This is a genomic window from Streptomyces nanshensis (assembly GCF_001751255.1).
Classification (GTDB): Bacteria; Actinomycetota; Actinomycetes; order Streptomycetales; family Streptomycetaceae; genus Streptomyces; species Streptomyces nanshensis_A.
Genome location: NZ_LJGW01000432.1, coordinates 1 through 48,137, shown reverse-complemented (window position 1 = coordinate 48,137; position 48,137 = coordinate 1). Strand labels below are relative to the sequence as shown.

Genomic DNA, 48,137 nt, shown 5'->3' with positions numbered 1-48,137 from the left:
AGCGGCGGCTTGACTTCAGCATTGGGAAGCCTCCTTCGGGCGGGAGGCCGGAGACCTCCCTCTGCGGCCACGATAGAACCGATCCACGGAGACCGAATCGGGGAAATCCCGGAGATCGCGTCGCAATCCGGCCCGGAGCCGACTACCCGCGCTCAGCTTCAGCGACGGCTCGCGGCCTCAACCCGGCAGCACGCACACCGGCTTCGTCACCGTCGCCGGCTCGCCCGCCTTCTTCAGCGCCCCGCTCTCCTCGTCGACGGCGAAGATCCCGATCGTGCCGCTCTTCTCGTTCCCCGCCCACAGCACGTCCCCGCCCGACGGGATGCTGATGTGCCGCGGCCAGTCGCCCCCGCACGGAACGGCGCCGGCCACCTTCAGCGACTCGCCGCCACCGCCCACCGACATCCAAGCGACGCTGTTGGCACCGCGGTTGGAGACGTAGACGGTCCGTCCGCCGGCCGCGACGGCCACCTCCGCCGGGAAGTTCCGCACCCCCGGCTCCTCACCCTCCGGCAGCGTGGAGATGCTGTCCCCGCGCGTGAACGTCCCGTTCTCCGCGTCGTAGGCGTAGACAGTGATCGTGCTGTCCAACTCGTTGGCCACGTACGCGAATCCGCCGTCCGGATGGAACGCCAGGTGCCGCGGACCCGCGCCCGGCTCCGCCTTGGCCTCCGCGACGCGCTTCAACGTCCCCTTCTCCGCGTCGAGTCGGTACGAGAACAGCGAATCCGTCCCCAGATCCACCGCGATCACGAAGCCGCCCTTCGGATCGCTCACGATCTGATGCGCGTGCGGGCCCTCCTGCCGCTCGGGATCCGGGCCCTTGCCCTCGTGCTGCACCAGATCCGTACGGGCGCCGAGGGCGCCGTCGGCCTTGATCGGGTGGACGGCGACGCTGCCGGAGCCGTAGTTGGCGCTGAGCAGCCACTCCCCGCTCGCATGCACGGACAGGTGCGTCACCCCGTTCCCGCCCGTCGACTGCGGCTCACCCAGCGGGCTCAACTTCCCGCCGTCACCGACCGCGTAGGCCCGCACCGTGCCCTCTTCGCTCGCCTCATCCAGGGCGTACAGCACCGTGCCGTCCTTCGACAGCGCCAGGAAGGTCGGACTCGTGACGTCCTCCACCTCACCGGACGTACTGATCGCGCCGCTGGAGGTGTCGTACGAACCGGTCACGATGCCGCCGCCGAACGTGCCGATGAACAGGGGCCGTTGAGCGCGCTCGGCCTTCCGGCCGGCGGCCTCACCGCCCTTATCCCCCTCCGTCCGGCCACCCGGCAGCACGGCGGAGGCCGCCGCCGTACTCCCGCCCACGGCCGCCACCACACCGAGCGCCCCGAGGAACGTCCGCCGCCGGACCCTCCGAGAGGACTCGCCGGAGTCGGCGTACAGGGCACGACGATCAGACATACGTGAAGACACGGGCGAACCTCTCGGTGGGGGGTCTCGGGTTCGAGTCGCGAGTATGCCCCAGCCAGAACCAACTCGCCCACTGGCAGGGCAAGTTGGGCCGCGATGCGGCGCTGCCTGGCTGAACGGGGGCTGCGCCGCTGCCTGTTCGGTGTGAGTCCGGTGTGGAGTCCGGTGTGGACTCCGTCCTGACGCACTTCAACGAGGAAACGGGGTGAGCGGAACGCGCTCGCCGTCCGGACGCTGTCCGCGCCGGGTGTGCCGACGCGGTTCACCTGCATCGCCTTCGACCACCTCATGACGCCGGAGCTGCCGGCTCGGGAGATCGTCGAGGGTGACGTGCACCGGCAACGAACCACCGCTTTCGTGGAGGACGCGGAACCTGTGCCCCCCGTGGTGCTGGAGCACCACGGGGCAAGCCGAGCAGGGCAGGCTCCATCGACTGGGGGATCGGCGCAGCGCGGTGGGAACGTCGTCATGGGACGATGCCAGCGTCGATCCGGAAGGCTCTTGCCAGGCTCGGGACGCGGTTGTGGTCGCCCGCCGGATCAGCCGGGTTGGAGAGGATCTGCGACCGGAGCGCTCGATGACCGCCGACATCTCCCGGAAGAAGGACGATCCGACTGCCAGCGGACGCTGGCATGTGCTGTCCCGTCAGGACGTGCTCGGCTGGCTCGACACCACTGCCCAGGGGCTGACCACGGAAGGGGCCGCGCCCCGGCTGGAGCGCTACGGCCGCAACGAACTCCCGGCCGCCGAGGCCACGCCCGCGTTGAAGGTGCTGGCCCGGCAGTTCGTCAGCCCGTTGATCGGAATCCTGGTCGTCACCTTCGTGGTGACCGCGCTCCAGCAGCACTGGGCGGACGCCGCGGCGATCCTCGTCGTCCTCCTCCTCAACGCCGCCATCGGCTTCTGGCAGGAGCGCAAGGCGGAGACCGCGGTCCGGGCGCTGCAACGGCTGTCGGCCCCGACGTGCCGGGTGGTGCGCGACGGCGCGGAGCGCGAGCTCGCCGCCGCCGAGCTGGTGCCGGGGGACGTCGTGCTCCTGCAGTCCGGAGAACGGGTCACCGCCGACCTCCGGATGCTGGAGGTCAACGCCTTGCAGGTGGACGAGTCGATGCTCACCGGAGAGGTGCTTCCGGTGACCAAGCAGGTGCACCGGCTCCCGGTGCACACCGCCGCGACGGAGCGCACCAACGTCGCCTTCAGCGGCACGCTGGTCACCGCCGGGCGGGGACGCGGCGTCGTCGTCGGCACCGGCAGCGGCACCGAGTTGGGGATCATCAACGAGCTGGTGCAGGGGCCGACCGGGAAGACACCGCTCCAGGTGCTGGCCCACAGCCTCCAACGGCGCATCGGTGTGGTGGTGGTCGTCTCCTCCGGGATGGTCTTCCTCGCCGGCCTGGCGCTCGGCCGTGGGGTGTCGGAGATGTTCCGTACCGTCATCGCTCTCGCGGTGGCCTCCATCCCCGAGTCGCTCCCGATCGTGCTCACCGTCGCGATGAGCCTCGGAATGGCCCGTATGGCACGGCACAACGCGATCGTCCGCTCGCTCACCGCCGTGGAGACCCTGGGGTCGACGACCGTCATCGGGTCGGACAAGACCGGCACGCTGACCCGTAACGAACTCACCGTCGAGAAGGTGTGGACGGCGGCGGACGGCACGTCGGACCTCCACGCACCGGACCTCCACGCACCGGACCTCCACGCATCGGACCTCCACGAAGAGGCGGGGTCACCGCATCGGGGACGGCTGCCTGTCGCCTTACGGGCGACGCTGCGCGCGGGGGCCCTCACCAACGAGGCGGTGCGCGCGCCCGCGGAGTCCGGCACGGCGGGAGAACCGCCCCTCGACTACACGGGGGACGCGGTGGATGTGGCGATGCTTCGCGCCGCCGTGCATGCCGAGGCCGTCACGCCGGAGGAACGGGACGCCCGCTGGCTGGCGCACACGCCCTACGAACCGGAGATCCGCTACTCGCAGACCGTCCGAGTCGAGGGCGACGTGCGTGTTCTCTACGTCAAGGGCTCACCCGACGTACTCGCCGGCATGTGCCCGACCATGGCGACCGACCGCGGGGACGTGCCCTTCGATCGCGAGCAGGTGTCCGCCGCCAACCACGCCCTCGCCACCGACGGCATGCGAGTGCTGGGCACGGCACGGCGGATCCTCGACCCCGACGAGCCCGTGCCGCGGCCGCTCCAGCCTCCCTCGGGCCTGACCTTCCTCGGGCTGGAGGCGATGGAGGACCCACCGAGGCACGGTGCGGCCGAGGCGATCGCCGCCTGCCAGCGCGCAGGGATCACCGTCGTCATGGTCACCGGCGATCATCCGGTGACGGCGGCATCCATCGCGCGGCGCCTGGGGCTGGGGACCGGAGCTCAGCCGGTGACGGGGCTGGACATGGAGGACATGGACGACCCGGTCCTCGCCACACGCCTCCGCGAGAGCGGGGTCGCGGCCCGCGTCACCGCTCAGGACAAACTGCGCATCGTGCGGGTCTTGCAGGACCTGGACGAGGTCGTCGCCGTCACCGGAGACGGCGTCAACGACGCACCGGCACTGCGGGCGGCATCCATCGGCGTCGCCATGGGGCGTTCCGGCACCGCGGTGGCGCGCGAAGCCGCCGACATCGTGCTCACCGACGACAACTTCGTCAGCATCGTCGATGCGGTCAAGCAGGGACGAGTCACCTTCAACGCCATCCGGAAGGCCACGTTCTTCCTGCTCGCCACCGGGCTGTCGTCGCTCCTCGCGGTGTCGGTCAACCTGATCGCCGAGCAGCCGCTGCTGTTCCTGCCCATCCAGCTTCTGTTCATCAACGTGATCACCAACGGGCTGCAGGACATCGCACTCAGCTTCGAGCCTCCCGAGGGCGACGAACTGGAGCGGTCCCCGCGGCCGAGGGAGGAGGGAATGCTGTCGCGGACCCTGTGGGTCCGGACCATGATCGCCGGGGCATGGATGGCCACGGCCATCCTGGTCGCCTTCCGCTGGACGCTGGACCGGGGGTACTCCGAGGAGCACGCCCGCACGCTGGCGCTCACCCTCTTCGTGATGCTGAACTTCTGGCTGGTGCTGAGCGCCAGGGCGGAGAACCGGTCGCTGTTCCGGCTGGACCCGTTCGGCAACAGACTGCTCCTCGGCAGCGCGCTCGGAGCGCTCTTGCTGTATCTCGGTGCGACCCAGTGGGCGCTCACCGACGACCTGCTGGGGCTCGTGGCACTCCCCCCGGCAGAGTGGGTGACCTGCTGGCTGCTCGGCGCCTCGGTCCTGGTCATCGTCGAGACCGACAAGCTGATCCGCCGGCGTGCGCGCAGCGCTCTCGGCTCCGGCCCGTCGAGGCTGTGACGAACGGTCCAGGACCGCGGTGGACGAGATCGACGGGAGGCCGCTCGACCGCGGACGCTGCACAGCAGCAGGGCTGCTCGGCGCCGCGGTCAAATGCCGTGTTTGCCCCCCGGGTTGTAGGTGATGAGCGAGGTGGGCACGGTGATCGTGCGGGGCGGGCGGGGCTCACCGGATGACGGCTGGTCGGCGGGCCGTATGCGGGAGATGAGCAACTCGGCGGACTGGCGGCCGAGTTGGTCGGTGTCGTAGGCGACGACGGTGAGCGGGAGCCCCAGGGCGTCGGCGAGTTCGAAGTCGTCGAATCCGGTGAGGGCGGTGGAGCGGCCCGCGGCGCGGATGGCGTGGTAGGCGCCGATGGTGTTGCGGTTGTTGGAGCAGAACAGAGCGGTGGGGGGATCGGGCAGCGCGAGGAGTTCGCGCGCGGCGACGGTCGCCTCGCCGGTGGTCTTCTGCCCCTGCCGTACGTAGCGTTCGTCGACGGGCAGTCCTGCGGCGTCGAGGGCGTCGGTGAATCCCCTGAGACGCTGGGTGCCGGTGTAGACCGTCGTCGGTGAGCCGACGAAGCCGATCGTGCGGTGTCCCTGAGCGAGGAGGTCCTGGGTGGCGCGGCGTGCTCCGCCGAAGTCGTCCACGAGGACGCAGTCGGCCTCGAACCCCTCGGGGGGACGGCTTGCGAGGACGACGGGCACTCCGCCCGCCGCGGCGGCGGCCAGGTGACGCTGGTCGGTGGAGGCCGGAACGGCGACGATGCCGTCGACGCGCCGCGCGACGAGGTCGGCGACGAGGTCGCGCTCGCCGGCGAGATCCTGCTTGGTGTTGGCGATGACGGTCTTCAGCCCGTGCGGTGCGAGCTGCGAGTCGACGCCGAGCGCGAGCTGCGAGTAGAAGGGGTTGGCGAGGTTGGTGACGAGGAGGCCGACGAGTCCCGTGCCCTTGCCGAGGCGGAGGCTGCGGGCCAAGTGGTTGGGCATGTAGCCCAGTTCGTCGGCGGCCGCCCGTACGCGTTCCCGGGTCGCGGACGTCGTGCGCGGGTCGCCGCGCAGCACGCGCGAGGCCGTCATGGAGCTGACACCCGCCCGCTCGGCGACGTCCCGTAGCGTCGGTTTCCCGCCGTTCGCCGCTCGCCGGTCCGGCATGCCGACTCTGCCCCTCTCACGTCGCCGCCGCCGCGAAGGCCGCGCCGAGGAGGGCGGCGTCGCCGGCGAGGCGGCTGGTTCTCACGATGACCGGAGTATCCCCCAGACCGGCGCGGAGTGCCGGGCCGATCAGGTCCCATGAGCCCGTCATCGAACCGCCGACGACGAGCACCGAGGCGCCGAAGGCGGCCACGTACGGTGCCAGCACGCGTCCCAGAGCGGTGAACGCCTCGTCGAGGACGGTGCGTGCCCGGTCGTCGCCGGTACGTGCGCGGAAGGCGATCGCGGCCACGTCGAGCCGTCCGCCGCCGTACCGTTCGCGGATGGCGCGGCGGGAGACGGTCTCCTCCAGCGGCCTTCCGTCCAACTTCAGGAGATCGGCGCGGCCTTGGGGCGGCAGGCCCGGTCCGCCGGTCTGCGGGGAGCCGTCCGCGAGGAACGCGGAGCCCACGCCCGTGCCGAGGGTGATGCCGGCACAGCGCCCGTGGCCCCGTGCCGCCCCCGCGTGCCACTCCCCGAGCAGGAAGGCGTGCGCGTCGTTGAGGAAGACCATGCCGACGGGGCGGCCGGGGAGTCCCTTCACCAGCGCCGCGCGGACGTCGACACCGCGCAGGCTGTCGAACTTGCCGACGCCCTCGAACAGTCCGATGCCGCGGGCGTAGTCGAACGGCCCGGGTACGGCGACTCCCCACACGGCGCCGGGCGGCGCGGGAAGTCTCGCGGCGCAGGAGACGACGGTGCCGAGGATGTCCTCCGCGCTGCCGTGCGCCTCCAGCCGCCGGGTGACGCGGGCGGCGATCTCGGCGCTGCCCGGATCGGCCAGCGCAGCCGTCACATGGGTGCCGCCGATCTCCAGTACCGCTCTCACGGTGCGCCTCTCACGGTGCGTCCTGCGGCCGTACGAGCGCCTTGACGACCTTGGCCGGTCCGCCCTGCGCCGGGTGCAGCCGGTAGCGGCCGACCGCGGCGGGGACGGTCAGCGTCTCCGCGTAGGCGAGCGGGTGCCGGTCGCCGGCGGTGGTCTCCACGGTCACGCCGTCGCCCTCGACGACGTTCAGCACGTGGAAGCGGCCGTCGGTGTCGTCCTCGGCGGGCGCGGTGCCGTCGAGGACCACGCGGCGCACCTCGTAGAACATCTCGCCCAGCGCGCCCAGGAGTTCCTCGTGCCAGCCGTCGCCGGTACGCAGGGTGCGCGGCCGTGGCACCAGGTCGCGGGTGACGTCCTCGCCGCGGCGCCGGGTGTCGAGGTTGGCCAGTCCGTGTTCGTAGGGAAGGGGGCGTGGGCTGCCGTCGGAGCCGGGGCGGAGCCAGTCGTAGAAGCGGAGGCTGTAGAGGTAGGGGGTGGCGCTGATCTCCAGTACGAGGTTCCCGGCGCCGCTGGCGTGCGGCGTGCCGGCCGGGATCATGAACAGCCGGCCCTGTTCGGCGGGGAAGGTCAGCACGTGGTCCTCCGGACGCATCGGTGTGCCCTCGGAGACGGCCTTCTCGATCTGCTTGCGGAACAGTGCGACGTCGGCGTCCTGCCGCAGGCCGAGGAAGACGCGGGTGCCGGGGCCGCCGACGGTCATGTAGTACGTCTCGTGCTGGGTGTAGTGCCAGCCGAAGTGCTCGCGCATGTACCGCTCTTGGGGGTGGCAGTGCAGCGAGAGGTTGCCGCCGCCGACGGTGTCCAGATAGTCGAAGCGGAGGGGGAACGACGTGCCGTAGCGGGCGTGCACGTCGCCGCCCAGCATCTCCAGCGGATGCAGTACGCATAGCAGTTGGAAGGGGATCTCGGCCTGTGCCCGTGGACCGTGGCCGATGAGTACGCCGGACTCCGGGGCGATCAGTTCATAGCCCAGGGCGGTGTTCGGGGCGCCGGGGTCGAAGCCCAGTGTGCGCTGCGCCCAATGTCCGCCCCAGGGCGTGGAGTTGAAGTACGGCCTGGTGCGCACGGGGCGGCGGGCCAGCGCCGCCAGGGTCGCACGCAGCCCGTCCCCGTCGAGGAGCACGGGGAGTTCGGGGTCCTGTACGTCGAGCCAGGCGTCGATGCGCGGCGCGAGGGCGTCCCGGTGCCGGTCGAGCATGGGCCAGTCGACGTAGAACAGCCGCCGCAACTCCCCCGGCCCGTCGGGCAGTCCGAGGTTGCGGCCGGTGCCCGCCGCGACGGCGGCCTCCGCGTGGCGCTTGGGCACGTCGGCGTACCACAGCACGTCGTGCGCGAGCACGGCGGCGCCGGGACCGCAGATCAGCAGCACGCCCTGCTCCGGCGGTGCCGGGTCGGGGACGGCGGCGAACAGGTCCCGCAGCGGATTCTCCGCGAGCTTGCAGTAGTAGGGGTCGGCGGCGTCCACGTCCCGTACGGTGCGCTCCTCCACGACCTCCGCCGCCGCGTAGTGGCCGCGTACGTCGAGCACCCGCAACGCGGTGCCCCGGGCGGCGAGTTGCTCCGTCAGCCGGTTCTTCACGGTCTCCCAGTCCGCCGCCGGGGGCCCGTCCACCGCGACGACCGCGGGCCCCGGGGGCAGCTCCGCGGACACGGCCTGCCAGCCGGTGACGAGGCGGGTCTGCGGTGCGGGGGCGTAGCGCGGGTCGAGCCGGTACACGCGTTCTCCTTCGGGACGGGACGGAGCGGGACGGGGCCGTGGGGATGGGACGGGGGCGGCGCCCACGGCCGGTCTCACGGACGTTCGAGAAGCACCGCCGCCGTGCCCAGCGGTGGAATGTCCACGGTGGTACGGCCGTCGGCGAGGGGCAGCGCGCCGGCGGCGCGGCCGAGGTAGTCGGCGCCATGGGCGGCCGTCACGGGGAAGTCCACCCGTACCGGACACGTCACGCCTTCCTCCGCGAAGGACTGCAACCGCAGCAGTACGGCGTCGCCGGGGCCGGGGGTCGTCGCGCCGACGAGACGCACCCGCGGGTCGCCGAGTTCGACGAAGGCGAGCGAATCCCGCGGCGGCGACGGGGGGTCGGCCTCGTCCGTGCCGGTGGCGCCGGCCCGTGCCCGTACGGCGTGCAGCGGACGGCTCCCGGCCGCGGCGGTGCGCGGCCCGAGGCCGGTCGCCGCAGGACCGGACGCGCAGGCGAGGCTGTAGCGGAAGCCGAAGTCGAAGCCCTGCGCGCTGGGGAAGTTGGTGTCCCAGAGGTTGTTGTGGATCCACGAGAAGACCGTGGCGGGCTCGTCGTGTTCCAGGGTGCGCGGGAACGGCGCGTACGGCAGCGCGATGTTGCCGAACTGCACCAGCGGCGCGTCCTGCGTGACCCACGCCACGGTGCAGTCGTCCTCGGCGAGCGTGATCCAGCGCCGTACGGCCCGCATGTGGAGCGCCGAGCCGGGCACGACGGGAAGGCCGCTGCCGGTGACGCCGCCGGACGCCTCCATCCGTACCTCGGGGTCGTCGAAGGCGAAGGGGAACGCGAAGTAGGCGCTCTCCTTGCCCAGCGTGGCGTCCTTGTCGACGCGGTTGTCGATGTCGAGGCGTGCGATGCCGCGCGGCAGGGTCAGGGTGGTGCGCACCCGGCGCGCGCCGCCGGGCCGCGTCTCGTAGACGAGCGACTCCGCGGTCGCGGTGGACGTACGGGCGATCAGCGCGGCCGGCGGCGCGACCACGCGAGTCCCCAGGTGCTCCAGCCGGTCCGAGGCCGTGGTGCGGCTGGAGTTGTGGTTGAAGCCGCCCGCGGTGGTGTAGCCGTCGTGGAGGTAGCCGTTGAATCCGACGACCGCGTCCGCGCGCACCAACTCCCGCCCGCTCGCCTTGTCGACGACGGAGGAGACGCACGCGCGGGCCAAGTCGACCCGTACCGCGAGGTGTTCGTTCTCCAGCAGCACGGGGGCCGCGTGTGCCAGTGCCCGTGCCGCGCTCTCGCCCGGGTCGTGCTTCTCCGGGCCGCCGGTCGGATTCCACGGGGGCTCGGTACGCGGCCCCTCGGGCGGCGCGGATCCCGCGACGACGTCCAGGCGCACCGACCCGGCCGCCGGCACGTCGGCCACGCGTACCCGCACGAAGCGCCCCGCGTCGCGGTGTTCGGGATTGACCTGGGCGCGTTCCTCGTGGTCGAGAGTCTCGCCCGTACGGGCGTCGTGCACCTCCACGGGCCTGCGGAGCTCGACGCTGCTCTCCGGCAGCCAGATCTCCGCGATCTCCGTACGCGGCCACGAGCAGGTGTTGACCACGTGGTACGAGGCGTCCGCTCCGTCCGCGGCGGCCAGCCGCTGTCCGAGGCGCGCGGCGGCGCGGTCCAGCAGGGACCGGGAGTCGTCGTGGGCGCGCACCGCCTGCCCGTACTTCCAGTGCCACTGCTGCTCGCCGGAGTGGGCGTGCTCGTGGCCGTGCGTCCAGGGGTCGGCCGCGCCCCAGGTGTGCTCGTCGAAGAGGGAGACCGCCTCGTAGACGCCGGCCGCTCCGGCGGTCTCCTCGGCTGCGCCGTCGGCGCCGAGGATTCCGGCGAAGGTGCCGAGGGTCTGGGCGTCGGCGACGGCGGACTGGGCGGTGCGCGCCATCGAGAGGGGATGCGCACCGGAGCCGACGCCGTCGACCCACCAGTCCGTCCAGTCGCCCTCGAAGGTACGGATCTTCTCGCCGAGGCGCGCCTCGGCGTCGGTGAAGAAGTCCTCGTTGCGCGAGAGACGCAACTGCGGATAGGCCCATGTCTCGTTCCAGCGGCGCACGGTGTCGGCGATGATCCGGCGCGGCGGGGCGTTGTCCCCGAACTTGCCCTGTACGCGCAGGTGCAGCACGTCCCACGGGTAGGGCTCGCGTTCGGTCCGCTCCTGGTCCATGCTCCAGCCGAAGACGCTGCCCGCGTACGGATAGGGGCGGGTCGCCAGCGCCGTCAGATAGGCGGGCAGCAGATCGTCGACGCGGCCGTAGTCGGTGTCGAAGCCGAGCAGCGGGCCTTCCATGTAGGCCAGGCCGTGCGGGGTGTCCGTCACCCACACCAGCAGGCTGTTGCCGCTGGGGGCCGCCCAGCGGAACAGCCGCGGCAGCTTGTCCCCGCCGACCAGGTGCGGCACGGAGCGTCCCGCCCAATTGTGCGCCACCGACAGGTACTTCACGCCCGCCGAGGCGAGCGCGTCCACGAGTCCCACGACGGAGCCCGGTACGTCGGTCTGCATCGCGGAGGTGAGCGTGAGGCCGTGCTCGTCGCTCACCTGCCGGGCGGAGCGCAGCAGTTCGTGGAGTTCGTCGGTGGAGCAGGTCTCGGTGTGCAGATTGAAGGGCATCGCGGTCAGCTCGATGCGTCCCTGCCGTACCCGTCGTACGAACTCCGCCACCTGTTCCGCCGGCCGGGCCGCGGCCCACTGCTGGAAGGACCACAGCGACTCCACGCACCAGCGGAACTGCGAGTCGGCGGGCCAGTCGTCGGTCGCCCGCGTCAGCTCCAGACACGAGTCCAGATAGGACAGATGCTCGGCCAGCACCCGGCCCTGCGGATCGGTGTAGCCGATGTCGAGATGCGAGTGGTGGACGAGATGGACCGTCCACCGCCGCTGCGGCGTCAGCGTCACCGCGACGCTCTCGTCCTCCCGGCCCGGCACCGAGACGGCGACGTGCTGCGCGGAGTCGACGGCGGGCACCAGCAGCCGCACCGAATCCCCCGGGCCCGGCTGCCGTTCGACGGGCAGGGCCGCACCGGAGTCCGTGCGTACCTCCAGCGCGTCCGGTACGGCGGCGCCCTCGGCCGGCTCCACGCGCAGCGACTGCAGCAGTCCGCCGCCGGAGGCGCGGCGCAGCAGCGGCTCCTCGACCAGCCTCAACAGGCCGCCGCCCAGCCGCCCTTCGGCCGAGACCACGGACGCGCGCAGGCTGTCGTGGATCCGCCGGTGGTCCCAGTCGTTCGTCCGTACAAGGGCACGGGTCGTCATGCGGCACTCGCTTTCATCGGGCGATCGCTTTCATCGGGCGATGGCAGTGACTCCGCGGAGGAAGAGACCGCGGAAGAGGAGGAAGACGAGCAGGGTGGGCACCGAGACGATCAGCGCCCCGGCGAGGATCACGGGCGGACCGGAGGAGGCGTAGGCGGAGTTGAGCGTCATCAGCGCCGCCATCACCGGCTGCACCTCGGGGCTGCGGCTGAGCGTGATGCCCAGCAGCAGGTCGTTCCAGACGGCGGTGAACTGGAAGATGAACGCCGCTCCCAGACCGGAGCTCATCAGCGGCACGTGGATGCGCCAGAAGATCCGGCGGAAGGACGCGCCGTCCAGCATCGCCGCCTCGGTGATCTCCGGCGGCATGGTCGTCATCTGGTTGCGGACGAGGAAGAACGCGAAGGGCGCCGCCCACGCCACGTACACCAGCATCAGACCGAGCCGCGTGTCGTAGAGATTCGCGTCCGCGTACAGTCCGAACAGCGGCGCGAGGAACATCTGCAGCGGGAAGAGCGTCCCGGAGTAGATGAGCCAGAACCAGAACGCGGGCCTGGGGACCGGCAGCACCACGACGGCGAACGCGGCCATCGCGGCCACCAGGACGGCCACCGCCCCGCACACCACCGCATACAGCAGCGAGACGAGGAAGCTCTCCCCGACGCCCGCCTCGCTCCACGCGATGCGCAGGTTGTCGAGGACCGCGAACCCCCGCGGCGCCCAGTCCGGCGTACCGGTGTAACCGCCCGCCGGGGTAAGGGCGTTGACGATCAGCAGATAGAGCGGGATCAGCCAGAGCAGCACACATCCGGCGACGAACAGGTTGCGCAGCGCACGTCCCATCGTCCTCGCCTCCTCAGTCCCGGGTCCCGCCGGGCATCTGGCGGCGCAGATACAGCCAGGACGCGGCGACGACGATGACGGACAGAACCAGGGCCACGGCCGAGCCGTAGCCGACGTGGAAGAGCCGGAAGGCCTCGCGGTACATCGTCAGCGCCAGCGTCTCCGAGGACCGCGAGGGCCCGCCCTGTGTGAGCACCCAGATCAGGTCGAACGCCTTCAGCGAGTTGACGATCGCCATGCCGACGACCACCACCGTCATGGCCCGCAGTTGCGGCAGCGTGATGTGCCGGAACATGCTCCAGCCGCTCACGCCGTCCAGGTGCGCGGCCTCGACGATGTCGCGGGGGATGGCGCGCAGTCCGATGGTGAAGAGCACCACGTTGATGCCCGTCGCCTGCCAGGTGCCGGCGACGATCAACGACAGGGTGTTCTGCGGCCATTCCAGCAGCCAGGGCTGCGCCAGCGACTCCAGCCCGACCGCGCCGAGCACCTGGTTGACGGCGCCGCCCGAGGTCAGCATGAACTTCCACACCACGGCCGTCGAGGCCCCGGAGATCGCGTAGGGCAGGACGATCACCAGCGTCGCCAGATTGCCCAGCCGCATTCGGTACGTGGCGACCGCGATCAGCAGCCCGACGGCCACGGGAAGCAGCAGCGTCCCCGCCACCCACATCACGGTGTTGATCAGCGAGCGGCCGAGGATGGGGTCCTCCGCCAGCCGGACGTAGTTGTCCAGCCCGACGAACTCGCTGGTGAAGCCGTTGTCCGCGAACAGGCTCCCGTAGACGCTGCGGAAGAAGGGATAGACCAGCAGGATCCCGACGAAGGCCAGTGCCGGGGCGGCCCACAGCAGCGAACTGCCGGGGCTGCCCAGCCTGCCCCGTGCCGCCCCGGCGCCGGAGGCCCGCCCCGGCGTCCGGGTGGGAATGCGCCGCCTGGCGCGCAGCGGCCTCGCGGTGCTCAGCGTCTCGCTCATACCTTCTCCGCCTCCCTCCACACCCGCCACGCCTCGTCGGCGCGTTCCTGCATCGTCCTGAGCACCTGCCGGTAGGAGGACGGGTCGAGCAGGAAGCCCGCCAGGTCGTCGACGGTCGACTCCACCAACTCCGGCGGGCCCTGCTCCCAGAAGCGGTTGAGCATCCACAGCCGCTTCTCCCGCACGGTGCGGGCGATGCCCTCGACCATCGGATTGGCCGGTTTCACCAGGGGGTTGGGGCATCCGTCCTGAAGGGTGTGCGTGAACGCCTCGGACACCCGCGGGTGCAACCACTGGTCTGCCGCCTTGACGGCCTCCGCGCGGTCGGGGCCCTTGCTCGTGCACACCAGTGCGCTCGACTCGAAGATCATGCTGGGCCGTGCCCGGGGGTCGGCCATGGGCAGGACGAACGCGTCCACGTCGGCGCCCGGCTTGCCGCCCGCCGCCTGCAGGTTGGGCGTGAGGAAGGTGCCGCCCGGCATCATCCCGAGCGTGCCGTGCACCACGGCGGCGGCAGCGTCGTCGTGGCTCATGTCCATGGGCGTGAACCAGTCGTTGTCGAAGAACGAGACGATCGTGCGCAGGGCGCGCACCGCACGCGGGTCGTTGTAGCTGCCCCGCCCGTTCATCAAGTCCCGGTAGAAGCGCGGGTCCTGGCGGGTGAGTACCTCCATGAACCAGATGAAGGCCGGCCAGCGGCCGTCGGTGGTGGCGTGCAGCGGTGTGATCCCGGCGCTCTTGAGGCGCTTGCAGACCGCGAGGAAGTCGTCCCAGGTCTTCGGGGCTTCGAGGTCGTGCTGCGCGAAGACCTCGGTGTTGTAGAAGAAGACCCAGTAGGTCAGGTTCATCGGCAGGGCCCATACGCGGCCCTGGTAGGTGAAGGCGCCGCGCAGCTCCGGATCGACCCAGCCGCGTGCGGCGGCCCTCTTCCACGGGCCGGTCATCTCGATGATCCCGCCGGTACGGGCCAGATCCTGAAGCCGGTACCCGGACCAGTACTTGAGCATGTCCGGCGTCTTGCTGGTGCGCAGCGAGGACTTGACGATCTGCTCGAACGACTCGACCGACGGTATGACCAGCGGGACCAGTTCGATGCCCGCAAGCGTCTTCATCCGGCGGCCCGCGGCGGCGATCGGTTCGTCCCACGAGGGGTTGTCGCCGTGCAGGGCGACCTCGCCGGGAGGGCGGCCCTCGGCGGTTCCGCAGGCGGCGGTGAGGGCGGCGGCACCGGCGGCCGCGAGGAGAGCCCGGCGGTTCAGGGCGGGATTCGAGGTGGTGCTGTGACGGCGTCCATGCATGGGACTGGCCCCTCACGTGCGGGTGTTAGCGTTAACATGCTGGCGCGTAGCCAACTCCTGCCGCCTCGGGAAGTCAATGGGCGTGACAGCATCCGCGTCCCGGCCCGGCGCTTCCTGACCCGGCCCGGGCCGGTCGAGGGGCGGACCCGCCGCGGTGTCGTTCCGGCATCGCGGACGCGGAACAGCGCGCGGGTGAGCGGGTGTTGGGCGACGCCCGGCACGGGTGCGCAGCGGTGCGCGGCCGGCGCTGCCGCCTCGCCTCTGTCCCCGGTCGCTTCGCAGGCTCACGTCGTCGGCGTGAACCCCGGCCGCCCGTCGGAGAGTTCCGGCGCCGACGGGTCCACAGCGCACGCCGCGCGGACAGCCGCCGGGACACACCTCACGTCGGGCCGCCGCTACGGCTCAGCTCACCCCTCGGCCCGCACCGCGCCCACGCGGAGATACTTCGCGAACTTCACGTCCTGCAGGCTCAGATGAGACCGGCCGCCGCCTCCCGGCGGCGCGGCCCCCTGCTCCGATGTGAAGTCGACCGCGACCGCATAGCCGACGTCGAAGGCGCCGTAGTCCTGCAGCGCGTGCGCCACGATGCGCTCGTACGGGCGCAGGGAGCGGTCGGCGTCGATGTCGTACGACCGGTCGAGCCAGACGAACTGCCCCTCGGCCCACCGGTCGGGGCCTCTCCCGTCGCTCTTCACGGCGGGATAGACATGCCGGGGGCCGTTGAACGGGGCGCTGAACGCCAGCGCATGCCGGATCCGGCCGCGCTCCCAGTCCGCACGCGTGATGATCCCGGCCAGCCGGGACAGCCCGCTGCCCGTGGGGGCGCCCTGCTCGGCGACGGACGACCGCCGCGTGCCCGACACTCCGCCCCACTCGCAGCTCGGCACACCGCCGGGGCGTACGACCGTGCGCCAGCACTCCAGCGATCTGCCGTCGGGCGTGACGACGATGCTCCAGCCGCCGCGGCCCGACGGCTCCTTCCAGGAGGGATCCCAGGGGTAGTCGACGCCGGAGAACGGGTTCGGGCCCCAGTTCTCCAGATGGCGGCGGGCCTTGATGCGATGCGTCGGGGTGTGCGCGGTGGCGCGGTGAAGGGGCGTACCCGCGGTGCCCGCGGCCACCTGGAGGTCGCCGGCGGAGAGCAGCGTACGGGTCAGTTTCGCCGAATCGGGCGACAAGCGGCGGGAGTTGCGGCGGTTGAACGGGTCGTCCGCGGCGAAGTACCCGTGTCCGGCGGGCGGTTCCACACCGGTGGCCTGCCGTCCCGAGTCGGAGGAGGCCGCGCCGCCCCGCGGCCCTGCCCGGCCACGCCGTCANNNNCCCGGCGCCCCCCCCCGCCCACCCCGTCAGCCCCGCCACACCGCCCGCCACGGCAAGCACCGCGAGCGCGACGAGCGAGAGAGGGAGGGCGGCACGGCGCCAGAGCGGAGCGGGCGCGCCACCGCGGCTCTCCGCGCCGGCCTTCGCGCCGCCGCTCCCTCCGTCCCGTCCGCCGCCGCTTCCGTCGCCCTGTCCGCCGTCGCCAATAGGGACCTCGCCGTTACGGACCTCGCCAGCCGACGCCGAGTTGCCGTCGCCGCCGTCGTCGAGCGCAGCCGAGACCGCGCGCCAGCGCTCCTCCCACTCCGTCCGGTCCCCGCCGCACGCCGTCACATACGCCAGCGTCACCGCGAGCGACGGCAGCCGCTCGCCGCCTGCCGCGTCGGCCAGCGTGGTGGCCGAATAGTGCGCACGGGCGGCCAACTGCCGGTATGTGAGCGGCCCGGTCGTATCCCGCAGATCCCGCAGCCCCGCGGCGAACTCCGCCAGCGGCCCTTCCCCCGGATCCAGCCGACGCTGTGGTCGTCCCACCCGTCCCCGTACCCCCCGCGTTGCACGTCGTTGTTGTCCGGCGGCCGGTCCGCCGTGCCGGACAACTCATCTCCGACTAGAACACTCCACAACCGCCCGAAACACAAACCAGGATTGGAACGTGAACAACCGATGCGTTTCCGCGTCCTCGGCCCTCTCGAAGTCCGTACGAGCGAGGGCTGGAAGGGAATCGGCGCGCCCAAGCGGCGAGGCGTTCTGGCCGAGTTGCTGGTGTGCCGCGGCCAGGTCGTCCCGGCCGGCGTCCTGGCGACGCGCCTGTGGGGAGACGGTGTTCCGGACTCGCACCGGAGCCTGATCCGCAAGTACGTGATGGAACTGCGCCGCCTGCTGGAGGACGGCGGCGACACCCTGACGCGCCGCGACCCCGGCTATCTCCTCCGGGCCGCCCCGCAGGAGATCGACGCCCACCGCTTCGAGCAACTGGTGCGCGCCGCCCGTGAGATCTTCACCCGTACGGGAACGGGCCCCGGCGACCCGGGCACCGGCCCAGGCTCCGGCCCCGGCCCCGGTGCCGACGCGGCGGCACCGCTGCTCGACGAGGCACTGTCACTGTGGCGCGACGCGCCCTACGTCGACGCGGCGTCCTCCCCGTCCGCCGAGGCCGAAGCCGTGCGGCTTCAGGAACTGCGTCTGGACGCCGTCGAAATGCGCGTCGAGGCGGGACTGCTGCGCGGCGGCGCCGGCCTCACCGCCGAACTCCACCGCCTCCTGGCCGACTTCGGGCTGCGCGAGTCGCTGTGGCATCTGCAGATGCGGGTGCTGCGCCACACCGGCCGTACCGCCGAGGCGCTGCACACCTACGTACGGGCCGGCCGTCTCTTCGCCGAGGAACTCGGTACCCCGCCGGGCGGCGCGCTGCGGCGGCTGCACCAGAGCATCCTCACCGACGCGCCCTGCGACGTGTCCGGCCTCCCGTTCCCGGCGGTGTGCACCGTCTGCGCACACGAACGCTCCGGTCCCGGGCCGTCGCCTTCTCTCAAGCGACCGGCCCGGGACCGGAGTTGACGGCGCCCTGTCCGCCGTCCTGTGCGGGTCACCTCACCCGCTGATCTGCTTCACCCGCAGATCGTCTTCCAGTGGCTGTGTCCGGTGGCCACCAGGTCGTAGTAGCCGCCGTCGTCCTTGTACGCGACCGCCTTCACGCGCAGTTGGTACTTCGTGCAGCCCTTGCCCTTCCCGGTGCCGATGGTGCGGTTCATGCGCCAACTGTGACCGGCGCGGTAGGAGCGCTGTGCCTTGTCCGTCAGATGCATACGCATGACGAGGTTGGCCCGCTTCTTGCAGTAGTAGCGCGCGTTGGCCTTCAGATGACGGCTCCCGGACTTGTACGGGTCGCCGACCACCAGACGGCAGTGCTTGGGCTTCGCCGCCTGCTGGGACGACTGGGTATGCCCCGGGACCTTCGTCGTCGACGCGTCCGCCGTCGTCGCGAGCGTTCCGCCGCCGAGCGCCACGACTCCGGCGCACACGACCGCGGCCCAGCGCGCCTTACGTCTCCCGATTCGTTGCTTCATCGTTCGCAAAACCTCTCTGCTCGGACGCTGTTGCGTTCAGATGCAGAGACGCTCGCACCGGGGAGTGCAGCGGCCGTTCCGTCTGCGTACCGGGGAGCGAGCAGCCGTACGCCCACAGGCCGAACGGATCAGGCGTTCAACGGCTGCGGCAGCGGCTCCAGCAGCATGCGGGGCCGCAGCAGGGCGCGGCTCACCGCGTCCGCGGGCGCGCGGTCGGCGCCCGGGCCAGGGCGCATCTCGACGTCCTCCGGCGGGACGCCCGTCTCGCAGGCCGGACAGCGACCGGCCTGGTCGAGCCGCGTGCCGCAGCCGGCGTGCAGGAAGTCCCTGCGGCTGCCCTTCTCGCTGCCGTGGTGCTGCTCGCCCCACACCGCCAGGGCGTGGACCGCGGGCCACAACTCTCTGCCCTTGGCGGTCAGTTGGTACTCGTCACGCGGCGGCGACGCCTGATAGCGCACCGTCTCCAGGACCCCGTTCTCGGTGAGCGTGCGCAGCCGGGCGGAGAGTACGGCGCGGGGCAGGGCCAGGTGCACCAGGAAGTCGTTGTAGCGGCGCACTCCGTAGAAGGCGTCCCGGACGATCAGCAACGTCCAGCGCTCGCCGACAAGTTCGAGGGTGCGGGCGAGCGAGCAGCTCTGCGCGGCGTAGTCCTTCCCCAACGGCATGCGGACACCCTAGCAAAGAGTTCAGTGATTGAATTCAGCGGTTCATCCATTGAACTCTGACTGCTAAAGTCCCCGCCATGACCGTAAGTTCAATGAATGAACCCTCCTCCTCGCCGATTCCCGAGACGTCCGGCACCGCGCAGCGCCGCACCACCCTCGCGGTCACGACGTCCATGACCTTCCTGGTGCTGATGGACTACACCGCCCCCATGACGGTGCTGCCCGACACCGCGGCGTCTCTGGGCACCGGGCCGAGCAGCCACGCGTGGCTGCTCAACGGCATGGCTCTCGGTCTGGCCGCCTCGCTGCTCGTCGCCGGCAGCCTCGCCGACGACCACGGACGCAAGCGCGTCTTCGTTCTCGGCTCGCTCGGACTCGTGGTCACCATGGCGCTCGGCGGGGTCGCCACCGGCACCCTCGGATTCACGCTCGCCCGTATCGCGCAGGGCGCCACGGGCGCGGCGGTCATCGCCGCAAGCCTCGGGCTCGTCGCGCACGCCTTCCCCGGCGGCGCCGAGCGAGTCCGGGCCACCGCGCTGTGGGGTGCGGCGCTCAGCGGAGGCATCGCCGCCGGTCCCCTCGTCTCCAGCGGGCTCAACACGCTGAGCTGGCGGGCCTGTTACCTCGTACTGGCGGCGGCCGCCCTGCCTGCCGCGCTCGTCGCCCTCCGCGGGCTCCCCGAGTCCCGGAACCCACGCCCGGGGCGCCCCGATCTGCCGGGCGCGACCGCGCTCGGACTGGCACTGTCCGCGCTCTTCTCCGCGCTCACCGTCGGCCGCGACGGCTGGCTCCGTCCCGTCGTGGCGGCACTGCTCCTCACGGCCGTCGCGCTCGGTGCGGTCTTCGTCGCGATCGAACGGCGCAGCAGGGCACCGATGATCGATCTCGCGCTCTTCCGCCGGCGCGACTTTCTGACGGCCACGGGCGGCGCGCTGTTCACCGGGTTCGCCGTGATCGGGCTGTTCAGCTACGTACCGACCCTGCTCCAGCGGACGATCGGCCTCTCCCCGTCCGCCACCGCATGGCTGTTCGCGCTGTGGTCCGGTACGGCCCTGGTGACCGCGGTGCTGTCACGACGCCTCGTACGCCTGCTGACCGCCCGGCGCCAACTGGCCGCCGGCTTCCTGCTCTCCGCGCTCGGCACCGTGGCGCTGCTCGGAGGCGCGGGCGCCGGTTCGTGGGTACGGCTCCTGCCGGGGTTGTTCGTGGCCGGCACCGGAAGCGGGCTGCTCAACGCGGCGCTGCCACGCGTCGCCGTGGAGAGCGTCCCGGCCGAGCGGGCCGCCATGGGCTCGGGCGCCAACAACACCGCCCGCTACATCGGTTCGGCCGCAGGCGTCGCCCTCACCGTCGCCGTCAGCACCGCCGGCCACGGCGCCGAGTCGTTGCGCGCACTCGCCGCCGGCACGGACCGCGCGCTGCTCGTGGCCTGCGGGCTGGCGCTCGCCGGGGCGGCGACCGTACTGGCGCTGCACGAGGCGGAGCCGTCCACGGGGTGACGGGCGACGGGGCGGAGCTGCGGGCCGGGTGCTTCCTCAACGAGGAGGCGCGGGCCGGGTCTTCGCACGGTCTCGGGGTCGGTCCGGTCCGGTCGGCGAAGGACCGCAACGGTGACCGGCCGCTCGCCGGCGGAACGATCCGGGCGGCCCGGCAACTAAAAGCAACAGATCGTTGCTATAGTGGCTCGCGAGATCGCCGGGGCGAACGAAGGAGCAACCATGCGGATCCTGGTCAGCGGGGCAGGGGCGGCGGGATTGAGCGCCGGCATCGACCTGGCACGTGCCGGGCACGAGGTCGAGATCGTCGAGCGGGCGAACCATCTGCGCGTCAACGGCTCGCCCGTCGACGTACGCGGCGCGGCCGTCGAGACCGCGCGCGGCATGGGCATCCTCGACGCGGTCGACGAACAGCGGATCACGATGACCGAGCAGACGAAGTTCGTCGACCGGTACGGCGTGCCCGTCGCGCCCCTGCTTCGCCAGGAGATCGATGAGTCCCCCGACGACATCGAGATCCCCCGCGAAGACTTGATGAACATCCTGCGCGAGGCCCTGCCCGAGCAAGTCGACCTGCGCTTCGAGGAGTTCATCGCGACGATGGCGGACGACGGGGACCGGGTCGCGGTCGCCTTCGCCTCCGGCCGCGAGGCCGCCTACGACATCGTCGTGGGCGCCGACGGGATCCACTCCGGAGTGCGGCGCCTGGTGTTCGGCCCGGAGCAGGAGTTCACCGAGCACCTCGGGATGTACGTCGCGATCGGCGATGCACCCGGCCAGGCGACCCCCGGCAACCGCACAACGGAGGTCTTCAACCTGCCGGGGCGCATGGCCGGAGTGGCCCGCTACCGCGACAGGGCTCTGGCGCTCTTCGAGTTCCGATCCGAACCGATCGACTACGACCACCGCGACCTGGACGCGCAGAAGCGCATCCTGGCCGAGGCCTTCGCCGGCATCGAGGACTGGAAGGTCCCCGAACTGGTCGAGGCCGCCCAGAACGACCCCGAGCTCTACTTCGACGCGATCGCCCAGATCCGCATGCCGGCCTGGCACCGGGGGCGGACCGTGCTGATCGGGGACGCCGCGCACTGCGCGACCTCGATGGCCGGGCGCGGCACCTCGCTGGCCCTGCTCGGAGCGTGGACACTCACCGAGGAACTAGGGCGCCACGGCGACGACTTCGAGGCGGCCTTCCGCGCCTACGAGCAGCGCCGGCGCCCCCACGCGGACGCGGCACAGGAGTTCGCGTCCACCGGGGCCGACCTCGTGCTCCCCGCCACGTGGGAGGGCATCGAGGCCCGCAACGCCCGGCTGCGCGCGGCGCAGCCGCTGTAGGCTGCCGTCCGTGGCCGACGACCGACCCGCGCGAGAACCCGCCCGCCGCCCGGGCGGGCGCACCGCCCGAGTGCGGCGCGGGATCCTCGAGGCCGCCGCCGAGCTGATCGCCCGCGACGGGATCGGCGGCTTGCGCTACGACCAGGTCGCCGAGCTAGCCGGGGTCAACAAGACCAGCGTCTACCGCAATTGGCCCGACCGCACCACGCTGATCGCCGATGCGCTCGCCACGTTCGGCACCGACGCCGCACCCGTGTACGACTCGGGCGACGTCGACGCCGACCTCGTCGGCTTCCTCGAAGCCCTCGCCGCCGCCACGGCAAGCCCGCAAGGCCGGGCGCTGCTGAACGTGGTGACCTCGGCCCGGGAGAACCCCGAACTGCGGGCCGTCGTCGACGAGGTGTTCGACCGGCGGCTGGCAACCCTGCGAGACCGCCTGCAGACCGCGGTCGAGCGCGGCGAACTGCCCGCGACCGACCTCTCCTTGCTCGGGGCGATGCTCGCCGGACCCGTCCAGCTCTTCGTCAGCCGCGGCGCCCGCACCTTCACCCGAGCCGACGCGCGCAAAGTGAGCGCGATCGTCCTCGCCGGCCTGCGCACCACCGCTGCCTGCGACGGTGCCCCGGTCGTCGGGCGCCGGGCCACGTAACCCGGCGCACTGCCCCTGCGCACCGGTGCGGACCGCCGTCCCGTTCTACAGGCACCCTTCGGGCAGGGTGGCTCCCGTACTGCACAGATGCCTGATGGCGGCGGCGAAGGAATAGCAGTCGAAGAGCGCCGAATGCTCTTCTCCGGCAACGGGCTTGGGCAGGCCGAGCACTTTCCACAGGCGCCCCACGTTCGCGGACTCCGTCACCGGCGCGACGGTGTTCACCCAGGGACGGAGATTCAGGAAGGCGGCGCCCAGAAAACCGGGGGTGATCTCTTCGCCGCGCGCTCGTGCCCAGCCCGTGTTCTCTCCGAGAACCACCATGTCGTTGCCGTAGGAGAGCACGGTCTGGCCGTGGCAGAACGTCAGGAAACCGCCGAACGCTTCGGCCGGAGGAAGTCCGTCCCGGTCCACCTCTTCCTGGCGGATGCCGGTGAGGTCGGTGAAGTACGGCGACAGCTCCGGATGCACCACGGGCCGAACCAGCGCTTCGTACGCGTCGACGACGGTGTGGTCCTCGCTGATCCGCAGCGCACCGATCTGCACGATCTCCCGAAGCTGTCCCGGTGCCGCCCAGTCGTTCTCGAGCGCACCCCGCCAGGTGGTGAACTCCAGGTCGAACACAACAAAGGTGGGCAAGGTCTGCCTCCGTGTCGGTGAAGCGGCTTACGCGGCGAGCGCCGGGAGCTTGCAACAGCCCAGCCAAGCACAGGAGTCGCCGCTGATCAGGCTCGAACGACACCGTTCCCGGGCGTTCGTGGTGCGTTCACCGGCCCCGCAAGGAGCTGTGGTTCGCACAGCGAAGTCGGCTTCTGCCGACGACCGCAACCAGCGCACACCTCATGGAGACAGCAGACCGCGATTCGACGTCCAACGTCTCCGCCGCCCACGCCAACACGAAGCCCCCAGAAGGGACTTGAGCGCTCTCCGACGCAACGGCTTCGCCGGCCTCTGACGCGTGCCCGTCGTCCGGCCTTGTCACCGTGCCGTCACGTTCACCACGAGAGCGGCCCGTGGTGGGTTCACCGCTGCGCTCCGTTCAAGGGATCTTCACTGTTCAGTTCTCCTTCATATGTTCACCACGCGTAAGTAAAGGTGGCCAGAAAGAGTCCTTGCGAAGGGATGTCCATAGGCGGGTAGGCAGGCAGGCGGGTAGTGATGCGGGTTCTTCTCATCGGCGACATCGGCTGGCGGGATCTCTATCACCTCGGCGACGAGGCGATGACCGAGGTGGCTCTCGACAGTCTTCAGGCCCGCGGGGTCACCGATGTCACGCTCGTCGGCGGCCACCCGGACTGCGCGAGCGCGCGTTACGGTGTGCCGTCGATCGCCCGCATCGGCTTCCGCGGAACGCCGGACCGCAGCCACAACGCCGCCCGTTACGAAGCAGTGGTCGACGCCGCCCGCTCCGGCCGTCGTACGCTGCCGGACGACGACCCGGCGATCGCCGTGATCGAGGCGGTACGCGCGTCCGACGCGGTGCTGGTGGCCGGCGGAGGCAACCTCAACTCCTTCTTTCCGCAGCACATTTTCGAGCGGGCGTCACTGGCCGCGGTGGCCGCGGTCCTCGGCAAGCCGTTCGCGCTCACGAGCCAGACGATCGGCCCGCTGATCCGTCAACAGGACGAGCCCTACCTGCGCTCGCTGCTCGGGCCGGCCGTCGGTATCGGTGCCCGAGAGCGCCACACCCTCGCATCGGCGCACGCCTTCGGCGCCGGAGAGGGGCGTGCCGCGTCCACCATGGACGACGCGTTCGGCCTGCTTCCGCGGGCCGAGGACCGCGCCTCGGTCGCCCGCTACCAGGACGAGCCGTACATCGTGGCGAGCTTCGCGGAGAATCCGTCGACCCCGAGCATCACCAAGGACGGCTACTACCGGCTGGCCGCGAAGACGCTCGTGGAACTCGCCGACCTCTACCGGGCGAAGGTTCTTCTCGTACCCCACGCCGGGACGTTCCAGGAGGACCGTCTCGTACGCGACCAGGTATCGAACGAGACGATCGCCGCCCTTGCGCGCGACGACCGGGTGCAGCCGACTTCGATGCTCACGGCCCGTGAGGTCGCCGCGCTGACACAGGACGCGGCGCTCGTAGTCGGAACGCGCTACCACCCGGCGATCTTCGCCGCTCGTACGGCCACACCGGTCGTCTCCCTCGCACCGACCATGTACTCCTCGGTGCGCATGCGCGGTGCGTCCGCCAACGTGGGGCTGGAGGACTATGTCCTCGACCTGGCGAGCTGGCGGTCGGGCCTGGTGCTCCGCGCGGCCCGCGAACTGCTCGACGACGACCGTGGCGTGCGAGCCCACATGACATCCGTGCGGGAGACGCGCATCGCCGACCACGAAGCATGGTGGGACGCTCTCGTTCCCAGCATGAAGGACGGCCAGCCGATCACTCTGGGCGAGTGTCTGACACCGGTGGACCCGTACACGTCCCCCGGAACATGGGCGACGGCTGCGGGAGCGCTGCTCGATGAGACCGAACGCCACGACCGGCAGCGCAGGACGCTGAAGTGGCGCATCGACGAGCTGGAACGAGAGGTTCGCGAGCTTCGCAGGGCGCCGGCCGAGCACGGGGGACGCAAGGGACGGCGTCGCACCCGCCTCGCCAAGGCCGTTCGTGCCCGGCTGCGTACGGTCATCCGCAGGCTGCGGTCTCTGCGACGCGTCGGAAGACGACAGCGGGACTGATCAACACCGCCGCGTCCAACGGTCGTTGCCGGTCCGTCCTGAGCGCCCGCAACGCACGTAACGCACGTACCGCACATCGGCGACGGCGCAGTTCAGGCGTCCTTCTTCACCGGCTCCAGGATCGCCACGCACTCCAAGTGGTGCGTCATCGGAAAGAGATCGAACGCCCGCAGGAAGCGCGGCGCGTAGCCCGCCTCGCGGAAGTAGCCCAAGTCCCGTGCCAGCGCCGCCGGATCGCATGCCACGTAGCCGATGCGGCGCGGTCCCAGGTCCGCGATGTGGCGTACCGTCTGCTTGCCCGCGCCCGCGCGCGGTGGGTCGAGGACGACGAGGTCCGCCTCCGTGATGCCCGTGCGCGGCAGGACGGATTCGACCTTGCCCTGTTCGATCCGTACACGGGGGAAGTCCGCGAGGTTGTGCCGGGCGTCCTCCACGGCGCGCTTGGACGACTCGATGCCCAGCACCGCTCCGCGTTCGCCGATCCGGTCGGCCAGCGCCCCCGCGAAGAGCCCCACGCCGCAGTACAGATCGAGCGCCATCTCGCCCTTGCGCGGGGTGAGTCCGCGCATCAGCGCGTCCACGAGCAGTTCCGCCGCCTTCGGGTGCACCTGCCAGAAGCCGCCCGCCCCGACGCGCCACGTACGGCCGTCGGCGCGCTCGCGGACGAAGTCGCGGCCGTGTACGCGATGCAGATTGCCCTTGTCGGCGCCGCGCTCCCCCACACGCAACACCGAGACGGGACGGTCCAGTTCGACGATCGGGAGTCTGCCGCCCGGCTTCGGGGTGAGGACCACCTGCCGATCCTGGGAGCCGGTGGCGGCCGTCGCCTCGACGCCCGCCATCTGCGGCCATTCGCGCTGCTCGACGCCCAGTTCCTCCACGCCGGGGGCGGCGATGAGGCAGTGGTCGACGGGCTCGACCTCGTGCGAGCGGTGCCGGCGCAGCCCGGCGCGTCCCTCGTCGTCGACGGCGAACTGCACACGCGTACGCCACGCGGGCACCTCCCCCGCCGGCAGCTTGTCGCCGGGCGCCGGCTCGACGGTGCCGTCCCAGGAGACGTCCTCCGGGGTCAACTCGGCCAGCCGCCAGAGCTGTTCGGTCAGGACCTCGCCCTTCAGGCGGCGCTGCGCCCCCGGCTTGGCGTGCTGCCAGTCGCAGCCGCCGCAGCGGCCCGGCCCGGAGAAGGGGCAGGGCGCGGGGATGCGGTCCTTCGCCGGGGTCAGTACCCGTACGGCGTCCGCGCGCAGGAAGCGCGAGTCCTCATGGCCCTCGGTCACGCGGGCGACGACGCGCTCGCCGGGGAGCGTGTGCCGTACGAAGAGCACCCGCCCCTCCTCGGTACGGGCCACACAGTGCCCGCCGTGCGCGACCGAGCCGATCTCGACCTCGTACTCCTCCCCCACGAGCGACGGAACGATGGGGTCCTGCTGGGTGGCGTGGGGCATGGCGGATGAGCTCCAGAGATACGAGCGGGAGAAAGCGAGAAGCGAGAGAGACCGAGAGAAGAACGACGAGCGGAAGATGCGGAAGATGAGGAAGGAGACGAGAAACGGAGACGAGGAACAAGCAGCAGACGTACGAGCAGAAAGGGGGACGATCAAGGGTGCGAGAGGCAGCCGTTCAGTCTACTTGCCTTCGCAGCATGCTCCCGAACCGTCAAGTGATCGCGCACCGCTGAGTGATCCCGTACGGCCACGGACTCCCGTGCCGCCGTAGTTCCCGCCGTCCGCTACGTCCCCTCGCCGCCCGGACCGCCGCCCTCCCGCGAGCCCCCGTTCCCCGCACCGCGGTCGGTCCGCGTCCGCCCCGCACCCGGTCGGACCGCCGGCCCCCGGCGTACGGACCCCGGGGCGCTCCACTCGGCACACCTGCGCGCCCGCTTCCGCGCGAGTTCGGAGGATTCGAGCTGCCAGGGCACCGAGGTCACCATGACGCCCGGTGTGTAGAGCAGCCGCCCCTTCAGGCGCAACGCGCTCTGGTTGTGCAGGAGTTGCTCGTACCAGCGCCCGACGACGTACTCGGGGATGAAGACGCTGACGACGTCCCGCGGGTTCTCCTTGCGCAGCCGCTTGACGTACTCGATGACGGGGCGCGTGATCTCGCGGTAGGGCGAGTCGAGGATCTTCAGCGGCACGTCCATGCCGCTCTCCTCCCACTCCCTGCGCAACTGCGCGGTCTCCTCCGCGTCCACGCTGATGGTCAGCGCCTCCAGGGTGTCCGAGCGCATCAGCCGGGCGTAGGCGAGCGCGCGCATCGTCGGCTTGTGCGTCTTGGAGACGAGCACGATGGAGTGCACGCGGGAGGGGCGTACGCGCTTCTCGTCCGGGTCGTCCGCGGCCAACTCCTCGGCCACCAGGTCGTAATGGCGGCGGATCCCCGTCATCACCCCGTAGAAGAGCAGCATGCCCAGCAGCGAGACCCACGCGCCGTGCGAGAACTTGGTGATGAGGACGACGACGAGGACGAGCCCGGTGCAGAAGGCCCCGAAGGCGTTGATCGCGCGGGAGCGGTGCATGCGTACGCGCGCGGCCGGGTCCCGCTCCTCGGCGAGCAGCCGGTTCCAGTGGCGGACCATGCCGGTCTGGCTGAGCGTGAAGGAGACGAAGACGCCGACGATGTAGAGCTGGATGAGCCGCGTGGAGTCGGCGTCGTAGATCACGACGAGTATGGCGGCGGCGCCCGCGAGCAGCACGATGCCGTTGGAGAAGGCGAGACGGTCGCCGCGGGTGTGCAACTGCCGTGGCAGATAACGGTCCTGGGCCAGGATCGAGCCGAGCAGCGGGAAGCCGTTGTACGCGGTGTTGGCGGCGAGGAAGAGCACGAGCGCGGTGGCGGCGGCGAGGAAGACGAAGGGGAACGTTCCCTCACCGAAGACGGCGGCGGCCACCTGGGAGATGACCGGGTTCTGCTGGTAACCGCCGCCCGCGGGATGGCCGTTGATGATCAGGTCGGTCGCCGGGTTCTCGGCCATCTTCACATCGGTCGCGAGCGCGAGCACGATGACGCCGCAGAACATCACGGCCGCGATCAGACCCATCATTGCCAGGGTGTTGGCGGCGTTGCGCGACTTGGGCTTGCGGAAGGCGGGCACACCGTTGCTGATCGCCTCGACGCCGGTGAGGGCGGCACAGCCCGAGGAGAAGGCCCGCAGCAGCAGGAACGCGAGGGCGAACCCGGCCAGTCCGCCGCTGTGTTCGGTCTGGATCTCGTAGCCGGCGGTGGGCGCGCGCATGTCCTGGCCCAGCACGGCCCCGCGTATGACGCCCCAGAGGATCATCGCGCAGACGCCGGTCACGAAGCAGTACGTGGGGATGGCGAAGAGCTTGCCCGACTCCCGTACGCCGCGCAGATTCATCAACGTCAGCAGCACGATGGTCAGAACGGCGGCGAGGGTCTTGTGCTCGGCGATGAAGGGGACGGCGGAGCCCAGGTTCTCCACGCCCGAGGCGATCGAGACGGCGACGGTCAGCACGTAGTCGACGAGCAGCGCGCTGGCGACGGTCAGCCCGGCGCGCGCCCCGAGGTTGGTGGTGGCGACCTCGTAGTCGCCGCCTCCGGAGGGGTACGCGCGGACGTTCTGCCGGTAGGAGGCGACGACGGTGAACAGCAGCACCACGACGGCCGCCGCGATCCACGGGCTGAAGTGGTAGGCGGAGACCCCCGCGATGGACAGGACCAGGAGGACCTCCCCCGGCGCGTACGCGACCGAGGAGAGCGGGTCGGAGGCGAACACCGGCAGCGCGATGCGCTTGGGTAGCAGCGTTTCGCCGAGACGGTCGCTGCGCAGCGCACGCCCGAGGAGAAGTCGCTTGGGCAGATGGGTCATCCTTGGCACGGGGAGGATCGTATGCGGTCAGCCGTGCGATCCTGAGACGGCCCGCTGGATGTGACGAGAGGGACGGGCGTGCATGTAGTGATCATGGGCTGCGGCCGGGTCGGCGCCGAGCTGGCGCAGGCGCTGGAGCAGCAGGGCCACACCGTCGCGGTGGTGGACCAGGACCCGACGGCCTTCCGGCGTCTGGGATCGGGCTTCGGGGGGCGCCGGGTCTCCGGCGTCGGCTTCGACCAGGACACCCTGCGCGAGGCCGGGATCGAGGAGGCCGGGGCGTTCGCCGCGGTCAGCAGCGGCGACAACTCGAACATCATCGCCGCACGTGTGGCCCGCGAGATGTTCGGCATCGAGCACGTCGCGGCACGCATCTACGACCCCAAGCGGGCCGAGGTCTACCAGCGCCTGGGCATCCCGACGGTGGCCACCGTCCGCTGGACCGCCGACCAGATGCTGCGCCGGCTGCTGCCCTCGGGCGCGGAACCGCTGTGGCGGGACCCGAGCGGCGGCGTGCAGCTCGCCGAGGTCCACGCCTCGACGGCCTGGGTGGGACACCGGGTGAGCAGACTCCAGGAGGAGGCCGGAGTACGCGTCGCCTTCCTGACGAGGGTGGGCGAGGCCATGCTCCCGACCTCCCGGACGGTGCTCCAGGAAGGCGATCTGGTGCATGTGATGATGCGCTGCGACCAGATCGACCAGGTGGAGGCCGTCTTCTCGAACGGGCCCGAGGAGGGCCGCTCGTGACCGGCGTACGCACAGCGAACAAGGGACTCGGCCGATGAGGGTAGCGATTGCGGGCGCGGGCGCAGTGGGCCGCTCGATCGCGGGCGAGCTGCTGGAGAACGGGCACGAGGTGCTGCTCATCGACAAGGCGCCGACGGCGATCTCGGTCGAGCGCGTGCCGCAGGCGGAGTGGCTGCTGGCCGACGCGTGCGAGATCACCTCGCTCGACGAGGCGGCGCTGGAGCGCTGCAACGTGGTGATCGCGGCCACCGGCGACGACAAGGTCAACCTCGTGGTGTCGCTGCTCGCCAAGACGGAGTACGCGGTGCCGCGGGTCGTCTCCCGCGTCAACAACCCCAAGAACGAATGGCTGTTCAACGAGTCATGGGGCGTGGACGTCGCCGTCTCGACGCCGCGTCTGATGTCCGCGCTCGTCGAGGAGGCCGTCAGCGTCGGCGACCTGGTGCGGCTGCTGCGCTTCTCGCAGGGCGACGCGAACCTGGTGGAGCTGACGCTTCCGCCGGAGGCGGCGCTGGCCGGTACGCGCGTGGGCGACGTCACCTGGCCCGAGGACACCGCCCTGGTCACCATCATCCGCGGCAACCGCGTGCTCGTACCGGACCGGGACGACGCCCTGGAGGTGGGCGACGAGCTGCTGTTCGTGGCCGCGCCCGCGCGCGAGGCCCAGTTGGAGGACCTGCTCTCGGTACGGGGCTGAACTCACCGCGCGCCGCGGCGACTTACCCGGTTTACCGCGAAGCGCGGGGCGTACGGCGCGAAGTGCGGTGCCGTACGCCGGCATACGAGCCGTTCGCCGTTCCGCTCCCGTCCGTACGGTCTCGCGTACGGACGGGACGGAGGACGGTTCCGTCAGCGGCGGTGCCGTCCGCCCGTGCCCTTCGCCTCCTGCTCGCCGTCGAACCGTTCCGACTCGGTCACCAACTCCCGTGCCGCGTCGTCCGCGAGGCGGTCGCCGATACCGTCGAGCGTCTTCCGCTGCGCCTCGTCCGCGTCGGCCCGCTTCCCGCGCTCCTCCTCGGCGCGCTCCTCCGCCTCCATCTCCGCGATGACGTTGATGGGCGCGGGAGCCTTCGCCAGGAAGATCCACGTCAGATAGACCGCCAGCAGGAACGGCGGGATCTTCAGCGCGACCGTGACCCACCCGAACCGCGTGGTGTCCCCCCACAGATACAGCGGGAAGAGCACGGCGGACTTGCCGAGCAGGATGAGCCCCCAGGCGTAACTGGCCTTCGTGTACGCCTTCTTGCGGCCCGGGTTCCGCTTGCGCCAGGAGAGGTTCTCCTTGAAGACCGGCCCGAGTACGAGGCCCAGCAGGGGCACGCCGGCCGCCGCCGTCACGAGGTAGGCGACGGCGAGCCCGAGCGTGTAGAACATCCCGGGCAGATAGAAGTCCTTGGCGTTGCCGGTCATCATCGCGAAGAGCACGCCGAAGGCCACACCGAAGACGCCGCTGAAGGCGTGCTTGACGGTGTCACGGAGCACCAGCCGCGCGACGCCGAGGACGGCGGAGATCCCCAGGGCCGTCAGCGCCGCGGCGTGGATGTCCTTGTTGAACGTGTACCAGGAGATGAAGACCAGGCCGGGAAGGGTCGTCTCCACCAGCCCGCGCAGTCCGCCGAAGGCCTCGAAGAGGGCGGCTTCCGTGACCTCGCGGGGAGCGGCCGCGCCGTCGGCCTGGCTCGCGTTCCCGGTCTCCGGGTCCGTACCGGTCTGTGCTCCGGTTCCGCCGGCGGTCGGCTTGTCGAGGGGGGTCACCCGCTACTCCTGTCCGAGGGGTCGCAACTCGTACTTCGGGTTGAACATGACGGGACGGCCGTGGTTCATCGCGATCCGCCCCCACGCGACCAGACCGCGGCCGGGCTCGATGCCCGCGATGGCGCGGCGCCCCAGCCAGACCACGTCCAGAGCGGCGGAACCGTCGAACAACTCCGCCTCCAGCGTCGGCACCCCCGCCCGCGGGCGCAGGGTGACGGTGCGCAGCGTACCTGTCACACGCGCGATCTGGCGGTCGCCGCAGGACGCGATGCGCGTGCAGCCGGTGCTTTCGGCCTCCTGCTGCAACTCCTGTGAGTGCAGCTCCTCCTCGGAGGAGGACAGCCGCTCCAGGAACCGCTTGAAGCGCCCGGCTCCGCCCCGCTGTTCCTTCTCTGCCCGGGTGGCGCCACTCATGCTGCCCAGCGTACCGGTGCGGTCTCACCCCCGACGCAGGCCGCCGTCCGTACGCGACGAGCCGCCGGCGGCCCGCTTCCGGCGGGCGCACACGGCGGCTCGTGGCAGGTGATCGCGGCCCGTACGGGTACGGCCGCGGGGTCGGCGCAGGGGGGTCAGCGCACCTCGGTGATCTCCGGGCCGCGCTGGAGCTTGTCGAGTCCGCCCGCGAAGCGCGAACCCTCCTCGACGGTCTCCTGCTGCACGCCGTCCGGCACCATCTGCGCGTCCTCGGGCAGCTTGAGGACGATCGGATCGCGCGGCGCCATCGGGGCCTCGCCCCGCACGATGACGGTGTCCCGGAAGACCTGCTCCAGCAGACCGCCGGTCTGCGGCTGCACCGCGCCCTGCCCGGAGATCACACCCCGCAGGAACCAGCGCGGGCCGTCGACGCCGACGAAGCGCACGACCTGCACGCCGTTCGTACCGTCCGGGAGCTGCACCGGCACCTGGGCCCGCAGCTCCCAGCCGAGCGGGCCCTCGACCTCGTCGATCACTCCGCCCTGCTTGGTGATGCCGGTCGCGATCTCCTCGCGTACCTCGTCCCACAGGCCCTCGCGCTTCGGGGCGGCGAACGCCTGGAGCTGGAGGGCGCTGTCCTGGACGACGAGCGTGGCGGCGACGATCGACTCGCCCGCGACCTCGACCCGCAGCTCCATGCCCTCGACACCGGGCACGTACATGCCGCCGAGGTTGACGCGGCCGCTGCCGGGGTCGGTGACCTCGCTCACGTCCCAGGGACCGTCGGGCCGGGGCGCCGGCGGCAGCTTCACGCGCGTCGCGTCGGCGTCCGTGACCGCGTCGGCGGAGCCGGGTTCGCCGGCCTCCTGCTCGTGCGAGCCGAAGTCGTCCGCGGTGCCCGTCTCAGGCTCTTCGCTCTTCTTGCGACGACGTCCGAACACGTCACTGTCCTCTCAGGTCGGAATGCCGGTCGGCTCCGACCGGAACGTAGTCATTCTGATGTGCGGCGGCCTGGCTGTGACCGCCTGTGGAGCCGAATCCCCCTGCGGCCCGCGCCGAGCCCGGCAACTCCGCCACCTCGTGGAAACGCACCTTCTCCACCTGCTGGACGATGAGTTGGGCAATGCGGTCGAGACGCTCGAACCGCACGGTCTCGCGCGGATCAAGATTGGCCACGATCACCTTGATCTCCCCACGGTACCCGGCATCCACGGTTCCGGGTGCATTGAGCAACGAGATGCCACAGCGGGCTGCCAGCCCCGAGCGGGGGTGCACGAACGCGGCGTACCCCTCGGGCAGCGCGATGGAGATCCCCGTGGGCAGCAGCGTGCGTTCGCCGGGCGCCAACTCGGCGGCCTCGGTGGTGACGAGGTCGCAGCCGGCATCCCCGGGATGTGCGTACGCGGGCACCGGAACGTCCGGGTCCAGGCGCTGCAGCATGACGTCGACGGGCTCGCGGCCCTGCTGGGTCCCGCCCAGCGGCTCCCCGTTCACGGGTTCACCTTGAAGGCCCGTGCCCGGCGCACCTGGTCGGGGTCCGCCATGGCCGCCTGGATCTCCTCGTCGCGGCCGTGCTCGGTGAAGTGCTCCACGTCCACCTTGACGAAGAGGGCGTCGGCACGGACGGCGAGAGGGCCGTCGGGCCCCCCGATCCGGCCCGTCGCCGTGGTGAAGACCTTGCGGCCCTCGGCGGCGACGGCGTGCGCGGCGAGGTGGAGGACGGTCCCGACCGGGACGGGACGGACGAACTCCGTCTCCAGCCGCCTCGTGACCATGACCACGTGCAGAAGCCAGCCGAGAGAGCCCATCGTCTCGTCCAACGCCGTCGTCAGCACACCGCCGTGCGCGAGTCCGGGAGCGCCCTGGTGCACCGGACGCACCGTGAACTCCGCGGTGACGTCGACCTGTTGGCCCGCTCTGACCTCCAGGTGCAGGCCGTGCGGCTGCTGGCCGCCGCAGCCGAAACAGTGGCCGTAGTGGGAGCCGAGAAGCTCCCCGGTGGGCGGTGCGTCGGGGTGGCGTACCGGTGCGGTGGCGCGCGGCGGCGGCGCCAGCGGTTGCTTCGGCGGATCGGGCGGGCCCTGGGTACCGGGCGCGCTCCGCGGTCGGGCTGTACTCACGTGTGCAGACCTTACCGCCGAGTTGGGCTCTGTCAGCGCGGAAGACAGCGGTATCCGCGGCCGGGGCCGCCGCCCGTACGTGACAGGCTGGGCGCATGGCCGCTCGCGAACAGCCCTATGACGAACGCCTCACGGCACCGCGCTCCTGGTGGCTCATCGCCGCGCTCGTGGGCGTCGGCGGCGCGCTGACGATGCTGCCGCTCGGTGTGCTGCCGATGCTGGGCGGGCTGGCGACGGGGGGCGTGCTGGCGGCGGTCGCGGTCAGCTCGTACGGCTCGGCGCGGATCCGGGTCGTCGCGGACTCCCTGGTGGCGGGTGACGCGCGCGTACCGCTCTCGGCGCTCGGCACCGCGCATGTGCTGGACGAGGAGGAGGCGTTCGCCTGGCGCACGCACCAGGCCGATCCCCGCGCGCACATGCTGCTGCGCAGCTACATCCGGACCGCGGTACGCGTCGAGGTGACGGACCCGGCGGACCCGACGCCGTACATCTATCTCTCCACCCGCAGCCCGCGGCGCCTCGCGGACGCGCTCTCGGGAGCCGGGGCCGGGCAGACCGGGGAAGCCGGGGAGGCCCGGGAACAGTCGGAGGCCGACAGGTCCGGGGAGCCCGGACGGTAGCGCCAACGCCCCGGTACGTACGCGGAGTTGAGTGCCGTACGGGATCCGGCGCCGTACGGACGGCTCAGTGCGACGGGGGCGGAAGTTCGCGCCCGCCGGAGGGGCCGCCGATGCCGGGCCCTTCGCCGTCGCCCTCGCCGGAGGGCAGCGCCTCCCAGCCGCGGCCGTCGGCCCGCAGGTCCTTGCGGATCTTCGCGGCGAGCTGCTTGGTGTCCCGGCTGTTCATCACGGCGCCGACGGCGGCGCCCACCATGAAGGGGGCCAGGTTCGGCAGGTTGCGCACGGTGCGCTTGAGGAGCTGCTGCCGCAGCTCGCGCTTCATCTGGCCGCCGAGGGCGGCGTTGAGCGTGGTGGGTCTGGTGATGTCGATGCCGCGCTCGGACGTCCACGATCCGAGGTAGGCGGCGGCCCGCTGCTTGGCGTTGCCGGGCGGGCGGTGCCCGTAGACCTCGTGCAGCTCGGCGATGAGTTTGAGCTCCACGGTGGCGACGCCGACGACCTCGGCCGCCAGCTCGGCGGGCATCGCCGGCGGCACCGGCATCATCGCGGCCGCGCCGACTCCGGCGCCCACGGTCGCCGAGCCGCGCACGGCTCCGGTGACGAGCTTGTCCGCGATCTCTTCCGGCCCCAGACCGGGGAAGTGTGCCCGCAGCGTCTCCAGATCGCGCACCGGGATCCGGGGCGCGGTCTCGATGACGCGGTCGGCGACGAAGCCCAGGAACGCGCGCACTCTGCCGTTGCCGCGCTGCTTCCCGTCGGCACCGTCGTCCTCTTCTTTCTCCACGCCGCCCCGTACGTCCTTCCGTACGGCGGCGTCTCCGTCTCCCGCACCGTCGCCCCCCTTGCGCGGCCATGGAAGCCGGGACCGGCTGCGACGCCGTGCCGCGTCGGCCGGCACGAGCGAGGTCCGCTGGTCGGGCTCGCCTCGCTCGTCCTCACGCGCTTCGTCCGCCACTACGGCAGCCCCGATCCGGTCAGGCCGCGCAGTCGCGGCAGACCGGCTGACCGTTCTTCTCGGCGGCGAGCTGGGACCGGTGGTGGACGAGGAAGCAGCTCATGCATGTGAACTCGTCGGCCTGCCTCGGCAGCACCCGCACGGAGAGCTCCTCGTTGGAGAGGTCCGCGCCGGGCAGCTCGAGACCCTCGGCCTGCTCGAACTCGTCCACGTCCACGTTGGACGCCGACTTGTCGTTACGCCGGGCCTTCAGCTCTTCGATGCTGTCTTCATTGACGTCGTCATCGGTCTTGCGTGGGGTGTCGTAGTCCGTTGCCATTTCGCTCTCCCCCTCTGGGTTTCTGTGGTGTCTCCAGCGCACGTAACGCGTGAGAGGCCGGACTTGTGCCCGGCCCGAGGCGGAGATTTTGCCTCACATCAAGGTCTGTTACTCAATCGACACCCAACCGCACCCCTGAAGAGGTGATCGCGTCGGCTGTCGGGGAGGACTTTAAACGGTCCCCTGCTCGCGCTGCGCGCATGCACCCCGGGTACTGCCCACGATCTCCACCTGCGGAAACCTGGATTTTCCGGTAATTCTTCCCGTACTGAGATCACCCTGGGTGCGGAGCGACGGAATCGCGTGTGTGATCGATCACAGAAAAGATCGCTACGCGCCGGGGGACAAAATTCCGCATATAGCGAACCGCGGGGGTTACCCTCCCCGGTCCGCTCCTCGCGGGCCTTCCGCACGGCGGCCGGTACGGGCCTCATACGGGCAGCACCACGCGCAGCGCGAGCCCGCCCTCCTCACGTCCCACGGCCGTCACCGTGCCGCCGTGCGCCCGTGCCACGGAGCGCACGATCGAGAGCCCCAGACCCACGCCCTTGTCGCTGCCCGTACGGTCGCTGCGCAGGCGCCGGAAGGGCTCGAAGAGGTTGTCGATCTCGTACGCGGGGACGACCGGGCCCGTGTTCTCCACGAGGAGCATCGCGTGGCCCGGCAGCGCCTCGGTGGTGACCGAGACCCAGCCGCCCTCGGAGATGTTGTAGCGGACGGCGTTCTGTACGAGATTGAGGGCGACCCGCTCCAGCAGCACACCGTTGCCCTGTACATGGACCGGCCGGCGGACTCCGCGCAGCTCGACGCCCCTGCCCTCGGCCTCCGCACGTACCTGCTCGACGGCCTGAGCCGCCACCTCGGAGAGGTCGACGGGCTTGCGGTCGACGATCTCGTTCTCGCTGCGGGCCAGCAGCAGCAGTCCCTCGACGAGCTGTTCGCTGCGCTCGTTCGTGGCCAGCAGGGTCTTGCCGAGCTGTTGCAGCTCCGGCGAGGCCTCCGGGTCGGAGAGCTGCACCTCCAGCAGCGTGCGGTTGATCGCGAGCGGGGTGCGCAGTTCGTGGGAGGCGTTGGCGACGAAGCGCTGCTGGGCGGTGAAGGCGCGGTCCAGCCGGTCCAGCATGTCGTCGAAGGTGTCCGAGAGCTCCTTCAGCTCGTCGTCCGGGCCCTCCAGCTCGATGCGCTTGTGCAGGTCGGAGCTGGCGACCTGGCGTGCGGTGCGTGTGATGCGTCCCAGCGGCGAGAGCACGCGCCCCGCCATCACGTACCCGAAGGCGAACGCGGCGACGGCGAGACCCAGCAGCGCCAGCAGGGAGCGCTGCAGCAGTTCGTCCAGGGCCGCCGCCCGCTGGGCGTCGGTGCACTGGCCGAGGCGCTGCATGAACTGATCGCTCGGCAGCGTGCCCGTCAGACCGGGACAACTGTCGGAGGTGAGCTGGGCGTTGGCGTCGAGGATGCGGAAGGGGAGCTTGCTGCCCTCGTGCAGGGCCTCGGCGGCCAGCAGATAGATCAGCGTGAGCAGCACCATGCCGGCGATGAGGAACATCCCGCCGTAGAGCAGGGTGAGCCGTATCCGGATCGTGGGGCGCAGCCACGGGTACGGACGCGAGGGCTCGCCCGGGTCCCAGGTGGGCTTCGGCGGTGCCGGGGCGGGCTGGTCCGCGGGGCGGCGCGGCTCGGCCGGTTCGGAGGGGGTGGTGAAGGCGGTCATGGCGGTCAGATCCTGTATCCGGCGCCGGGGACGGTGAGGATCACCGGAGGTTCGCCGAGCTTGCGGCGCAGCGTCATGACGGTGACGCGCACGACGTTGGTGAAGGGGTCGGTGTTCTCGTCCCAGGCCTTCTCCAGGAGCTGTTCCGCGGAGACGACCGTGCCCTCGCCCCGCATCAGCACCTCCAGCACGGCGAACTCCTTCGGGGCGAGCTGGATCTGCGTGCCGTTGCGGAAGACCTCACGCCGGTTCGGGTCGAGCCGGATGCCCGCGCGCTCCAGCACCGGCGGGAGCGGCGAGGTGGCGCGGCGGCCCAGCGCCCGTACGCGCGCGACCAGTTCGGAGAAGGCGAACGGCTTGGGCAGATAGTCGTCGGCCCCGATCTCCAGGCCCTCGACGCGGTCGCTGACGTCGCCGGAGGCCGTCAGCATCAGCACCCGCGTGGGCAGACCGCGGTCGACGATGCCGCGGCAGACGTCGTCGCCGTGCACGAGGGGGAGGTCGCGGTCGAGGACGACGACGTCGTAGTCGTTGACGTCGATGCGTTCCTGGGCCGCCTCCCCGTCGTAGACGACGTCGACGGCCATGGCTTCCCGGCGGAGCCCGGTCGCGACGGCATCGGCGAGCAACTGCTCGTCCTCGACGACGAGTACGCGCACGGCGCCTTCCTTCCTGCTGCTGGTCCGCCCGCGCCGCAGCGGGCGGGCGGAGGCTTGCTGTGCTGCCGCAATCCTGCCGCGTACCTCGGTAAATCGCCGGTAAGAGCCGGGGCGCGCAGGACCCCCGAGATTTTTGCGGTCCTTGAGGTTTTCCTGAGGTTGCAAGCGGGGAGGACGAGGGGACACCCCGCGATCACGCCCTGTAGGCGGCTAGCCACCCCGGTCGAGAGGCCGGTCGTTACGGCTGCCGACCGTCCAGCCAGGGAGCATCCCGTGATCACCGATCGACCGAACCCTCGGCACTCACCCCGTGCCATTCGACCCATGACGAGGGGGCGCACATGGACGCGTTCACTGCCGGACTTCTGCAGCGTATACACAACACCGAGAGCGACCTGAGCCGCGCTCGTGAGTCGGGCGACGACTTCCTCGTGGACGTCGAGCAGTCGGAGCTGGAAGACCTCCACCGGATCGCCGCCGAGCACGGCGTCGAGATCGGTGCCAGCACGGTCTGACGCCCTGGTCGCGGCCCGCCCCGGCCTCTCGTCCGGTGCCGCCGCCGACAGTCTCCACCCCCGACCGCTCGAAGAGCCGATGTGAGCCCCGGGAGCCCCCGCCCCGGGGCTCACCCATGTCCGGGCACGGGTCTCCGTCCCGGCCCGCGGCCCCGTCCTCGCCCTCCCGCGGCCCCGTCCTCGCCCTCCCGCGGCCTCGTCCGGACCGGTCTCAGTCGTGCCAGGCGCCGAGGCGGTCCAGCAGCGGCTGGAGGATCTCGAAGACGCCGGGCGACGCGGCCACGGCCAGCTCCCCGTCCGGCTCCAGGCCCGGCCGGCCGCCCGTACGCGCCCCGGCCTCGCGTGCGATGAGGTCGCCGGCCGCCAAGTCCCAGGCGTGCAGGCCGCGTTCGTAGAAGGCGTCGAGTCGTCCCGCGGCGACGTCGCACAGGTCGACGGCCGCGGAGCCGGAGCGGCGGATGTCCCGGACGCGCGGGATGAGCTGCCGTACGAGGTCGGCCTGTGCCGCGCGCCGCTCGGCGACGTAGTTGAAGCCCGTGCCGATGAGCGCCTGGTCGAACGGGGGCGCGGAACGGCACTGAAGGGGGCGTGCGTTGCAGAAGGCGCCGTGGCCGAGGGCGGCGCGGAAGGTCTCGCCGCGCGGCGGCGACTCGACGACGCCGATGACGGTCTCGCCCTCGAACTCCGCCGCGATGGAGACGGCCCAGTTCGGCAGCCCGTACAGATAGTTGACGGTGCCGTCGAGGGGGTCGACGATCCAGCGGACCCCACTCGTACCGGGCGAGGACGCGCCCTCCTCGCCCAGGAAGCCGTCGTCGGGGCGGCGTTCCGCGAGATAGCCGGTGATCAGCTTCTCGGAGGCGAGATCCATCTCCGTGACGACGTCGACGGAGCTGGACTTGGTCGCCGAGACCTCCAGGTCGGCGGGGCGTCCGTCGTGCAGGAGGACACCGGCGCGGTGTGCGGCCTCCAGGGCGAGTTCGAGGAGTTCGGCCTTGAGCTGATCGACCTGGGCGCTCACGTTTCTCCTTGCTCGGTGCTCGTGCACCGTGCTCGTCGCCGGTGCTCTCGTTCGGCGCGTACGCCACGGCGCGTGCGCTTCCCCACCGGTGTTCCTGCTCGGGCGGGCGCGGCCTTACGCCTGCGGGCCCGCGTGTGCGGGGTCACGCCTGCGAGCTGTCAGCACCCGCCGCGGCGGGCTTCGCCGTCCTGCCCGGGCAGCAGCCGACGGGGCACACGTCGTGGCTGGGACCCAGGGTGCCCAGGGCGCACCGTGCGGGGCGCGCGCCACGCTCGGTCGCCGCGCGCTCCAGGACCAGTTCCCGTACGGCGGCGGTGAAACGCGGGTCCGCGCCGACGGTCGCGGAGCGGGCGACCGGCAGCCCGAGTTCGGCCGCCTTGGCGGTGGCCTCGGTGTCGAGGTCGTAGAGGACCTCCATGTGGTCGGAGACGAAGCCGACCGGCACCATCACGGCGGCGGGAGCGCCCTCCGCGTGCAGGGTCTCCAGGTGGTCGCAGACGTCCGGCTCCAGCCACGGCACCTGGGGCGGGCCGCTGCGCGACTGGTACACCAGCCGCCAGGGACGCCCGGTGCCCGTGCGCTCGGCGACCTCGGCGGCGACGAGCCGGGCGACGTCCAGGTGCTGGGCGACGTAGGCGCCGCCGTCGCCGTGCGCGGCCGGCGGCCCCGAGGTGCCGGCCGCGGCGGTGGGGATGGAGTGGGTGGTGAAGGCGAGGTGCGCGCCCTCGCGGACGTCCGCGGGCAGCGTCTCCAGCGCGGTCAGGACGCCGTCGGCCATGGGCCCGACGAATCCGGGGTGGTTGAAGAAGTGCCGCAGCTTGTCGACGCGGGGCGGGCGCAGCCCCTCCGCTTCGAGGGCGGCCAGCGACTCGGCGAGGTTCTCCCGGTACTGGCGGCAGCCCGAGTACGAGGCGTACGCGCTGGTGGCGAACGTCAGCACCCGGCGGCGGCCGTCGCGTGCCATCTCGCGGAGGGTGTCGGTCAGATACGGCGCCCAGTTGCGGTTGCCCCAGTAGACGGGGAGGTCGATGCCCTGCTCGGCGAGGTCCTTGCGGAGGGCGTCCAGCAGCACCCGGCACTGGGCGTTGATCGGGCTGACGCCGCCGAAGAGGAAGTAGTGCTCCCCCACTTCGGCGAGGCGCTCGCGCGGGATGCCGCGCCCCCTGGTGACGTTCTCCAGGAACGGAACGACATCGTCCGGGCCCTCCGGACCGCCGAACGACAGCAGCAGCAGAGCGTCGTAGGGGCGGATGTCGCAGGGGTCGGGGGCGCCGGCGGGACCGCCGGCATCGAGCGCATCGGACATGTCACGATCCTGCCATCCCGGCCGTGGCGGCACCGGCCCGCCTCCCGGCGGCGCCGCCCGCGTACGCCTTTCCCGGGCCGGGAGCCGGGCCGCCCGCGCCGTGAGTATGATCCGATGTCACCGCGAGAGGGGGCACGGTCCGATGAGCGCGCAGCCGACGAGCAGCGGCCGGAGCAGCAGCCGCCCGCCCCGGAGGAACCGGGGCACCCGTACCACGTGGCAGAACTGGGCCGGGAACGTCGCGATGGCCCCCGCCCGTACCGTCGCGCCCTCCACCACCGACGGCCTGGCCGAGGCCGTACGCCGGGCCGCCGAGGACGGGCTGCACGTCAAGGCGGTCGGCACGGGGCACTCCTTCACCGCCGCGGCCGTCACCGACGGCATGCTCATACGGCCCGAACGGCTGGTGGGGATACGGAAGCTGGACCGCGAGGCCGGCACCGTGACGGTCGCCGCGGGCACACCCCTGAAACACCTCAACGAGACGCTGTCCGCCGCCGGTTACTCGCTGACCAACATGGGCGACATCATGGAGCAGACGGTCTCCGGCGCCGTCAGCACCGGCACCCACGGCACGGGCCGTACGTCGGCCTCGCTCGCCGCCCAGGTCACCGGGCTCGAACTGGTCTGCGCCGACGGCTCGTTGCTGCGCTGCGACGCACACGAGAACGCCGACGTCTTCGAGGCGGCCCGGCTGGGGCTCGGGGCGCTCGGTGTGATCAGCGAGCTGACGTTCTCCGTCGAGCCGGAGTTCCTGCTGACGGCCCGCGAGGAGCCGATGACCTTCGAGCAGGTCACCGCGGACTTCGAGCAACTCTTCGCCGAGAACGAGCACTTCGAGTTCTACTGGTTCCCGCACACCGACTGCTGCAACACCAAGCGCAACAACCGCAGCGACGGCCCGGCGAAGCCGCTGCCGCGCGTGCGGGGCTGGATCGACGACGAGCTGCTCTCCAACGGCGTCTTCCAGGGCGTGTGTTCACTGGGGGCGGCGGCGCCGGTGGCCGTGCCGTCCATGGCCCGCATCGCCGGGAGGGCGCTCTCGGCGCGTACGTACACCGACGTCCCCTACCGGGTCTTCACCAGCCCGCGGCGTGTGCGCTTCATCGAGATGGAGTACGCGCTGCCGCGCGCGGAGGTCGTGGCGGCGCTGTGGGAGCTGAAACAGCTCGTGGAGCGGTCCCGGCTGCAGATCAGCTTTCCGGTGGAGGTGCGGACGGCTCCGGCGGACGACATTCCGCTGTCCACCGCGCACGGGCGCGAGACCGCGTACATCGCCGTGCACATGTACCGGGGTTCGCCGCACGAGACGTATTTCACCGAGGCGGAACGGATCTTGACCGCGCACGGCGGACGGCCGCACTGGGGGAAGCTGCACTCGCGGGACGCGGAGTATCTCGCCTCCTCCTATCCGCGTTTCGGGGAATTCCTCGGGATCCGCGACCGGCTGGACCCGGGACGGGTCTTCGGCAACGACTATCTGCGGCGCGTGCTCGGCGAGTAGGCGCGGCGCCGCGCGCGGGACGGGTGCGGCGCGGGTGCGCCGTCGTCATGTACTCGATGACGTAAGGGAGTTGCCACCGTGCGATCCGCGCGGGCCCCGTCTGCTGCGTCTTCCGCGTCTTCCGCGCCGTCCTCGCGTCACCCGGCCGGTGCGCGGCGCGGTCAGGGGGAGCACACCGGGGCTCGCTTCTCCGGGGTTCTGCCTCCGTCCGCCCCCGGCGCACCCCGGCGTACGGAACGGCTCGCCATGGGTCTGCGAACTCCCGCCCGCTGAACGCGAATTACGGCTCTGACCTGTCAATACGCGGTGCCGGCCGATCCGTTCACAACAGGCGGTCAAGCGGGCGATATCCGAAACGAATGGTTCCGTTCCGGCCGTTCCTGTGACACTTGCCACGGACGAACGGTCTTTCTAGGCTTGTCCGGGCCTTCAATTCCCCTTCCCTGCGAGCAATTTGAACGGCGCGGCGGTCCACCCGCGTGGCCCTAATGGAGTAGTGTGACGAGCCCTGGCCTCGGCTCAGACCCGGCTCAGGCAGCACAGGTGACGAGGACGGTCACTATGCGTTGCGAAGTGATAACCGTGCCGTGTGCGGCGCCGGGAAGGTCCCGGTCGCCGGACAGATCGGCAAGGTTGTGGCAGGCCGCTCGCGGGCAGGCCACACTCGTCCAGCGGGAGCAGCGACGCACGTGATGTCGGCAGGCACCACCCGGGAGGTTCACATGCCCGAACTGCGTGTCGTGGCCGTCAGCAACGACGGCACACGTCTGGTGCTCAAAGCTGCCGACAGCACGGAATACACCCTTCCGATTGATGAGCGGCTGCGCGCCGCCGTACGGAACGACCGCGCCCGTCTCGGCCAGATCGAGATCGAGGTCGAGAGCCACCTGCGCCCCCGCGACATCCAGGCGCGTATAAGGGCCGGTGCCTCCGCCGAGGAGGTCGCGCAGTTCGCCGGCATCCCCGTCGACCGCGTACGCCGCTTCGAGGGCCCCGTGCTCGCGGAGCGCGCGTTCATGGCCGAGCGTGCGCGCAAGACGCCCGTGCGCCGCCCCGGGGAGAACGCCGGACCGCAGCTCGGCGAGGCCGTCGCCGAGCGGCTGTTGCTGCGCGGCGCCGACAAGGACGCGGTGCACTGGGACTCCTGGAGACGCGACGACGGCACATGGGAGGTCCTGCTCGCCTACCGGGTGGCGGGACAGGCCCACTCCGCGACGTGGACGTACGACCCGCCGCGCCGTCTCGTCCAGGCCGTGGACGACGAGGCGCGCTCGCTGATCGGCGAGACCGACGACACCCCGGAGCCGAGCACTCCGTTCGTGCCGCGGATCGCGCGGCTGCCCAGGGAGCGCGGGGACCGTCACGACCGCGAGCGCGGCGAGCGCACCGACCGTACGGAGCTGGAGCCGACCGCCTTCTCGGGCGGGCAGTCCGGGTCCGGGGACGACGACGCCGCGGACGAACCGGACTCGCTGACAAGCCTGTTGGAGGCCGTACCCAACTTCCGCGGCGACATGGTCGTCCCGGAGCAGCAGAGCGCGCCCGCCTCCGCGGCGCACACCTCGTCCCAGACGGAGGCGGAGACCTCCGCCGAGGACGAGCGTGAGGCCGAGGAAGAGGAAGAGACGGTCGAGCCTCCGGCGACGGCCGCCGGTGCCGGCTCGGCCTATGCGGACGTGCTGATGCCGCGCTCGGTCAGCGCGCACCGCGACCGGCTGAAGGGCAACACCGACCGGCAGGCCGAGGCGGACGGTGTACGTCCGGGTCGCCGTGCCGCGGTGCCCAGTTGGGACGAGATCGTCTTCGGGACGCGCCGCAAGAAGGACTGAGGCGCGGACCGCCGAGCCCGCGCGTACGCCCCGTACATCCGCGTGTGTACGGGGCGTACGCATGCCCGGGCGGCGTGCGTCGGACGCGGACGGGCCGTGCGGAGGTCAGCCGGGTTCGGGACCGGTCGCGACCGGGCGGTCCGGGTCGGCGGACCACTCGCTCCAGGAGCCGGGGTAGAGCGCGGCGTCGAAGCCCGCCTCGGCCAGCGCGAGGATCTCGTGGGCGGCCGAGACGCCGGAACCGCAGTAGACGCCGACCTCGCCGCCCTCTCGCACGCCCAACGCGGCGAAGCGGGCGCGCAGTTCGTCCGGGGACCGCAGCAGCGGGGCGGCTTCGCCCTCCCCCGGTCCCGTGGCCGGGGCCGGAGCCGGGGCCACGTTCTGTGCGGTCGGCGCCGAGACCGCGCCCGGGATGTGCCCGCCGACCGGGTCGATCGGCTCGACCTCGCCGCTGTAGCGCTCGGCGGCCCGCGCGTCCAACAGCACCCCGCGCCGGGCCAGTTCGGCCGCGCCGTCGGCGTCCAGCACCGGCAGCGCTCCCGGCCGCGGCACGAAGTCGCCCTGTTCCGGGGTCACTTCGCCCTTCTCCAGCGGGCCGTCCCAGGCGGCGAGGCCGCCGTCCAGCACCCGTACGTCCGGATGGCCCGCCCAGCGCAGCAGCCACCAGGCGCGTGCGGCGGCCCATCCCTGACCGCCGTCGTAGACGACGACGGGACGGTCCGCGCGGACGCCCGCGCGCCGCACGGCCGAGGCGAAGACCTCCGGGTCGGGCAGGGGATGGCGGCCCGACTCCCCCGGCGGGCCCGCCAGTTCGGTGTCGAGGTCGACGTAGACGGCGCCCGGCAGATGACCGGCGAGATAGTCGGGCCTGCCGTGCGGGCCGCCGAGCTGCCAGCGGACGTCGAGGAGCACCGGCCGCTCGCCCGCGGCGAGTTGCTCCGTGAGAGCTGATGCGGAAGTGATGGCTGTCATCCCGCCATTTTCCCTCCCGCCCGCGGAACAGAACCGTGCGAAAGGGGAATTACCGGCGGTGTCGGTGAGTATGGCGCCACAGGTGGTGCGACCATCGGTAAGACCCACGAAGGGCACGGAATCCGCAGCGGTTCCTCGGGACACCACACGACGCGGCCACACCGACGATGGCCACAAGGGAGACGACGCATGACGGAGTCAGTGGCTCGGCGCACGCATTCGAGACAGCTCCCCGGCACACCGTGCTGGGCGAGCCTGCTCGTGCGGGAGCTGGGCCGGACCCAGGAGTTCTACCACGAGCTGTTCGGCTGGGAGTTCCGCTCCGGGCCGCGCCAACCGGGGCCGTACGTACGGGCGTCGGCGGACGGACACGAGGTCGCGGGCCTCGGCGAGATCGTTCCGGGGCGCAGCCTCAACGTCGCCTGGCTGCCGTACATGGCCAGCGACGACGCGGACGCGACCGCGAGCATGATCCGCGAGCGGGGCGGCACGGTCGCCGTCGGGCCGCTCGACGCGGACGACGCGGGCCGGATGGCGATCGCGGCGGACACCGCGGGCGCGGGCTTCGGCGTGTGGCAGCCGCAGCCCGACAGCCTGCCCCCCGCCACGTCGGAGGTGCCGGGCGCGCCCGTCTGGTACGAACTGATCACCCGTGACTCCTCGGTGGCCGGAACCTTCTATCCCGCGGTCTTCGGGTACGAGGCGGGCAGCGAGGCCGAAGGGGACGGCAAGGGCGACGGCTATGTGACGCTGCGGGTGAGCGGTACGCCCGTCGCGGGGATCCGCGGCGTCGGGGATCTGCTGCCGCGCGGGCGCGGCCCGTACTGGAAGACGTACTTCGCCGTGGCGGACACCGACGAGACCGCCACGCGCATCGTCGAACTCGGCGGCACCGTCGTGGACTTGCCCGCGGACACCCCGCACGGACGGGTCGCCACGGCCGCCGATCCGGAGGGCGCGCAGTTCAGCGTGATCGCACACGGCGACGCGTAGACGTACGGACCGGGAGGTACTGACCGGGAAGGCGGTCAGCTCTGCCGCGCCTGGCGCGGAACGGTGAGGATCTCGGCGCCGTCGTCGGTGACGGCGATCGTGTGCTCGCTGTGTGCCGTCCGGCAGCCCGTCGCGCTGCGGAGCGTCCATCCGTCGGTGTCGAGGGCGAGTTCGGCGGTGTCCGCCATGACCCATGGCTCCAGCGCGAGCAGCAGCCCGGGGCGGAGCCGGTATCCGCGCCCGGGGCGGCCGGTGTTGGGAACGTGCGGGTCCTGGTGCATCGTCGATCCGATGCCGTGGCCTCCGAACTGGGTGTTGACCTCGTAGCCCGCCTCGCCGAGGACGGTGCCGATGGCGTGGGAGACGTCGCCGATGCGGGCGCCCGGTCCGGCGGCGGCTGTTCCGGCGCTCAGCGCGCGTTCGGTCGCGCTGATCAGCGCGACGCTCTCCGGGGGCTTCGTCTCGCCCACGAGGAAGCTGACGGCGGCGTCCGCGGCGACCCCGTCCCGAGAGACGGCGAGGTCGAGGGTCAGCAGATCGCCGTCGGCGAGCGAGTAGTCGCGGGGCCGTCCGTGGAGGACGGCGTCGTTGACGGCGGTGCAGATGTAGTGGCCGAACGGCCCGCGCCCGAAGGACGGTTCGTAGTCGACGTAGCAGGATTGCGCCCCCGCCTCGACGATCATGGCCCGGGTCCACCGGTCGATGTCCAGGAGGTTGGTGCCGACCGTGCTGCGGCTCTTCAGCGTCTGGAGGATGTCGGCGACCAGGGCGCCGGTGTCTCGTGCGCGGGCCAGTCCGGCGGGGTTGAGGATCTCGATCACGGGGCGTCCTTCGCATGCATGCTGCCAATAACTATCCCGGCCATGTTATCCCGGTATTAGAATCGCCGTCATGGTCAGGTTGCCGCTCACTCCCGAAGAGGTCGCGCGCGGACAGCGCCTCGGCGCCCTGTTGCGCCGGGCCCGGGGGAAACGCTCGATGCTCGACGTCGCGCTCGCTGCACGGGTCTCTCCGGAGACCCTCCGCAAGATCGAGTCGGGGCGCGTGGCGACGCCCGCCTTTCCGACGATCGCGGCGATCGCCGACGTCCTCGGCCTCTCGCTCGACGAGGTGTGGGCGGAGATCAGCCGGCCCGACGCCGGTGACGCACCGGCCGGCTCCCCGCACGGCGCCCGGGAGCGACTGGCCTCGTAAGGGCGGGCAATACGCCCTGGGGAAGGGCCAGTTCGACGTCAGCGGGCATGCCGCCGCGAGTCCGCGGTCTCACATCCGGGATCTCAGCACGTCGCCCTCGCAGCCCGGCGCGAACGGGTCGAAGCCGTGCTCGGTCAGCCAGCGCACCGCCAGCAGGCTGCGCAGCGACCACCATGCGCGGATCACCTCCAGGTCGACGTCGGTGCCGTAGCCGGCGAGGAGGTCGTCGAGGTGCTCCTCGTGTCCGAGCGTGAAGGTGGCGAGGTCGTACAGGGCGTCGCCCCGGCCCGCCTCGGACCAGTCGATGACGCCCGTGACCTCGTCGCCGTCGACGAAGACGTGCGCGATCTGCAGGTCGCCGTGGGTGAACGCCGGAGTCCACGGCCGCAGCGCGGCCTCGGCGACCTCGCGGTTGCGGGCGACCAGATCGGCGGACAGCAGGCCGTCCGTCACGAGTGAGACGCACTCGGCGTCGAGTTCGGCCGTCAGCGCGGCAATGCTCCGGCCTGCCTGACCGGTACGGGGCGGCAGCGGCGCGTCGTGCAGCGTCCGGACGGCGGCGCCCGCCGCGGCCCACGCCGCCGGCGACCCGGTC

The 48,137-nt window shown here is 71.6% G+C and carries 42 protein-coding genes; 14 read left to right on the top strand and 28 right to left on the bottom strand.

The window, feature by feature from the left end:
• Positions 1-177 precede the first annotated feature (177 nt).
• Complete coding sequence (locus AN218_RS27435) at positions 178-1,410, bottom strand: lactonase family protein (RefSeq protein WP_079132648.1); 1,233 nt, start codon at positions 1,408-1,410, stop codon at positions 178-180.
• 586 nt (positions 1,411-1,996) lie between these two features.
• On the opposite strand from AN218_RS27435, the gene AN218_RS27430 reads away from it, so the two are divergent.
• Complete coding sequence (locus tag AN218_RS27430; protein WP_070019805.1) at positions 1,997-4,762, top strand: cation-translocating P-type ATPase; 2,766 nt, start codon at positions 1,997-1,999, stop codon at positions 4,760-4,762.
• A gap of 89 nt (positions 4,763-4,851) precedes the next feature.
• Here AN218_RS27430 and AN218_RS27425 read toward each other — a convergent pair whose 3' ends face one another.
• The 8 genes from AN218_RS27425 to AN218_RS27390 form a co-directional block, all read right to left on the bottom strand.
• On the bottom strand, positions 4,852-5,898 hold the full coding sequence (locus AN218_RS27425) for a LacI family DNA-binding transcriptional regulator (RefSeq protein ID WP_070019804.1): 1,047 nt from the start codon (positions 5,896-5,898) through the stop codon (positions 4,852-4,854).
• A 16-nt stretch (positions 5,899-5,914) separates the two neighbouring features.
• The gene (locus AN218_RS27420; protein WP_070019803.1) at positions 5,915-6,766 is read right to left on the bottom strand and encodes an ROK family protein; all 852 of its coding nucleotides are present in this window, start codon (positions 6,764-6,766) and stop codon (positions 5,915-5,917) included.
• Between the two features lie 10 nt (positions 6,767-6,776).
• Positions 6,777-8,483, bottom strand: coding sequence for a class I mannose-6-phosphate isomerase (locus tag AN218_RS27415; protein ID WP_070019802.1), 1,707 nt, complete (start codon positions 8,481-8,483; stop codon positions 6,777-6,779).
• Positions 8,484-8,557: 74 nt separating this feature from the next.
• Positions 8,558-11,743, bottom strand: coding sequence for a glycoside hydrolase family 38 N-terminal domain-containing protein (locus AN218_RS27410; RefSeq protein ID WP_070019801.1), 3,186 nt, complete (start codon positions 11,741-11,743; stop codon positions 8,558-8,560).
• Between the two features lie 30 nt (positions 11,744-11,773).
• A complete protein-coding gene (locus AN218_RS27405) occupies positions 11,774-12,586 on the bottom strand; it encodes a carbohydrate ABC transporter permease (protein WP_070019800.1) in 813 nt (270 codons plus the stop codon).
• Between the two features lie 13 nt (positions 12,587-12,599).
• Positions 12,600-13,562: a carbohydrate ABC transporter permease gene (locus tag AN218_RS27400; RefSeq protein ID WP_070019799.1), complete on the bottom strand. Its 963-nt coding sequence runs from the start codon at positions 13,560-13,562 to the stop codon at positions 12,600-12,602.
• The gene (locus AN218_RS27395; protein ID WP_070019798.1) at positions 13,559-14,860 is read right to left on the bottom strand and encodes an ABC transporter substrate-binding protein; all 1,302 of its coding nucleotides are present in this window, start codon (positions 14,858-14,860) and stop codon (positions 13,559-13,561) included. The genes AN218_RS27400 and AN218_RS27395 overlap by 4 nt, the downstream gene beginning before the upstream one ends.
• A gap of 407 nt (positions 14,861-15,267) precedes the next feature.
• Positions 15,268-16,107, bottom strand: a complete 840-nt coding sequence (locus AN218_RS27390; RefSeq protein WP_070019797.1) for a hypothetical protein — start codon at positions 16,105-16,107, stop codon at positions 15,268-15,270.
• A gap of 718 nt (positions 16,108-16,825) precedes the next feature.
• Between AN218_RS27390 and AN218_RS27385 the strand changes: the two genes are divergently transcribed.
• Positions 16,826-17,737 (top strand): AfsR/SARP family transcriptional regulator, encoded by a 912-nt coding sequence (locus tag AN218_RS27385; protein ID WP_141747709.1) that lies wholly within the window; start codon positions 16,826-16,828, stop codon positions 17,735-17,737.
• Between the two features lie 50 nt (positions 17,738-17,787).
• Here AN218_RS27385 and AN218_RS27380 read toward each other — a convergent pair whose 3' ends face one another.
• A complete protein-coding gene (locus AN218_RS27380) occupies positions 17,788-18,246 on the bottom strand; it encodes a hypothetical protein (RefSeq protein ID WP_141747708.1) in 459 nt (152 codons plus the stop codon).
• 128 nt (positions 18,247-18,374) lie between these two features.
• Positions 18,375-18,911, bottom strand: coding sequence for a winged helix-turn-helix transcriptional regulator (locus tag AN218_RS27375; RefSeq protein WP_070019794.1), 537 nt, complete (start codon positions 18,909-18,911; stop codon positions 18,375-18,377).
• Between the two features lie 92 nt (positions 18,912-19,003).
• On the opposite strand from AN218_RS27375, the gene AN218_RS27370 reads away from it, so the two are divergent.
• The 3 genes from AN218_RS27370 (at position 19,004) to AN218_RS27360 (ending at position 22,391) form a co-directional block, all read left to right on the top strand.
• Entirely contained in the window at positions 19,004-20,410 is a 1,407-nt protein-coding gene (locus AN218_RS27370; RefSeq protein WP_070019793.1) for an MFS transporter, read from the top strand.
• A 219-nt stretch (positions 20,411-20,629) separates the two neighbouring features.
• Positions 20,630-21,742 (top strand): FAD-dependent monooxygenase, encoded by a 1,113-nt coding sequence (locus AN218_RS27365; protein WP_070019792.1) that lies wholly within the window; start codon positions 20,630-20,632, stop codon positions 21,740-21,742.
• A gap of 10 nt (positions 21,743-21,752) precedes the next feature.
• The gene (locus AN218_RS27360) at positions 21,753-22,391 is read left to right on the top strand and encodes a TetR/AcrR family transcriptional regulator (RefSeq protein ID WP_070019791.1); all 639 of its coding nucleotides are present in this window, start codon (positions 21,753-21,755) and stop codon (positions 22,389-22,391) included.
• A gap of 45 nt (positions 22,392-22,436) precedes the next feature.
• On the opposite strand, the gene AN218_RS27355 is transcribed toward AN218_RS27360, so the two are convergent.
• Positions 22,437-23,030, bottom strand: a complete 594-nt coding sequence (locus AN218_RS27355; protein WP_070019790.1) for a 3'-5' exonuclease — start codon at positions 23,028-23,030, stop codon at positions 22,437-22,439.
• 519 nt (positions 23,031-23,549) lie between these two features.
• On the opposite strand from AN218_RS27355, the gene AN218_RS27350 reads away from it, so the two are divergent.
• Positions 23,550-25,082 carry a polysaccharide pyruvyl transferase family protein gene (locus tag AN218_RS27350; protein ID WP_070019789.1) on the top strand — a complete coding sequence of 511 codons (1,533 nt, stop codon included), beginning with the start codon at positions 23,550-23,552 and terminating at the stop codon, positions 25,080-25,082.
• Between the two features lie 92 nt (positions 25,083-25,174).
• On the opposite strand, the gene AN218_RS27345 is transcribed toward AN218_RS27350, so the two are convergent.
• A complete protein-coding gene (locus tag AN218_RS27345) occupies positions 25,175-26,527 on the bottom strand; it encodes a class I SAM-dependent RNA methyltransferase (protein ID WP_070019788.1) in 1,353 nt (450 codons plus the stop codon).
• A gap of 284 nt (positions 26,528-26,811) precedes the next feature.
• On the bottom strand, positions 26,812-28,908 hold the full coding sequence (locus tag AN218_RS27340) for an APC family permease (protein ID WP_070019787.1): 2,097 nt from the start codon (positions 28,906-28,908) through the stop codon (positions 26,812-26,814).
• Between the two features lie 78 nt (positions 28,909-28,986).
• Here AN218_RS27340 and AN218_RS27335 point away from each other — a divergent pair, with 78 nt between their 5' ends.
• Entirely contained in the window at positions 28,987-29,655 is a 669-nt protein-coding gene (locus AN218_RS27335; RefSeq protein WP_070019786.1) for a potassium channel family protein, read from the top strand.
• Positions 29,656-29,689: 34 nt separating this feature from the next.
• A complete protein-coding gene (locus tag AN218_RS27330) occupies positions 29,690-30,352 on the top strand; it encodes a potassium channel family protein (RefSeq protein ID WP_079132647.1) in 663 nt (220 codons plus the stop codon).
• A gap of 152 nt (positions 30,353-30,504) precedes the next feature.
• Here AN218_RS27330 and AN218_RS27325 read toward each other — a convergent pair whose 3' ends face one another.
• The 5 genes from AN218_RS27325 to AN218_RS27305 all read right to left on the bottom strand — a co-directional run bounded on the left by AN218_RS27325 (position 30,505) and on the right by AN218_RS27305 (position 33,878).
• Positions 30,505-31,410: a DUF3159 domain-containing protein gene (locus AN218_RS27325; protein ID WP_070019784.1), complete on the bottom strand. Its 906-nt coding sequence runs from the start codon at positions 31,408-31,410 to the stop codon at positions 30,505-30,507.
• A 3-nt stretch (positions 31,411-31,413) separates the two neighbouring features.
• Positions 31,414-31,824, bottom strand: a complete 411-nt coding sequence (locus AN218_RS27320) for an OB-fold nucleic acid binding domain-containing protein (RefSeq protein WP_070019783.1) — start codon at positions 31,822-31,824, stop codon at positions 31,414-31,416.
• Positions 31,825-31,979: 155 nt separating this feature from the next.
• Positions 31,980-32,765: a DUF3710 domain-containing protein gene (locus AN218_RS27315; RefSeq protein ID WP_070019782.1), complete on the bottom strand. Its 786-nt coding sequence runs from the start codon at positions 32,763-32,765 to the stop codon at positions 31,980-31,982.
• A 1-nt stretch (position 32,766) separates the two neighbouring features.
• Positions 32,767-33,264 carry a dUTP diphosphatase gene (dut, locus tag AN218_RS27310; RefSeq protein WP_070019808.1) on the bottom strand — a complete coding sequence of 166 codons (498 nt, stop codon included), beginning with the start codon at positions 33,262-33,264 and terminating at the stop codon, positions 32,767-32,769.
• Between the two features lie 50 nt (positions 33,265-33,314).
• Positions 33,315-33,878 (bottom strand): PaaI family thioesterase, encoded by a 564-nt coding sequence (locus tag AN218_RS27305; protein WP_070019807.1) that lies wholly within the window; start codon positions 33,876-33,878, stop codon positions 33,315-33,317.
• A 161-nt stretch (positions 33,879-34,039) separates the two neighbouring features.
• Here AN218_RS27305 and AN218_RS27300 point away from each other — a divergent pair, with 161 nt between their 5' ends.
• Positions 34,040-34,564, top strand: coding sequence for a DUF3093 domain-containing protein (locus AN218_RS27300; protein WP_079132646.1), 525 nt, complete (start codon positions 34,040-34,042; stop codon positions 34,562-34,564).
• Positions 34,565-34,628: 64 nt separating this feature from the next.
• Here AN218_RS27300 and AN218_RS27295 read toward each other — a convergent pair whose 3' ends face one another.
• The 4 genes from AN218_RS27295 to AN218_RS27280 all read right to left on the bottom strand — a co-directional run bounded on the left by AN218_RS27295 (position 34,629) and on the right by AN218_RS27280 (position 38,208).
• Positions 34,629-35,462 (bottom strand): hypothetical protein, encoded by an 834-nt coding sequence (locus AN218_RS27295; protein ID WP_420856024.1) that lies wholly within the window; start codon positions 35,460-35,462, stop codon positions 34,629-34,631.
• 76 nt (positions 35,463-35,538) lie between these two features.
• Positions 35,539-35,838, bottom strand: coding sequence for a DUF4193 domain-containing protein (locus AN218_RS27290; RefSeq protein ID WP_070010553.1), 300 nt, complete (start codon positions 35,836-35,838; stop codon positions 35,539-35,541).
• 430 nt (positions 35,839-36,268) lie between these two features.
• Positions 36,269-37,549, bottom strand: a complete 1,281-nt coding sequence (locus AN218_RS27285) for a sensor histidine kinase (RefSeq protein ID WP_070019781.1) — start codon at positions 37,547-37,549, stop codon at positions 36,269-36,271.
• Positions 37,550-37,554: 5 nt separating this feature from the next.
• A complete protein-coding gene (locus tag AN218_RS27280) occupies positions 37,555-38,208 on the bottom strand; it encodes a response regulator transcription factor (RefSeq protein ID WP_070019780.1) in 654 nt (217 codons plus the stop codon).
• 341 nt (positions 38,209-38,549) lie between these two features.
• Between AN218_RS27280 and AN218_RS37115 the strand changes: the two genes are divergently transcribed.
• Positions 38,550-38,723 carry a hypothetical protein gene (locus tag AN218_RS37115; protein WP_171908813.1) on the top strand — a complete coding sequence of 58 codons (174 nt, stop codon included), beginning with the start codon at positions 38,550-38,552 and terminating at the stop codon, positions 38,721-38,723.
• A 211-nt stretch (positions 38,724-38,934) separates the two neighbouring features.
• Here the strand turns inward: AN218_RS37115 and AN218_RS27275 are convergent, their stop codons facing one another.
• Together AN218_RS27275 and AN218_RS27270 are read right to left on the bottom strand one after the other, a co-directional pair.
• On the bottom strand, positions 38,935-39,744 hold the full coding sequence (locus AN218_RS27275; RefSeq protein WP_070019779.1) for an inositol monophosphatase family protein: 810 nt from the start codon (positions 39,742-39,744) through the stop codon (positions 38,935-38,937).
• A 142-nt stretch (positions 39,745-39,886) separates the two neighbouring features.
• Positions 39,887-41,050 carry a ferrochelatase gene (locus AN218_RS27270; RefSeq protein ID WP_070019778.1) on the bottom strand — a complete coding sequence of 388 codons (1,164 nt, stop codon included), beginning with the start codon at positions 41,048-41,050 and terminating at the stop codon, positions 39,887-39,889.
• A 142-nt stretch (positions 41,051-41,192) separates the two neighbouring features.
• Between AN218_RS27270 and AN218_RS27265 the strand changes: the two genes are divergently transcribed.
• Positions 41,193-42,554 (top strand): D-arabinono-1,4-lactone oxidase, encoded by a 1,362-nt coding sequence (locus tag AN218_RS27265; protein WP_070019777.1) that lies wholly within the window; start codon positions 41,193-41,195, stop codon positions 42,552-42,554.
• Positions 42,555-43,276: 722 nt separating this feature from the next.
• Positions 43,277-44,383 carry a septation protein SepH gene (gene sepH, locus AN218_RS27260; RefSeq protein ID WP_070019776.1) on the top strand — a complete coding sequence of 369 codons (1,107 nt, stop codon included), beginning with the start codon at positions 43,277-43,279 and terminating at the stop codon, positions 44,381-44,383.
• 105 nt (positions 44,384-44,488) lie between these two features.
• Here sepH and AN218_RS27255 read toward each other — a convergent pair whose 3' ends face one another.
• On the bottom strand, positions 44,489-45,355 hold the full coding sequence (locus tag AN218_RS27255) for a sulfurtransferase (protein ID WP_070019775.1): 867 nt from the start codon (positions 45,353-45,355) through the stop codon (positions 44,489-44,491).
• A 189-nt stretch (positions 45,356-45,544) separates the two neighbouring features.
• Between AN218_RS27255 and AN218_RS27250 the strand changes: the two genes are divergently transcribed.
• Positions 45,545-46,348, top strand: a complete 804-nt coding sequence (locus AN218_RS27250) for a VOC family protein (protein WP_070019774.1) — start codon at positions 45,545-45,547, stop codon at positions 46,346-46,348.
• A 35-nt stretch (positions 46,349-46,383) separates the two neighbouring features.
• Here AN218_RS27250 and map read toward each other — a convergent pair whose 3' ends face one another.
• Positions 46,384-47,169 (bottom strand): type I methionyl aminopeptidase, encoded by a 786-nt coding sequence (map, locus tag AN218_RS27245; protein WP_070019773.1) that lies wholly within the window; start codon positions 47,167-47,169, stop codon positions 46,384-46,386.
• 70 nt (positions 47,170-47,239) lie between these two features.
• Here map and AN218_RS27240 point away from each other — a divergent pair, with 70 nt between their 5' ends.
• Positions 47,240-47,542: a helix-turn-helix transcriptional regulator gene (locus AN218_RS27240; protein ID WP_070019772.1), complete on the top strand. Its 303-nt coding sequence runs from the start codon at positions 47,240-47,242 to the stop codon at positions 47,540-47,542.
• 69 nt (positions 47,543-47,611) lie between these two features.
• Here AN218_RS27240 and AN218_RS27235 read toward each other — a convergent pair.
• Positions 47,612-48,137: phosphotransferase (locus tag AN218_RS27235; RefSeq protein WP_070019771.1), on the bottom strand; the 526-nt coding region annotated here is incomplete at its 5' end.

What these genes read in the sequence shown, in the direction of transcription:
- AN218_RS27435 (WP_079132648.1), bottom strand. Translation starts at nt 1,410, where the DNA reads ATGTCTGATCGTCGTGCCCTGTACGCCGACTCCGGCGAGTCCTCTCGG.
- AN218_RS27430 (WP_070019805.1), top strand. Translation starts at nt 1,997, where the DNA reads ATGACCGCCGACATCTCCCGGAAGAAGGACGATCCGACTGCCAGCGGA.
- AN218_RS27425 (WP_070019804.1), bottom strand. Translation starts at nt 5,898, where the DNA reads ATGCCGGACCGGCGAGCGGCGAACGGCGGGAAACCGACGCTACGGGAC.
- AN218_RS27410 (WP_070019801.1), bottom strand. Translation starts at nt 11,743, where the DNA reads ATGACGACCCGTGCCCTTGTACGGACGAACGACTGGGACCACCGGCGG.
- AN218_RS27405 (WP_070019800.1), bottom strand. Translation starts at nt 12,586, where the DNA reads ATGGGACGTGCGCTGCGCAACCTGTTCGTCGCCGGATGTGTGCTGCTC.
- AN218_RS27400 (WP_070019799.1), bottom strand. Translation starts at nt 13,562, where the DNA reads ATGAGCGAGACGCTGAGCACCGCGAGGCCGCTGCGCGCCAGGCGGCGC.
- AN218_RS27395 (WP_070019798.1), bottom strand. Translation starts at nt 14,860, where the DNA reads ATGCATGGACGCCGTCACAGCACCACCTCGAATCCCGCCCTGAACCGC.
- AN218_RS27380 (WP_141747708.1), bottom strand. Translation starts at nt 18,246, where the DNA reads ATGAAGCAACGAATCGGGAGACGTAAGGCGCGCTGGGCCGCGGTCGTG.
- AN218_RS27375 (WP_070019794.1), bottom strand. Translation starts at nt 18,911, where the DNA reads ATGCCGTTGGGGAAGGACTACGCCGCGCAGAGCTGCTCGCTCGCCCGC.
- AN218_RS27370 (WP_070019793.1), top strand. Translation starts at nt 19,004, where the DNA reads ATGAATGAACCCTCCTCCTCGCCGATTCCCGAGACGTCCGGCACCGCG.
- AN218_RS27365 (WP_070019792.1), top strand. Translation starts at nt 20,630, where the DNA reads ATGCGGATCCTGGTCAGCGGGGCAGGGGCGGCGGGATTGAGCGCCGGC.
- AN218_RS27350 (WP_070019789.1), top strand. Translation starts at nt 23,550, where the DNA reads ATGCGGGTTCTTCTCATCGGCGACATCGGCTGGCGGGATCTCTATCAC.
- AN218_RS27345 (WP_070019788.1), bottom strand. Translation starts at nt 26,527, where the DNA reads ATGCCCCACGCCACCCAGCAGGACCCCATCGTTCCGTCGCTCGTGGGG.
- AN218_RS27340 (WP_070019787.1), bottom strand. Translation starts at nt 28,908, where the DNA reads ATGACCCATCTGCCCAAGCGACTTCTCCTCGGGCGTGCGCTGCGCAGC.
- AN218_RS27330 (WP_079132647.1), top strand. Translation starts at nt 29,690, where the DNA reads ATGAGGGTAGCGATTGCGGGCGCGGGCGCAGTGGGCCGCTCGATCGCG.
- AN218_RS27320 (WP_070019783.1), bottom strand. Translation starts at nt 31,824, where the DNA reads ATGAGTGGCGCCACCCGGGCAGAGAAGGAACAGCGGGGCGGAGCCGGG.
- dut (WP_070019808.1), bottom strand. Translation starts at nt 33,264, where the DNA reads ATGCTGCAGCGCCTGGACCCGGACGTTCCGGTGCCCGCGTACGCACAT.
- AN218_RS27300 (WP_079132646.1), top strand. Translation starts at nt 34,040, where the DNA reads ATGGCCGCTCGCGAACAGCCCTATGACGAACGCCTCACGGCACCGCGC.
- AN218_RS27290 (WP_070010553.1), bottom strand. Translation starts at nt 35,838, where the DNA reads ATGGCAACGGACTACGACACCCCACGCAAGACCGATGACGACGTCAAT.
- AN218_RS27285 (WP_070019781.1), bottom strand. Translation starts at nt 37,549, where the DNA reads ATGACCGCCTTCACCACCCCCTCCGAACCGGCCGAGCCGCGCCGCCCC.
- AN218_RS37115 (WP_171908813.1), top strand. Translation starts at nt 38,550, where the DNA reads ATGGACGCGTTCACTGCCGGACTTCTGCAGCGTATACACAACACCGAG.
- AN218_RS27270 (WP_070019778.1), bottom strand. Translation starts at nt 41,050, where the DNA reads ATGTCCGATGCGCTCGATGCCGGCGGTCCCGCCGGCGCCCCCGACCCC.
- AN218_RS27265 (WP_070019777.1), top strand. Translation starts at nt 41,193, where the DNA reads ATGAGCGCGCAGCCGACGAGCAGCGGCCGGAGCAGCAGCCGCCCGCCC.
- sepH (WP_070019776.1), top strand. Translation starts at nt 43,277, where the DNA reads ATGCCCGAACTGCGTGTCGTGGCCGTCAGCAACGACGGCACACGTCTG.
- AN218_RS27255 (WP_070019775.1), bottom strand. Translation starts at nt 45,355, where the DNA reads ATGACAGCCATCACTTCCGCATCAGCTCTCACGGAGCAACTCGCCGCG.
- AN218_RS27250 (WP_070019774.1), top strand. Translation starts at nt 45,545, where the DNA reads ATGACGGAGTCAGTGGCTCGGCGCACGCATTCGAGACAGCTCCCCGGC.
- AN218_RS27240 (WP_070019772.1), top strand. Translation starts at nt 47,240, where the DNA reads ATGGTCAGGTTGCCGCTCACTCCCGAAGAGGTCGCGCGCGGACAGCGC.